Below are 57671 nucleotides of genomic sequence, written 5' to 3'. Positions count from 1 at the left end.
TATCCGGAAGTTGCTCACGTGTATTTTTGACAAAAGGTTTTCGGGCAGCCGGTAACCCAGCGTGATGTTTTTACACCGCAGGAACGAACCGTCTTCGATAAACAGGCTGTTAGAACGATTATTATCGTTGGTATTGTCGTTTCTTAAGCCCACAACGGTTGTGCCGGGGTTGGTAACATGCACGTTATCAATGTCTGACGCGGAACCGGCCGGGTCGATCAGTTCTACCCTCGCGTAATTCAACACCTTTTTAAAATAGGCTGTATTATTTTGCGAATTGGTTTGTCTTATTGATTGTTCATTAAATACTTTGTTGCCATAACTGCCACTCAGGAAGAAGTTCAGGTCAAAGTTTTTGTAGGTGAACGAGTTGTTGATCCCGAACTGGAACTTAGGAATAGGAGAGCCTAAAAAGGTCTGGTCTTTGGTGTCGATAATGCCATCGCCGTTCAAGTCTTTGAACATACGGTCGCCGTACCAGATACCACCACCTGAAGGCGAGATCGGATAAGTTTTACCGGCCTGGTCAGCAGGCAAGGCATGCGTTTTAAAATCGTTAGCGGTTGCGAAAATACCGTCAAATACATAGCCATAAAAATCGCCTATAGATCTGCCTACTACGGTTTTTTCAACCACTTGGTTTATGGTGTAGGATGTTTGGGTTAAGCTGGCATCAGCACCACCCGGGCCCAGATCCAGCACGGTATTAACATTTCGCGATACAGTAAGATCGCTTTTCCAGGTAAAATTTTTCGTACTAACGTTGGTACCGCTAACCCTGAAGTCAAAGCCTCTGTTACGTACCTTACCAATATTGATAAATGGTGCCTGCATAGATCCCGGAGAGTATCCGGACGTAGTGCCGCTATATAAAGGCAGCGGAACTTTTAACAATAGTCCGCTTGTTTCACGGTCATAAACATCCAGTGAAAAACTTAACCGCCCGTTAAAAAATGCACCGTCAAGCCCGGCATTGTAATAGTCTGTTTTTTCCCATGTTACATCTTTATTCAACAAATTGCTTTGCCACTGCGCTATACCCGATAAACCATTAGCTACTGTTTGCAACTGGGTTACAAAGGTATTGCCCGGTATCCCCTGGTTATTGGTAACCCCGTAACCAATCCTTAATTTCAATTCAGTTACAGCTTTAACATTTTTCAGGAATGCCTCGTTATTGATCTTCCAGGCGAATGCGCCTGAGTAAGTGTTTACCCAGCGATTGGTACGGAAGAAATTTGATGAACCATCTGCCCGTATATTGCCAGTAAGCAGGTATTTATCATCCCATGATACATTGATACGGCCGAAATAAGATTCCTGCGCACCGCCTGAACCGTAGTCGCCGCCATTTCTAGCGGTAGTAGCATCACCCGAATTAATGGCCTGTACGTTATTGGAAGGGAAATTTGACCGCGAGGCGTATACATTTTGAAAAGACCCAACCTGCGATTCATGCCCCGCCAATACATTGACATAATACTTGCCGAACTTGTGATTATACGTTAAAAAATTGCGGATTACCGTATAAAAATTTTGACCCATTGATGTTGAGGCATTATTAGTATTGTTAACGGTTTTGCCGAAGGTATAAGTGGGGTAAAAATTATCTTCGGTGTTAAAATCGAAATTACCCGACACTTCGTTCCTTAAGGACAGATCTCTGGTAAATTGTATTTCGGCGTATAGGTTGCCGAATACCTGGTTTCTTTTTCTAAGGTTTTTTATGATCTCGGCCATAGCCACAGGGTTAGGAGTAGAGGACACCCAACCATTTGTGTTAGTAATACCCCCCCATGAGCCATCAAGGTTTTTCACCGGGATATCGGGTGTAAGGTATAGCGCCGAACCAATAACGCCCGAAGCTGTTGAATTTTGATTTTCGTTAAGGTGGACCAACTGAAGGCTGGTTCCAACCTTAAGCCAGTTAGTAGTTTTGTTATCCAGATTTAACCGCACCGAGGTTCTTGCAAAAGAAGATCCAATGGCTATACCTTCCTGGTCAAAATAAGAGGCCGACAGTAAATACTGCGTTCTATCATCGCCGCCGCTTACGGTAAGGTTATGGTTGTTCATCGGCGCTCTGCGGAATAATTCCGCCTGCCAATCGGTACCGGTACCTAAGTACTCTGGATTGACAAATTCTGGCCTTACATCAAAGCCCCATACTTGCCCTCTTGCATTAATGAAACCCGCATGTTCCTTCAGGTTCATTGTGGGAAGCCTTTTCGCTATCGCCTGATATCCTGAATAGAAATCATAGGTTATTTGCGGTGCCCCCTTCTTTCCTCTTTTTGTGGTAATAACAATTACGCCATTGGTTGCCTGCGAACCGTATATGGCCGTTGCCGATGCATCTTTCAATACGTCTATTGATGCTATTTCGTTGGGGTTGATGGAGCTTAACGGATTGCCGCCTTTACCAGGGTCACCTACCGGCGGGATAATAATACCATCAATCACGTACAAAGGCGAGTTGGTGCCGCTTATTGACGACACACCACGTATCTGGATAGACACACCACCACCGGGTTGGCCCGATACTTGCTGGACCACAACGCCGGCAACCTTGCCCTGCAAAGCCTGGTCAAAAGTAGTGGGTTGGGTTTTACGGAGCTCGTCGCCTGATACTGAACTTATCGAACCGGTTACATCTTTTCTTTTTGTGCGGGCGTAACCTGTTACAACCACTTCATTTAAATTACTGGAGGTAGGTCTTAGCTTAACATTTATCGCACTTGCAAGTTTAACACTAACTTCCTGGGTTGAATACCCTAAAAAGCTAAAAACGAGGATATTTCCTGGCGATGCCGCTATTGAATACTTACCGTCTACACCGGTTACAGATCCGATGGTTGTTCCTTTGATCCTAACGTTTACGCCCGCCATAGGCTCGTCGTTGTCAGAACTGATGACTTTGCCGGTGATACTTAAGGTTTGTGCATGGGCCGAAATAAAAAGGAACACGCCCATAATAATTAATGAAATTCGGTATTTCACTCTCTTTTGTAAATTTATATCCATCTTATAAAAGGATTTTAAGGTTTTTTAATTGGTTCATTGTTGGTTGGTTTAACTTGGATCTTATTCTCTATTCATAATTTATTATCAGTTTATTATATGGTTATTAAATCAACAGGCCCACGAAAGCTGCGCCTGATAGTTTTTTAATTTCTATCTCAGCAATCAATCGCCAAAGCACGCAGACAAAAAACCTATACCTTGGGTATACAGCATTTTATCATAGTGAATTTTATTTATATGGTTTATTGTTTATAATTTGATGAATATGCGAAGTGACAGCGAACAGTTTGTTAACTGTATAAAGCATATATCATCGGGAGGTAAAGCTACATGGGGGGGCAAAAAAGGACCGGCAAATTTGTACATGATTACACTAAAAATGTTCAGCCAATGTTAACTATCTAAAAATGAGATAGTTAATTATTACCATTTTATTTTACAGCTATTTTCATGAAATTTCAGTTGAAACAACAACAACGCACACGTTACCTAACAGCTACTGGGGTAACTGCATTTGGGAGTAGAGGTGGAAATATAAATAGGAATAAATTTTGATTTACTATTTATTTTCAGATTTGTTAAAAATTTTGTTTTGGCGAAGGTCAATAACGTAGTTAGACGGAAGGATATTATATTCGTCCTTAAACACTTTTGTAAAATATTTGGGATCATTAAAGCCAACTTCGTAGGATATCTGGCTTATGTTCTTCTGACTATTCTCCAGCAAATAAACTGCTTTTTTTAGTCTTATCGAACGGATGAATTCAACAGGTGATTTACCTGTAATCGTTAACAGCTTTTTATAAAGTGTTCCCCTGCTCATGTTCACATGGCGACTTAATTCTACAACAGAAAGTTTTTCATTTGAAATGTTCTGCTCAATATATTCAACTACGTCTCTGAAAAGCTTTTCATCTTCAGACTCTATAGCTTCTTCCTGTAAAGCAACATTCATCTGTTTTTGATACGTTTGCTTAAATGTGTCCTGCAGGGTCAATAGATTTCTGATTCTGGAAAGCAGTATCTCGAAGTTGAAAGGTTTGGTCATATAATCGTTAGCACCAATTTCCAATCCTTTTAATTGCTCCTCCTCACCAGTTAAAGCAGTTAGCATAATAATCGGAATATGCGAAGTCCGTTTATCACTTTTCATTTTTTTACAGAGGTCAATGCCATTCATTTCGGGCATACTGATGTCACTTACCATAATGTCCGGGTGCTGAGACAAAGCTTTTTGCCATCCTTCCTTACCGTTTGTAGCCTCGATAATGAAAAATATACCTTTAAGGTTATCTTTCAAATAAAAACGAAAGTCTTCATTATCCTCTACTAACAATACTACTGGCTTTTTATCGGGATATTGCGGTTTCGTCAAAACCTTTTCCTCTTCGGTTTGCCTGACGGCTATCCATCCATTTTCAATTTCATCAGGAAGGTTCATGGATGTCAATAAACTATCATTTACTGGCAAGGGTAGTCTAATGATGAAACAACTTCCATAACCAGGCTCGCTCTCAACAATTATTTCGCCTCCGTGCATCTTTACAAACTCATGCGTAATTGCCAGGCCGATGCCGCTGCCCTGGTTGATCATCGACTCCGGAATATCGTGTTGAAAAAAACGCTCGAAAATTTTACCCTGTTTTTCATGCGGAATACCAATACCTGTATCGATCACCCTAATTTCAAGCGGGGCATCGCCGGCTTCGCTATCTACATTAAGCAACAGGCTTACCTGGCCGCCAGGCTGTGTAAATTTAAAGGCATTTGAAAGCACGTTAAACAATATCCTTTCTATCTTATCATGGTCAAAATTGGTAAACAGCGAATCGACCGTGGTATCAAAAATAAAATTGATCTTTTTTTGTTCAGCGATATCAGTAAATGAAAGGTATATCTCGTTGATGAACTTCACAATATCCCCAGGCTTGCTATGGAGTTTCAACTCCTGAACTTCCATCTTTCTAAAATCAAGCAGCTGGTTTACCATGTTCAACAATCGCCGGGCGTTTTTCCCTATCATGCCCAGCTGTTGCTTCTGTTCCTGGTCAGCGCGGGTAAGCATTTTTTCGACCGGTGCCATGATCAGCGAGATCGGTGTTCTGAACTCGTGGCTCACATTGGTCAAAAATTTAGTTTTCAGTTGATCAAGATCTTGCATTCGCTTAATTTCCTGCCGCTCCTGTTCAATTATCAATTTTGCTTCCTGTTTTTCTTTCTCTGCTATAAATTGTCTTCTTATTTTCTGTATTCCGCGCCGGCGTATAAAAAAGAGGGTCCCGGTTATCAGCGACAGGTAAATAACATAAGCTAAAGTAGTTTTCCAGAAGGGGGGCAATACCTTAATTTTTAAAGAAATACTATGCGGACTCCAAACACCTTCAGAATTGGACACACGTACCTTAAAAGTATAATCTCCCCCATCCAGATTGGTATAGCCGGCTTTTCGCGTTTTATTATCTACATTTACCCATGCCTTATTAAAGCCCTCCAGCATATACTGATATTTTATTTTACCCGGATTGATATAATCGAGGGCGGCAAATTCTATCGAAAAGATATTTTCGTCGTGATTAAGGACTATTGAATGTACTACTGATATACTTTTTGGAAGGATAATATGGCCGTTAACCGCCTCATTTGCTGATATACTCTTATTGAACAACTGAAAGTCGGCAAAAATTAACCGAGGCCTGGCGGTATCGGGTTCAATGCTTGCGGGGTCGAACAGATTAAAACCATCTGGGCCCCCAAATATCAATTCACCGGCGCGTGTTTTTAAAGCTGCATTTATGTTGAACTCCCGGCCCTGCAAACCATCTGTATCGTCAAAACTGTCGAAGTGAAAATTGAAAGAATCAGCTGTTGGAGTTAACCTGAGGCGGGCTAACCCGTTCGAAGTGCTTAACCACATTACCCCTTTGTTATCCTCTAACGTATTGGTCACTGAATTAGCCGGGAGCCCGTTTTTTTTTGTCAGCGAGATAACTGTGTTTGTTTTGCGATTCAACACACACAATCCGCCCCCAGCCACTATCCATATCAAACCACGGCTATCCTCATTGATACTGCTTATTTCATTGTCAATTAAACCATCTTTTGCGGTATAGTGGCTTGCCCGCCGACCGTCCTTCCATATAACATCTACGACCCATCCTCCCCCTATCCAGATATTGCCATGTTTATCCTCGAAGATTGAGAATATGATGGTAGAGCTGATATCAGCCTGCGTTAATGGATGGTAAAATATTTTTTTTGTGCGGTCGAAAATTTCGAGCCCCCCAAAAAGCGTTCCTATCCACAAACGGTGAGACGAGTCTTCCAATATGCTAAATACCCGGTTATCGGCAATACTGGTGGCCACTTTATCGTCGTGTTTATAATGGCTAAACGTTTTCCCGTCAAAACAATCTAAACCGCCAAAATAGGTACCTATCCATAATTTTTGGTCATGATCTATACAAAGGCTAATAATTACATCGCTCGATAAGCTGTTGACGTCGTTAGGATTGTTTTTGTATTGGGTGTATACGCCCGTTTTGCGATTAAAATAAATGAGGCCGCCGCCATTGGTGCCGATCCATAAATTCCCCAGCTTATCTTCTACAAATTTATTGATATCGTTAAACTTTAAACTAGCCGGATCAGAATCTAAATGCTTGAAAAGCGGGAACTTGATAATATTTTTATGATAATAACTTATTCCCTTTTTATTAGTACCGGCCCATATAATACCTAAGTTATCCTTATAGAGTGTTGCTGTGTTTTGCCTTAATGAGGTAGGGTCATCTCCCTTATTTAGCAGATAAGTAATTGTCCCATTCTTTTTATCCAACACATTTATCCCCCCATGGTCAGTCGCGATCCATATTAAGCCATCATTAGCCTGAACAATGTTGGTAATAAGGTTCGTTTTTAACTTTATCCCGGGTGATTCTTTATCAATATGCCTAAAAGTCCCTGTTGAAGGCCGGTAATAAGATAGGCCCAAATCATTGTACGGCAAGTAAAACCATAAATCACCATCGCGGTCGACGAGGAGTGCATAACGATCTTTCTTATTATTAGTTACCTTCTTAAATATGCTGGTGCGGTAGCTGATCCTGTTAAGTTTAACATCAAGCATCTCCACCATTCCGTCAGTGTAAACTATCCAAATATTGCCTTTAATGTCAGACGTGATATCTGCAATGGAGCCCGGGTATAACGAGGGAACTCCGTTAACACCCTGAAAATAACGCGTCGTCTTTTTGCTTATAGCGTTATATCTGTAAATCCCCGAATCAGCATATAAAAACCAAAAGTCAGCAGCGCTGCTGCGTTCAATTTTTTGAGGATCTTTAACGGGCAGCTTCAAAGGACGTGACAATAATGACATATCATTATTAAACCGTTCGGTTTCCGGATCATAGAAACAGAAGCCGGTGGTGGTTGATATCCATAATTTTTTATCAGGACCTTCAAAAATGCTTCTTATATAATCGAAATTAATAGAATTCTTATCATTTGCGTCGTGCCTGAATACTTTAAAGTTATAACCGTCATACCTGTTTAGGCCTAAAGAAGTACCAAACCACATAAACCCCTCGGAATCTTTAAAAATACTGGTTACCTGATTGTGCGACAGTCCGTTACTTATATCAAGGTGCGAAAACCGGTATTGATTGCCTTGCGCAAAATTGTTCGTGTAAACAAAAAACAACACTGAAACGACAATATAAAGTTTTAAACGCATTAAAATTTAGTTGAGATCTTCGAAATCGGAAACCTGGCCCTTTAGCAAGCCGGTATGGTACCGTAGCATAAAAGTAAGATAAATTCGCAATTAACGATATAAAATTGCCGATTCCTTATCTAATCACCAGAAGAGATGAAGCCGTTACGTGTCTATATCGGCATTGACGGAGATGCAATCTATGATCATAACGGCAAAAAACGCATACATGCCTATAATCAATACGTGATACAACCGATATTGCAAAATTAAGTATCAACGGTGGCGGTGTCACTACGCGATATTTCAGCGAGCAATATAAAACCGGCTCAACATTTTTAGTCGTTTCTTCACGAACGGTGAGCTCATCGGCTCAAATTTCTTCACCACTTTTCCCGATTGTTTTATGGTAATGCTAAATGGCTGTTTGTACACTTTTGTCAGATGGTATACTGTTAAAAGTTCCGCCAGGTCTTCATGCCAGCTTGCTGTACTGTATAGTGAAACAAAGGGTGTTTTGACCAATTCAGCATAAACCTGTGACGCTTCTGTGTAAAGAAAGCGGCGTCCGCCCGGCCGAAACCGGCTTTTAAAAACTGAGGAATCTTTGACAGGCCATTGAAGTGTATTAATGTTGCTCCATACTCCATTTGAAAACTCGCTGGTAAAATCATTCATATGTGGTTTACCGGCTACTGAGTCTGCTGCAATCAGATGCATTGCGCCATCTACAACGTGTGTTCCTTCGTGAAGCAAAACATAGGTCAATGCTTTTAACAGCCCTGCCTGGATCGAAACTGAAATTGTGGAGTCGCCACCGGAGAAACAGGTGGCCTCTTTTTCATTCACCCATTCGGTTATGTTTTGATGTAGTATACTAGCCCGGAAAGTGATATGGTAAAGATTGACACTTCCATCTGTAGTGATCGTTGAGGTTAGCGCCGTATTGGGCATATTATCTAAAAAGCTGATGCTTTTTAAATGTTGTTTCAAAACCCGCTGATGCAATGGTGGAAGCGCCGAAATTGCAGAAACAACAATGGCTACTTCTTCTTTCGTCAGTTGGTGTTCGGAGGGAGACATGCCTGCGTCCCGGAACATTTTAATAACCTTATCTGGTGTCCTGGAAATACGTTTTAACAAAGGGCGGGAAGGATCGAGATCATATTTTTTCTGCACTTCGGGTAAAGTCATTGAAGGTCCTTCTTTTATATTACGCTGAGCAAAACTATTCAGGGAAATAAAAAAACACAAGATATTCAGGAAGCAGAAATTAAGTACACGTCGTTTTTTCATGACGATAAAGATTAAAATAATTTTAAAACGTTTGATCACAAACACCTCCTGCACCAATGGTTTATTTCACGACTGGTGCAGGAGGCTTTATTATTGTTTAGTTAATAGCGATCCCTTTAATATCCCTAACGACCGGCACCATATTCAAAGCTTCCCTGATCAATTTGATCTTACCGTTTTCGGCTACCACACGGCCCATATAGTGCTGAGCGTAAACTTTGCCATTTGATGCTATAACAGCAGTTGCCTCGTATTCTCCAAAAGCCTGATCAGGTGTATCAATATGGATCTGAATGTTTTTGAATTTGAATCCGGGGAAAGTCTTTGGCAGGTTACCTAAGAAGTTGTACAGTACTTCACGGCCTTCCCAACGGGCCGGTATGCCAAGGCTGGCAAGGTATGGCAGCTCAAATACCGCATCGTCAGCAAATAATTCGATCTGAAAATCAGGGTTACCTACGTTTTCCAGATAGTCCAGTAATAATTCTTTTGCAGTTTTCATGTCTTTATTTTTTTAAATGTGTTATGTTGTTTTAACACGACAAAAATGGCATGTTCATCGGCCGCCTCCATTGACTTATCGTAAGAAATAAGATTGACTTAAATCAATTGTTTACAAACGACTTATGCCGGCCAATGCTATTCCTGCATCACAATCCTTTTTATAATAAAATTCTTCATTATCTTTAATCGTTTACTCACCGAAAAAAACAGATAGTGATCGAGGTATTTAAAACTTATTTACAAGGAAAAGGTAACTATACTGCCGAGGAACTGGAAACAATTGCGGCGGCGGCAGTTATAAAAAAAGTCAGGAAAAGACAGTACCTCAGCCAGGAAGGAGATGTCGTCAAAAATCACTCCTTTGTTACCAAAGGATGCTTACGCACCTATACGGTTGATGAAAAAGGGGTTGAACACATTTTAAATTTTGCTATAGAGAATTGGTGGATCGGCGACCGCGAAAGCATTCAAACGGGGCAGCCGTCGATCTATAATATTGATGCTATAGAAGATTCGGAAGTAGCTCTGATCAATAAAGAAAAATTTGACAGGTTATGTGCCGAGGTACCCGCGTTCAACAATATGATCAACGCCATATTACAAAAAAGCTTCCTCGTTGCTCAAAACAGGATCCATACTTTTATCAGTCTGACCGCTGAAGATAAATATTTAAATTTTCTGGAAAAATTCCCCCATCTCACCATGCGCGTTCCGCAGAGCATGATCGCCTCTTATTTGGGCATTACCGCAGAGACGTTAAGCCGGGTCAGAAAACAGATCGTTAAACGCTGATTTAACTTCCCCAATATTGATAGCACTTGACATTTATCAAGTGCTATTTTATTTTATATCAATTTTTTACAGGTTTCGATCTTTCAATTTTGTTTGCCGGAAAAGGCCGATTGCAATCTTAACGCTGTGGCCGGCCAATCCCGGTTTAAATGAAGTTGAATATGAAAAAGACAAAAACGATAACCCGGATCTCGGTTAAAACGGGAACCGCTGATGGTGACCTGCTTAAAATATTGTTATCCGAAGGGCTTAAACTGAAGAAAATTCCGGTTCAGCCGGGATTAACAGTTTATAGCATGGTTGACGGAGCAATATTGGAATTTTACGGACCAGGAGCCTGCTATCCGGAATATCTGTTTAAAAACACGAATGTGGTTATAGGCTTTAAAGTTGACCACCTGGACGAAATGGTATCATTGATGCAAAATGCGGGAGCTGAACTATTGGGTAACATCGAAACGGTATGTAATGCATTTATTTTTTGTCATTTGCTGTTGGGCAATGAAACTGTAATTGGTTTGTACCAGGATCTGAACCCGGGAAACGAAAGTTGAATTACCTGATCACTGACAGCAATAGCGCCAATTGATATTTATCAATCTAATTTCTTGCCTTACATCATTCGGGAGCTTTCCCTCCAGCAGTAGGTTTGCTGTATGAAAACACCATCACTAAATCATAAAAATGCCGAGGATCTCAAGGAAATCTTTGAGCATGATACAACCCTTAATAACCAGGGATCGACCATCGCGCCGCTTAACCCGTCCGCTTTAAAATCAGATAGATTTTCCTACCGGGTATTTTTTGCAGCCATACTTATCGGCTTATTGGTCAATATAGGTTACGCATTTGCCCAGGACCCGGTATTACCACCAACCAATCTCGGGTTATCCAATGCGTATGACGGCTTTGCCGGTAAACCGGGCTGGGTTTACCAAGGCTATGTACAGGCTTTTGAGACCAAACATTTTGCAGATGGATCAGGTCACAGGACTTCATCAGATCTAAAGATCAATTCGGTGGTTTCTCTAAACCAACTGATCTATCTGACGCCTGTGAAATTACTGGGCGGGAACCTGGGATTCACGGTAATTGTACCTGTAGTACAGATCAACTCATCCAACCTGAACGGGCCGGCACCAACTGTAAATCCCGGTGCCCTTGGGGATATCGTACAGGGAACAGCAATTCAATGGTCTGATAAAAAGTTGTTTGGAAAACCCTTTTTCCATCGTGTTGAGTTTGATGTAACGCTTCCGACCGGATCATATGACAGCAGGTATAATATAAATGCATCTTCACATCTTTACGCCTTTGGGGCTTATCATGCTTTTACTTTATTCCTGAGCGATAAGCTTAGCCTAAGCTCGCGAAACCAGTTCAATTATAATGCGCATATTATCGGCCAGCAAAATAAACCGGGGATCTACTATAATGGAAACTATTCTGTTGACTATACTTTAGCTAAAGGCTTTAAAGTTGAAGCGGCTGCGTACTTTTTAAACCAGCTAAATCAGGATAGTTATGCCGGGAACCATCATTACTATGCAGGCCAATTTGGTATCGGGAGTACTAAAGAACGCGTCCTGGGCATTGGCCCCGGACTGGCTTACTTTGCCCCGAACGGTGTACTGATCGAAGCGAAAATGTTCTTTGAAACCGGTGCCAGAAACCGTTTTGAAGGAAACAGGCCAACATTGCGTATTGCTATCCCACTATCAAAATAATAATTTTCTTTCAAGGATCAAAAACAGCTTCCTGATCGGAGGCTTTTTGCCGTACAGGCGATCAGGAAATACTGGAGGGATTGATCCCAAAATATTTCTTGAACACAAATGAAAAATGAGACAGGTCTTCAAATCCCACTTCCGCATAGACATCAGTGGTTTTAAACTTTTCCTCTTTCAGCAAATAATAAGCTTCGTCTAACCTTTTCTGCTGCAGCCATTTTGCCGGTGTCATCGAAAACTCCCCTAAAAAATCACGTTTGAAGGTCGATATACTCCGGCCAGTAAGATAGGCAAACCGCGCCAGGCTTAAATTAAAGCGGAAATTCCGCTCCATAAAAGCCTTAAGGTTGATCTTGCCCGGAGTTTGAAAGTTGAAAAGTATATCTTTTAATTCAGGCTGCACTTTAAGCAGAACGATCAAAGCTTCTTTCAATTTTATTTTCATCAGGTCGTTGTTTCCGTCACTGAAGTAGGGAAGCGACTGCTGCAGTGAATCCACAAAATTCTGAAGAAGCGGGTGCTTTTTGAGTTGGAACGAGGGTGGAACATAAGATGTCGCTTCAGCCGTCAGATGGTGCTCATCGGCAAACTCCCGCAGCGTTTCTTCGTCAAATTGCAGTGAAAGTGATTTAAAAGGGTCACTTTCACCAGGTTGTTTCACGAACTTGGCCAACCTATTCCGGACGTTGAAGCGAAAGTCACCCGGTTCAAAGATCACTTTCTCGCGTCCGTCCTGTACAGTCAGGCTTCCGGTGATCTGATAAGCAAAAGCATGCCGATTAACGATATCCTCGCCATTTACAGATTTCTTGTAGTAACAGGAGATCAGTATTTGAGGGTTATCATGCGCTGGTATCATATGATCAAATTTCGCAAATGAAATGTTAAAAGCCTATAATAAAGGGAACTTATATGATCTTAAATTTGACCAGGCTTTCTGCCGTCTCTTTAATGGTCGTTTCTTTAGACCGCGGACTCCAGTTCAGAACAGATTTAGCTTTTGCGTTTGACAGCGTTTTCACCACACCCAACTGCGGGACAATCGGTTTTAATTCCGGCTTAAACCATGAACTGACCTTTACCAGCCAGTTCGGCAGAACTTTAGACGGCACTTTGTCGACAGGTAAATTACTATCAGCTTTTAAAACTTTGGCAATTCCCGGAAATGAAATCATTCCGTCTGAAGTTGCCAGGAACCGCTGGCCGCTGGCTGCCGGATTTTTCATTGCTTTGATATGGATATCGGCTACATCACGGACATCCACGATGCCGAAAGATAGTTTCGGCGTTCCGGGCATCTTTCCTGAAAGTAACTGTACGATCATGCCGATCGAACTGCTAAAAGTTTTTCCTAAAACCGGTCCGAAGATCCCAACGGGATTAATGACAACCAATTCCATAGCGCCGGCGTTGTTTTCCATAAAATCCCATGCAGCACGTTCTGCGATCGTCTTGGATTTGATGTAGGCCGGTAATTTTACATTGGGGTCTGTCCAGTCGGCCTCTGTAAAAACATGGTTCTTAGGATCGATGGTATAGCCTATAGCTGCAAACGACGAGGTTAAAACCACACGTTTCACCTTTGCGGCTTGCGCTGCGCGCAAAACCCTTAAAGCGCCGTCTCTTGCCGGTATAATGACCTCATTCTCGTCTTTAGGCTCTCCGGCCGGAAAAGGGGAAGCCACATGAAGAACGTAATCACATCCTTCGACAGCCTGATCCCAATTCTCGTCACTCGTGAGGTTAGCTGCTATAAAGGTCAGATTTTGCATATTTTCAGCCTTGCCGGCTGAAAGTGTTTCTTTTAATGAATCTATTTTATCTAATGACCGGATCGTCGTTCTGACCGTATATCCTTCCTTTAGTAACTGTATAATGCAGTAACTGCCCACGAAGCCGGATCCTCCGGTAACCAATACTGTTTCTTTTTTCGATTGTTCCATTGCTGTTGTAATTAATTAAGCAAATCTCCGGCTAATTTATGTCTTGGACTTTGTTGTGGTGTTCAATTTTTATTTGTTGTAACGTCCATATTTAAGTATATCGATTCGATTGACCGAGGAATTTCAACCGGTCTGCTCGTCTTTTTCACACCTTTCCCGGCCCTTTCGATTGACATTTATCAATGCTCCTTTTTATCATACATCAATGTGGGGCTAACCGCTTGTACGCAATTTTGAGTAATCAAAAACAAATAAAAATAAGATCATGGGAAAGATAATTTTCATCACAGGAACAAGTACAGGTTTTGGCAAATTGATCACCATTACTTTATCAAAAGCCGGTTATACCGTTATAGCTGGCATGCGTGACATTGTCGGAAAAAATGCAGCTGCTGCAAAAGAACTATCCGCATTACCTAAAGTAGATGTGGTTGAGATAGATGTAACCAATGACGATTCGGTTAAAAATGCCTTTGCCGGGGTGCTGGCTAAGTACGGACGGGTTGACGTGCTGATCAACAACGCCGCAGTAACAGGATTCGGCCTTTTGGAAGCTTACAGCATTGATCAAATTAAACAAATGTTCGAGGTTAATTTCTATGGCGTCATCAGGACTTACCAGGAAGTGCTGCCCTCCATGCGCCGGGCTCAGAAAGGCCTCATAATCAACATTACTTCCGGTGCAAGTGGCCATACGCTGCCATTCATGGTTCCTTATCTGGCTTCTAAATTTGGTGTTGAAACCATATCGGAAGGCTTGCAGGATGAATTGGCTGAATATAACATAGAGAACGTAACTATTCAGCCGGGTGTTTATCCTACCGAAATGACCAACGGATCAAAGGCCGGCGTGCATTCGGATAAGCCGGAGATCACCGCTGCCTACGGCGACGCGGCGACAGAGAAATTCAATGCCATTGGTACCGCGCTTTTCGGTAAAATGGCGCAGTACAACATGGATCCGCAAACCATTGCAGACGGTATCCTGAAACTGGTGAACATGCAGGACGGATCCCGCCCCTTACGTTTCCCACTGGATGCTATTGCCGAAGGAACCGACCAGGAGTTCATCGACGCAAGAGCCGCTACTAAGGCTAAATGGCTGGCAAAATACACAGCCTGATCAACCCGTCGGCCCGACTACCATTGGCAGCCGGGCCGCTTTTTTATCGACCTCTTAAAAAATCATTATGAAAAAGCTCATGATATTAACGACGTTATTAAATACATCAGCAGCTGTGTTATCAGCTCAAACTTCAGCCAGCAAGGCTGATTTTGCCCAGCCTGAATTAGTTAAACCTTTTCAAATTAAAGTTTCCCAAGCCCGTCTGGATTCTGTTATGGAACGGGTTAAAAACGCGCGGATACCTAAACAAATGCCTGCCTCGGAAGGCGCGGAATCCAACTGGGAAACTGGTATGGATATGAAATGGCTTGCCGGGCTTCAGGACTACTGGATCAAGCAATATGACTGGCGTAAGCAGGAAAAACTATTGAACAGCTACCCGCTTTACAAAGCGCATGTAGAAGATATGGATATCCAGTTCTATTATATCAAAGGTGAAGGCGAGAACCCTTTGCCATTGGTCGTTACGCACGGCTGGCCTGGTTCCACCTTTGAATTCTTTGATGTGATCGGCCCGCTTACCCATCCCTCCAAATATGGCGGCAAAGCGGAAGACGCATTTACGCTGATCATCCCTGCATTGCCTGGATTCGGATTTTCTTCCATGCCGAGTAAACCAATTAACGGCATTACGACCGCCCGTTTATGGAATAAACTGGTAACCGAAGTGATCGGGTACAAAAACTATTACGCCCAGGGCGGTGACTGGGGAGCAGGCGCGACCATTCTGCTGGCCCACAACTACCCGGAAAACGTAAAAGGTATTCATCTTAACTTCTTCCCCGGTGTTCCTGTACCTGAAAAAGAACAAACAGCAGAGGAAAAGGCGTACTTCAAAGCAGGTGACGATTTCAGAACGGCCAGCATGGACTATTGGCGGATGCAGGCCCGTAAACCGATGATGCCGGCAGTAGCGCTCAGTGATAGCCCGCTGGGAACAGCAGCATGGATCGCGGAAAAGTTCTGGACCTGGTCAGATAATAAAGGTGATCTGGATGCTGTAATATCGAAAGACCGCTTGTTGACTGACATCATGCTTTATATCATCAATGAGAATGGCATTGACGGCAGCTTCTGGTATTATCGTGGCGCAATGACCGAAATGAGATCATCCTGGCCTGGCTATGTCAGCGTTCCTACAATGATCTCTAAATACCCTTACGACTTCGCTTTCACACATGCACCTATATCAGTGGCCAGGCGTGGCTACAATGTAGTTCGCTTTAAGGAAATGCCAAAAGGCGGGCATTTTGCAGCTATGGAACAACCGGAATTGTTTACAAATGACCTGAGAGAGGCGTTCAGGCCTTTTCGTATAAACTAAATAATAACAACGTTATATTGAATTTAATACATGTGGACTAAACTGCTGCACCTTTAATCATCGATTTCATCTTCGCGTAATGATGTCTCGTTCTGCTTTAAGATCACCCTGCGTAACCGCTCTTGATGTTCGTCGCCCCAAAGGCCGATAGAACTGATCAACGGGATGAGCGTTTTGCCAAAGTCAGTAAGATGGTATTCTACTTTTGGAGGCATAACGGGATAGATCGTCCTGGTCACCAACTCATGTTCTTCCAGCTCTTTCAACTGTACATTAAGCACCCGCCGTGTTGCATCCGGTATCTTTCGTTGCAATTCACTTGGGCGTAAGTGGCCTTCATGAATGAACCAAAGGATACGGATCTTCCATTTGCCATACAGCACTTCACCGATCAGGTCAAGGCCGCAATTAAGAGACGGGGCGATCTTTTTCACGTACATAACTACAAATATACAACAGCCTTTATTTGTGCACAATACGGATAAATTTCTCCCTATCTGATTCGTAAACCCGTAATTGTATGGTATCGATGTACTGCTGAGATTTGCATAAACAATAACATATATGACACAGCAAATCAATTACAACGATGAATTATCCGGGAAGATCGCCCTGGTAACAGGTGGTACCAAAGGAGCCGGAAAGGCGATTGCAGAAAGGCTGTTGCAGGCTGGTGCAACCGTAATAATAACTGCGAGGAAGGCTCCTGAAGATGAAAACGGCCGCCTGCAGTTTATTCCTGCTGATCTAAGTCAAGCAGAGGATGCGCAGAAAGTGATCAGCGAAGTGCTGTCAACCCATGGGAGGCTGGATATCCTGGTCAACAACCTTGGTGCTTCTACGACACCGGCAGGTGGTTTTTCAGCATTGAATGATGAAGATTGGATATCAACCCTGCAAGCTAATTTACTGGCTCCTGTCAGGCTTGACAGAGGATTTTTACCGCAAATGATCGAGCGGAAAAGCGGTGTTATTATTCACATCGCTTCCATACAAGGCATATTACCGCTATACGACTCCACCTTGCCGTATGCTGCTTCAAAAGCAGGATTGATCAATTACAGTAAAAGTTTATCAAATGAAGTTACACCAAAAGGTGTCCGTGTGCTAGCGGTTTCTCCAGGTTGGATAAATACATCAGCATCGAAAGCCTTTTTGGGCGAGATCGCGAGAAATGCCAATAGTACTGTAGAAGAAGCTCTGCAAAGTGTTATGGATGCATTGGGTGGCATACCTTACGGCAGGCCGGCACACCCGGAAGAAGTAGCCGAGCTGGTCGGCTTTTTGGTTTCACCAAGAGCCAGTTACTTAACAGGAACGAATTACGTCATTGACGGCGGAACGGTGCCAACCATTTAAAAATTCAAATAAATAATTAGTCAAATAAAGACCATGGAATTACCACAATTAGTAGCGCAGTTTGTAGAAACACAGAACACTTACGACAGCAAGGCTTACACGGAGTGTTTTACCGAAACAGCCATCGTCTATGACGAAGGCAAGACCCATACCGGCAAAGAAGAGATACGCGCATGGATCGAAGATGCTAATGAGAGATATAAATCTTTTATGAAACCGCTTCAATACGATGAGTCGGGTTCGAAGGGAGTGTTAACCGCAGAGGTATCGGGCAAATTTCCCGGCAGCCCAATCGTGCTGAAATTTCATTTGGGATTAAAAGACGGTTTTATCGATTCGCTAAATGTGACCGAATAATTTCCTATCTGAAGCCATGCCAAGTCGTAAGGAAACCGCCCAAATCTAATTCGGCGGTTTCCTGAAATAACGGGAATTGCCTCAGCGACGATCATTGACGGGTGCCTGGTACCAAAGCGACCGGGGGCGGCAGGGCCAAGTGTTTTGGGGCTGGCTGTGGCTGTCGGGGAAACAAAGATCTTCCTTTACATCCTTCTCGCTTTGAGTACGCCGCCTGTTGCAGTCTGGTTTAGGGCAGGAATAACGGCGCGGAGCTTTACCGGCGAAGTCTGCGGGGGCGAGACGAACAATTACGCCGGAATGATGCGCTAAACGCGGATGTATGGTGAAGGCTTTGGCGCAGCAAGTGCATTCACGCTTAGTTAGAACCGATCAGCTATTGGAGCGGCATTCTTTCGGCAGAAAGATACAGCGTAAAGCACGGCCCGCAGGGTAGCGCCGACAGCTTTTTTATAGGAAAACAGCAAGGAGAGCTTTAATATTAAGAGCAATTTTCGTGGGGCGTCTGGCACAAAAAGCCTGGAGTAAACTGGCGACCGGTACCATCTTACCCGCGAACGCGTAAGGCGAATAAAGGACAAAGCGCTTTTCCGGCTTAGAGAGAATCCACGCGCCTGGTTATCAAAAAGTATATAGATTTAAAAAGAGGCTCTTTGTTTTTATGCTCGATGGCCACCATCGCACCTTATCGGTGTGCTTACTATTAAAACCTACGTTACCAGTAGCGGTACTAAAAGTAGAAAAGGAAGCAATCGCAGCTCTGATAGGGTAGGAAAATTAATTTACTGATATGAAAGTTATATTATGATAATCATTTTTTTATTGAATGAATAGATGCTATTTTCTTCAAATCTTCTACAAAAGAGTTCGAAAAATGTGTACCAAGGGTCACCAAAACAGCCAAAACGATATCGTTTTGGCTGTTTTGTTTTTAAAAAATGGCTACTCCTGCTGTGTTGCGCAATCCTCATCGCTTTGCTGCAGTTTATTCAGTTTAAAAATATGGCTGAATGCCTCCCAATCTAAATTGTTTTTCACAACTGTATCCTTTATAATTGCGGCATGACCACTTCTAAAGGATTTACGACCACCCTACTCCATGCCGACCGCTTAAGAAAACCTGAATTCGGTGCCCTGCATCAGCCTATTCATACCGCAGTAACGTGGGGTTATGACGATGTGCAGGGACTCGTCGACGTGTTTCAAAACAAGGCCAAGGGGTATGCTTATTCCCGCCAGGGCAACCCAACCGTGGCAGCTCTGGAAAACAAGGTTACCCTTATGGAACAAGGTATAGCAACGGTTGCTTTTTCTACCGGTATGGCCGCCATCACGGCAACGATATTGGCACTGGTGAAGGAGGGCAGCCATATCGTTGCCAGTTCTTTCCTCTTCGGGAATACCAGAAGCATATTACAAACCTTTACGGAAATGGGCTTGGATATTTCTTTTGTAGACGCAACAGATGTGCAAAATGTCGCGTCGGCAATAAAGGAGAATACTTGTATGGTTATCGTGGAAACCATAGCGAACCCTGCGACCCAAATTGCCGACTTAAAAGCTATCGGCGAGCTTTGCGAACAAAGCAAGTTGATTTATATGGTGGATAATACAATGACATCACCCTACCTTTTCAAGCCGGCCACGGTTAAAGCATCGCTTGTAATCAACTCACTTACCAAATATATCGGCGGGCATGGCAACGCGCTGGGTGGCAGCGTAACCGATACCGGGCTTTATAACTGGGAAGCTTACCCAGGCATAGCCCCAATGCTGAGGCAGCAAATAACGCCGAAACTTTTAGGGATTACCCAGATAAGAAAGCGCGGCTTACGCGACGGCGGCGGCACGCTTTCACCGGAAGCGGCGCACAGTATTTCGGTTGGTGCCGAGACCATGGCCTTACGTTTGGAGCGGGCTTGCAGCAATGCCAATTCAATAGCAGCCATGCTTAATGCTCACCCATTAGTAGAAAAGGTTTATTATCCGGGCCTTGCCAATCATCCCCAGCACGCGCTTTCTGCCCTGTTATTTAAGTTTCATGGCGGGCTAATGAGTTTTGCCTTAAAAGATGGCATTGATGTGCTGGCTTTCTTAAATAAGTTGCAAGTGGTAATCAAAAGCAGTAACCTGGGTGATACCCGTACCCTGGCTATCCCCGTTGCCCAAACTATCTTCTTTGAGCTTGGCCCGGAGAAAAGAGCTGAAATGGGCATCCCCGAAGGAATGGTGCGATTATCAGTTGGGATAGAGGACCTGGAAGATTTGCTGGAGGATTTCGGGCAAGCATTGGGGTCTATTTGATAAATCAAAATCATCTATAATGAAGCGATTTTCTTTAAACCTTCAAGGAAAGATTTTGAGAACTGCCTGCTAACGGCCAGTCATTTAAAGCCTCGGGCCAATAGCCTTGAGGTTTTTTAATTGATAACCAATTACAGTGGGCGCCTCTTCTACAACCGCCAAATATATGGCGCATTTCACCCCTGATTTGTCTTTTATGCACCCGCAGGAGTAGCAACTTATGGTGCAAATTTGTGTTATACAAAAACAAAAATTTTAACTAAGCAAACGGAGGCAAAATCTTATGAGAAAAATAATCGTTTTATCATTCATCACATTAGACGGCGTAATACAGGCACCGGGCGGCCCCGAGGAAGACCCAACTTCAGATTTCGCATACGGCGGCTGGTCTGCACCCTATTCCGACAAGGATTCGGGCAAGCTGATGCAGAAACAGATGGCACCTACAGATATACTGTTGGGCCGCAAAACATTCGATATTTTTGCGGGCTATTGGCCGCAACACGCGCAATACTGGCCGGGCATCAACGAGGCTAAAAAATACGTACTATCGAATACGCTCACCGAATCAGGCTGGCATAATACAGAATTTCTAACCAGCCTGGCTGATATTGAAAAACTTAAAAATTCTGAGGGCGGCGATATTAAAGTTTGGGGCAGCGGCGAACTGGTGAGGGCCTTGCTGAAGCATGACCTGGTAGACGAGCTTTGGCTTAAAACTTACCCCATTATCCTTGGTAAAGGCAAGAACTTGTTTAGCGAAGAAAGCACACCGACAACGTTTACTTTGTTTGAAAGCGCAATAACGCCGAGCGGGGTGATATTTGCCAACTACAAACGGGCTGGCGAAGTAAAGACGGGCACCATCGAACCTTAAAATCATGGAACGCGATTTAATAAAAACGGCCTTCCTACAACAGGAAAGCCGTTTCTATTTCAACGTTATAACTATCGCTGTCCTAAGCTATCCAATATTGGTTTTTTGATGCCGGGCAAATCGTTCTGATCGGTTTTTAATAATTCCAGTACCTCAATTTCATTCTGCCCTGCTTTGAACCATTCGGCCGGGGCGTAAATGGTTTGCTGCGGGCCTATGTTCCAATAACGACCAAGGTTATGCCCGTTTAGCCATACCGTACCCTTGCCCCATTTGCTTAAATCGAGGTAGGTATCTGCCGGTTTTTTTATGTTGAATATCGCCTTTTTTATCACCGGCTTACCTAGGTTAGTTTGCAGGCCTTTGCCTTTTAAGTTCAGCTTATCCAATGGAAGGCCGTAGCTATACCAATTTTTCACTGCTTTGCCGTTGAACGAAACGCCCCCGGTGATGCCCTTTTTATTCTTTAATAAATACGGGCCAAAGTTTATTCGGCCAAGGTTTTCTACCAGTATATCTAATTGCACTTTCCCCTTAGGCAGGGTAAGCTGCAGGCTATCCTGTTTCAGGCGCCTATCCAACACGCCCACGCGTTTGCCGTTTATGTAAATGATGCCATAATCGCGCAGACCGTCAATTTTCAGCGTGCCTGTTTTACCTCCGGTCACAGTGGTGCGATATAGCACGAAACCGTATGCCTGGCTAAGGTCCTCAAATGTTTGCGGGTTTGCATGCAGTTTTGCCGCCGGCAGGTTGCCCAATAAGCCATAGGTTCGCGTAAAATGGATGGCGGGCAAATCTGCCGATGGCTTAGCCGCCGGCACCTCGGGTAATGTTTGGCCGGGTGCGAGGTGTTTTTGAATAACCGCCCTGAATTTTAGGTATTTGTCGGTAGCGTTGCCTGCTTCATCAAGCGGCGCATCGTAATCGTAGCTGCTTATCTGTGGTTCGTAAGGGTCTTTATCGTTGTAATTAGCTCCGTTCATGAAACCGCGCGTGGTGCCGCCATGAAACATATACATGTTGATGGAAACCCCGGCCGACAGTACCGAATCGAGCCTGGCCAGATAATGCTCTGCCGGTACAGTGTGGTGTTTAGTGCCCCACCAATCGAACCAGGCAGGGTACCACTCGGCTATAAAATACGGGCCCTTGCCACCGTAGTTCTCATTAATCAGGCGTTTTACCTTCGCCACATCGTCTACACCGTTTATGGCGGGCAGCAGGCCGGGCAAGTGGCCATCTTTTATGGCGGCCTCTGGGTCGCAAGTGTACAGTTGCCCGTCAAACCCAGCATCGAGGAACATTTTTTGGTTCAGGGCAAGGTAATCTTTATCCGCCCCGTAAGAGCCATATTCGTTCTCTATCTGCACCATCAAAATATTGCCGCCGTGGTTTATTTGTAAGGGCGCAAGCTGCTTGCCTACCTGCATAATATACTTGTGGTAGGCGGCCAGGTATTTAGGCTCTTTACTACGCACCTGCAGGCCCTGCTCCTTCTCCAGCCAGTACGGGTAGCCGCCAAACTCCCATTCGGCGCAAACGTATGGGCTGGGGCGCAGTATCACCCAAAGGCCCTCCTCCTTTGCAATCTTCACAAACTCGGCAATATCATGGTTGCCACTAAAATCGTACTGGCCTTTCTGCGGCTCGTGCGCGTTCCAGAAAACGTAGGTACCGATGGTGTTGAGGCCCATGGCTTTGGCCATTTTCATACGGGCACGCCAGGCTTCGCGCGGTACGCGGGTGTAATGCATCTCGCCCGATATTATCTGGAATGGTTTACCATCTAACAGGAATGCGTTATCGCTTAGGGTAAACGTATGTTTAGGCGTTTGTGCCCTAAGGCGGTACGGCGTGAATAAAACGAGGACGAACAATAGTAGTTTTAGAAGTTTCATATAGTGCAATACGGTGTTATATTTTTATGAAGACGGGCTATTTTACATCAAGCCTGATGGTAGAAGATTTTAAACTGCCCGAACTGAACTGAACCAGCACGGTACCCGGCCCTCCGGATGTTTGTATGTAAGCCAGCAAGCGGCCATGTAGTGCCTTCCGTTGGTTTGCCTGATAACTTTCGTGGCTGCTATTGCTGCCGCTTTCCAGCCCTAATAGCTTGGCGGGGCCGGTGATAGTTACGCTGATATCATCTTCGGCCGTAAACACGGGGTTACCGTCTTTATCGGTCACGTACACTTCAACCTGGCATAAACCACCTGCGTTGCTTTTAAAAGATATTTTATCGGCCACTGCTTTAAGTTGATAAGCGTCTCCGACAGTCCTGATAGCATTGCTGCATACCTCAACACCGTTGTTGTATCCTTTAACACGCAGTTCGCCGGGTTGGTAGGCTACCTCCCAATATGGCACCTGGCCTTTCGCCGCAGCGCGGGATTGCCTACCCAAGGATTGCCCGTTCAGAAACAATTCTACCTCCTGGCAATTGGTAAAGCAATCTACTTTTGTTTTGCTTCCCGGCTGCCAGTTCCAAATTGGTTCGGCGCTACGGTGGCTCCAAATGCCTTTATCTTCGATACTGGTTATGGCACGCGTGCCTATATAAGTCATCGGTTTATCGGCCCATAAGCTTTGACGGTAAAAGTATTCGGGTTTTTTAAAGCCTGCCAGGTCAATAAGCCCTGCGCCATTACTACGCTGTGGCCATTTGCCGGCCTCGCCGAGGTAATCGATGCCCGTCCACAGGTATTGGGCCGAGATGTATTCGTTGCTATCTACAGCCGCCCAGGCCTGCTGCGCCATACCGTTCTCGCTGCCATAGATAATGCGGTTGGGGTATTTCTTATGGTCGTCGGCGTAGCGGTATTCCTGGTAATTATAGCCTACTACGTCCAGCTCTTCGGGGTAACCCACCTGGTTAGACATTACCACCCCTGCAAGCGCAGCAGTAACGGGGCGGGTGGTATCAACCGCCTTCACCGCTTTTGCCAACTGCCTGGCCAATGACGTAAGGCCGCTGGCTGCCGGATGATCGGGCAGATACCCCTTACCGTAAATTTGCGGGTTGCGCCCGGTATTGAGCACTTCGTGGCTATAAGGGTCGTTAGGGTAATCAATTTCGTTGCCGATGCTCCACATAATGATGGATGGGTGGTTGCGTGCACGTTGCACCATATCGCTTACATCCATGTCGGCCCATTCTTTAAAGTATTCGTGGTAGCCGTCTTTTGAGGGGGTACCTACGTTCCAGCCGGCCACCCATTTGTTTTTGCCTATTGCCCACTCATCAAAAGCTTCGTCTATAATCAGGAAGCCCATTTTATCGCACAAGTCATACAGGTAATCTGCATGGGGATTATGGCTCAGGCGGAGCGAGTTTACGCCGGCATCTTTCAGGATATTAAGCCTCCGCACCCAAACTTCTGGCGGTACGGCAACGCCCAAAGCGCCCGCATCATCGTGGATGCATACGCCTTTTAGCTTGGTACTCTTGCCATTCAGGAAAAACCCTTTATCCTTATCGAAACGGATACTGCGGATGCCTACATTTTGCGTCACCTCGTCTATCTTTAAGCCTTTGCTAAGTAACGTGACCTGCAATTTGTATAATTCCGGCTTTTCGCTACCCCACAAACGTGGAGTGGTTAGCTGCTTATCGAAGCTTATTTGCTGTTTACCCGCTTTTGCAATGAGTTGTTTTTGCAGCGTTGCGGCCACTTTGCCCTTACCATCAAAAAGGTTTATTCGCACCGTAACGGGCGTATTGGCGTTGCCGCTGTTGGTAACATCCAGCTTTACGTTTATTGCGGCTTTGGCAGCAGAGACTTCCGGTGTGGTGAAGGCTACATCCCACAGGCCTACATGTACCTGATTTTTCACCACAAGGTAAACGTTGCGGTAAATGCCCGAGCCTGTGTACCAGCGCGAATCGGCAAACTGGCTGTGATCTGCCTTTACCACTATTTGGTTTTGGCCCGAAAGGTTCAGGTATTTGCTAAGCTCGTACTGAAACGGGATAAACCCATTTGGCCGTTTGCCCAGCAGGTGGCCGTTTATCCAAACCTCGCTGTTCTTATAAACCCCATCAAAGTAGATGTACACCTGTTTGCCGCGCCAACCGGCGTTGCCCGCAAAGCTTTTTTTATACCAGCCGATGCCGCCGGGCAGGTAACCGGTGGCACTGGCCCAGGTATCGCTAAAAGGGCCCTCTATGCTCCAATCGTGTGGCAGGCTTACGTTTTTCCAGTCGGTTTCGAGCTTGAGGCTATCTATGCCTTTATTAATATCGCCCTTATGAAAAGCCCAGCCGGAGTTGAATATAGCAGGCGTACCGGGTGCCTGCGCTTTAAGCAGCAAAGGCAACCATATGAGGGTAAAGGCTGAAAGTAGCAGGTAAATCTTTTTCATTGCAGGCAGCTAATTAATGGTGCCGATAAAAGTGACGATGGAGCGTGCCGGAATAGTGGCGTTATTCCCGGTAACTTTCCCGGATTTAAGCTCCGAATCCTGAGCGGTAAGATATGAGGTCTCCAAACTCAATTTTGCCGATACTGCATCAAAGCCTGTCGTGACCGGCTCTTTAGTTGTATTGACGATTACGAGCGTAAGCTCCCTCCCATTTTTAAATGCCGAAACCAGCAGCGGGCCGCTGCTGGGCGTTGCGGCTATCCGCACCGCATCCTGTGTAATAAAGCGACTGTAATTGCCCATAGCCCAAAGCATTTTACTGGCGTAGAAATTGCCGTCGGTTTTGTTTTTATCGATGTAGATGAGGCCGTCTTTATAGTCGTAAGGCGATATGGCGGTCCACCATTGCCATGCTGATGCGTTGGCTACGGTTAAGTCGGTATGTATTACTGATGCCAGGTACAGCGCCGCGTCGATGCCCAAATCGCGGTGGCGGCCGTCTATTTCGCCGGCGTTATCGCCCAAAATGCAGTATTCCGATTGCCATAACTGCAAGCCATTTATTGCGGCCACGGTATCGGCCAGCGCTTTGCGGGCTTTTACCGAAGCTGCCATTGGCGATGTAGTGAAATAGCTGTGCGTAGCTATGGTACGGCTCAGCGTAGGCAAATCGCCGATATAAGCAGGCGTGCCGGGTTTGAAAAAATCGTTAACCTGGTTGCCTTTGCCGTGCTTATCGCCTTTGGTAAAAAGGTAATTGATGCTCCCGGCTTCGCCAATCAATATTTTAGTGCTTATTTTATCTTTTTGGAAGGTTTTATCAATAGCGCGTACCAGCCCGGCTATTTCGGCATTATTGTAGGGGCATCCCTCCTGCCCGCCGTCGCTCCAATCCCATTGGGGCTCGTTAACAGGGCTGATGTAATCGAATTTTATCCCGGCTACTTTTTGCAAACCCTTTACCGTACTGGCCAGGTAAGCTGCAAAGTCATCGTATTTATCAGGCGTTATGTTCACCTTGCCTTTAGTTGCGAAGCTTTTTCCATTTGCCGTAAACTGTACCGGCGGACTATTACTAAATCCCAAAAATTGTTTCACGCCGCGCTGTTTCGCTGCCTTTAAAAACCATACCTGGCCTGCCTGGTTTTGCCAGTTATAGGCACCATCCGCATTGAGGAACGATTCGGCGCGCCGCCATTCATCGCCAATACCACTCGCATTGCCCTGCTGAGTGCTGCCCGCACCTATATTAAACCGCCATTGCGATAAACCAATCCCCATGGGCGAGCCATCGGGATAAGTATTACGGCTAAAGAGTAAATCGGCTATCCTATTGCGTTTGGCATCGGGCCAATTGCCTACAAACTGGCAGGCCCATGCATCTGATGCCGCAAAATTGCTGATGGTTTGGTAGGTTTTGGCAGCATCGATATGTATAGTTACTTCACCGGACTGCCCATTGGCAACCAGCCGGCCAAGCGCCAGGCAGGTTGCCGTTAAAAGGGCAAATCTAATAGTTGATGTTCTGATCATTATTTAAAAAACAAAGCGGGCAGGCCTGCCGGCATTGCCCGCTTTTGTAAGTTACTGTTGTATAATTTGCCACTGCTGGTTGGCGCCCGCATTTGCATTCCATTGTATAATACCCGCGCCGTTAGCAGTAGATGCGCCGTTAACATCAAGCGCAAACCCGCTGTTTCTGTTTATTACTTTATAAATACCCGAGCTGGCAGCGGTTAATTGCCATTGCTGGTTGTTGCCGCCGTTCCATGGCCATTGAACAATCGCTGCACCTGCAGTAGTTGAACTCATATCTACATCAAGGGTTTTGCTGCTGTTACGGTTGGTGATTTTATAATAGCCACCACCATTGTCGGTAATTATCCATTGCTGGTTGTTACCTCCATTTTGCGGCCATTGAATAATGCCGGCACCATCAGCTGTTGACGAACTGTTAACATCAAGCGCCTGCCCGCTATTTTGGTTTAGCAAGCGGTAGAAAGCACCCGTGTAAAACACATCGGTACCACCTGCGCCCACGCCCCACGCATAGGTAAGGCGGCTTAAGCCCGATAAATTGGTATTTGTAACGGTGATGCCTGCGCCGCTTCCGCTTAATTGCTGCATGGCATAAATATCGCCGGTGCGTATGCCGGGCCAATAAACACTACCCATGCCGTAACTACGCGCAACGTTGGTAAGGCCCTGCAGGTAGGCAATTTCCGGGTCGCCGCCTATGGCACCGGTATAGTTTTTGCCGCCCGTCATAGGTACGCCAAACTCGGTAAGCACAGCGCGGCTGGCATAATTACCTATATTGCTTTTAAAACGGTTTTCCCATTGGGCTGCGGTAGTATTGGTGCCATCACTAAAAAAGTTATAATCATGTATAGATAGCAGGCAACCGGTAAAGCGGCTATCGGCCCCAACTCCCTTAATATCCTGCGAGTAAGAGGTGCCGCTAATTAAAATATGCCCTTGCGGCACTGTTGGGTAATTGCTTAACCATTGCGCGCAAATGGTTGTCCAGTCGGTTAACGAATATCCGTGAGGTTCGTTAAATATCTCAAAGTAAACGTGGGGGTTACTGCCGTACCTGGCAACTACCGCTTTCCACATCAACCAAAACTCCGCCATATTATCTACTTTCCCATCGGCTTGCGATTTGGATTCCCAGCAAGCCAATATTACATTCATATTTTTGCTGATAGCCTTATCAATAACGCCGATATAGGAACCCCACCAGGCTTGCGACACGGTTGAATAATTCACCGGTAAGCGCAGCGTGTTTGCGCCCGTGTTGGCTTTGATACCGGTTAACACGGCATCAGCCGTTGCGGATACGGTAGCGTAACTGTCTGAAGATGACAAGGCGCTTAAAACCAAAATACCATCGCTAAAATTATCGCCGTCTGCAGCCCAGTTCACTCCTTTGAGGGGGCCGGCCGGGGGCGAATCGGTCGTAACCGGAACAGGGGGTAAATCCACTACATCTGTTTTGTCGTGGTTATCGGCTACAGGACCTTTATCTTTCTTACAACCGGTTATTAAAACACCAGCTATTAACACTAAACCAAATATTCTCTTCATGGGTAAGCCGGGGTTGATGCACTATTAAAGCAGAAGGGAGCAAGTAATACTCCCCTCTGCTTATTTTTATTAGTAACCTGCGTTTTGCTGTAATTGACCACCCGAAGCCTGAATCTCCGCACGCGGAATTGGCAGCCAGTAGTGTTTGGTAGCAAACGAACGGCCATCTAACGCTACTTTTGGCGTATAGCTAAAGGTGCCATCACCATTTTTGGTGATGATTACACCTGCTGCCGGTTTATTTTCGGTAACATCAGCAATCTTCCAGCGGCGCACGTCGTAAAAACGGTGTTCCTCGAAAGCCAGCTCAACACGGCGTTCGTAGCGGATAGCATCGCGCATTTGCGACTGCGAAAGCCCGCCTGCCAGTGCCGGCATGTTGATGCCCGGCCTTGCACGTATCATGTTGATTGCTGTGCGTGCGCTTAGCGTCGATCCGGCAGGTATCGCATCAGGTCCGTAAGCTTCGTTGGCTGCTTCGGCAAAGTTCAGCAGTATCTCGGCATAACGGAAGTATATCCATGGCTGGAAACCCGCGTTACCCCAAGGGTTTTGAAGCGGATACGCATCGTTCATGAATTTTTTAAGGTAATAGCCGGTTTTGGTGGTATTCCAGTTATCGGCACCATCCTTGCTATCCTTGCCACCCGGGGTAAAGGTTTCTATATTACGGTCTCTATAAAAAGAGCCATTGTACAATACGGTAGCAGAAAAACGCGGGTCGCGGTGTTCGTAAGGCTTAGCGGCGTTATAGCCCGATGTTGCATCGGTAATGGCTTTGCCGTTGTCCATCTCATAATCATCTACCAGGTTTTGCAATGGCGTGTTACCCGCCCAGCCGCCATAACCATTAGGGCCGTTGGCAATTTCCAGGTGCGTATGGTTATCGTTTTTGGTGTATAAACGCTCGAAGATAGTTTCGTTGGTTTCGTTCACCAGGAACAGGTTGTTGTAACCGCCTGTGTAAATACCGTATTTATTAAGGCTGATAACGGCTTGTGCCGCAGTTGCAGCATCGGCCCAGGTACCTGCACCCTCATAAAGCGGGCTGGCAGCATAAAGGGCCAGGCGCGATTTTAATGCCAATGCAGCACCTTTAGTTGCTCTGCCCAATAACCAGCTGTTATCGTTGTTCAAAGGCAGTTTAGAGGCTGCATCATCCAACTGTGCAAGCACATAAGCAATGCTTTCTTTAATCGTAGCTCTTTTGTAAAGCGATGGATCTTGCAAATTGTCGCTCAGGCTGGTTACTTTATCGCCCATCAATACTATGCCGCCATAGTTGCGGATAAGGTCCTGATAGCGGAAAGCCCTGATGAATTTCAGCTCGCCCTCTATACGGGTTTTATGGCCCGCGCTCATGGGTAATTTCGATAATATGCTCAATGCATAGTTACACTCCCTTATGCCGCGGTAGCTCCTGCCCCACAACACGCCTGCGCCGCCGAGGTTTTCGGGGGCCAGTTGCCCGCGCTGTACCAACCAGGTGGCATCGTCGTTATTGTAGATAGATTCATCCGTGAGCGAGCTCCACATGCTGTATTCAAAGCCGCGGCCGAAACCAGGGTTGGTGCCGTCGGCTTCTTTATCCTGCAGTTTGGTGCCGATGTAACGGTTGGTTACGTAAGCCTCGAATACTGCGGTATCTGCCTCTATGGCCGATGTTGCGATCCTATCGGTTGGCTGTACCGTCAAAAAATCTTTTTTACACGCTGTTATGCCCAGCATACCGCCAAACAGTATAAACAACGGGGTTATATGTTTCAGTTTCATTGTTGTTCTTGTTAAAATTTCACGTTAGCACCTAAGTTGATAATGCGCTGCTGCGGGTAAAACTGGCCGCTGCCGCTGGTTCCTTCCGGATCGTAATCCTTCACCTTGGTTACGGTGAATAAGTTGAATCCGCTTGCGTAAACCCTTAACCCACCCAGCTTAAGTTTCGATAGGAATTGTGAATTGAAGTTATACCCTAACTGCACGTTTTTCAACCTGATGAAAGAAGCATCGTTCAACCAGAAGGTGTTATTGTACTGGCCTCCGCTAATGGCGGCTGATGCCCTATCGGTTACCCTTGGGTAAGTGCCGGTTGTGTTACTTGCGCTAAACCTGTTATCGGCCCAGCTGCTGTAGAAGTTACCTATACTACCCGACTCAGGCAAAACGTATTGGCTAACCTGCGCCTGACCTGCAAATAACACCGAAATATCGAAGTTTTTGTAGGCGGCGTTTAAAGCTATGCCGTAGGTAATTTGCGGTATGTTGCCGTATTTGGTGCGGGTTTGGTCATCGGCGGTTATTTTGCCGTCCTTGTTGTAGTCATCGTAAATAAGGTCGCCAATTTTTGCGCCGGTTACATGTGGATGAGCATCAAGATCTGCCTGCGTGCGGAATATACCAACAGCATTGTACAGCAGATAGGTGTTCATCGGGTGACCTGTTTGGCGTTGGTAATCAAGCGCTCCGCTTGCTTCGTCGATAAACACAATCTGGCTTTTGGCATAAGTGATGTTGCCGCTGATGCCCCAGGTAAACTGGCTCGAAGCAGTTGAATTGTAGCCCAGGCTTCCTTCAACGCCCTCGCTGTTTACTTTACCGATATTCTCAGAAGGCACCAATGGATCTGACCCGTAAGGGTTTACGATACCCGATGTACCGGGCAATGAAGCGTTACGGGTAGCCAATATGCTCGACCTTTTTTGCTTGAAGTAGATAGCCTCTATGGTAAAGTTGTGCAGGAAGGTTGCGTTTAAGCCTATATCGAGCTTGCGGGCAGTTTCCCAGGTGATGTTGGGGTTGGCTAATTTTACCAGGTTAACGTTTGGTTGGATGGTGCTTGAGCCGCTGCCCGGTTGCGATGCCACGAAGCCGTTGCTCACTAATACATAGTTATCAAAGTATTGGAAACCGTTTACGTTATCGTTACCTAACGAACCGTAAGAAGCGCGCAGCTTCAGGTCGTCGATAAAGGTTACCTTGTTTTTAAACCATTCTTCTTTAGAAACCCTCCATCCTACTGATGCTGATGGGAAATAGCCCCACTGTTTGCCGGAAGGGAAAATCGAGCTACCGTCTGCACGTAACTGACCTTCGAACAGGTATTTCTCATTGAAAGCGTAGGCCAATCGGCTAATCACGCTTCGGCGATTATAGTTTGAGCTGTAACCCGAGTTAAGATAATCGGTTGCCGCGCTGCCACCCTGCGAAAGTTCGGGCAATTGTGACGACAAATAGTTAAAACGCCTGGCATCGAAATAGTCCAGATGGCTTTTGCTTTGCTCGTAACCAACAAAGGCATTGATATCATGCGCACCGAATTTGCGTGCGAAGTTCAATTTGATGTTGGAAGTAATGAGCTGCTGGTTGTTTTGCGATTCGAAGAGCGTAGCTGCATTATTGTTGCCGCCTACCACTACTTTGTTGTACACATCACCACCACCGTAGCTGTACAGCACGTATGGTTTGCTGAAGCTTTTATCGAAAGCGTTAGATTTATCTACCGAGAAGAAACCATCCAACGACAAACCTTCTATCCCTGGCAAGGCATAGCTACCTTTCAATATACCATTGAAAACCTGGGTTGGGTTACGGTTAGTGCCGGCGATATCAGTTACCTGTACTGCAGGGTTATTGTTTTCGATACCGGTTGTTGGCAAGCCATTTGGATAAAATGCAGCTATGATTGGTTTTGCGCGATACACTGACCTGAAAACATCGCCTGCGCCCACCTGCGGAAACAACCTGTCTTCCTGGCGACCAGAGATAGATAAGCCAACCTTAAGGCGTTTGGTAACATTCGCATCGATATTAGAGCGGAAATTATACTGGTGATATTGAGTTACGCCGTTTTTATACAAACCATCCTGGTAAAGCGTACCCAACGACACGAAGTACTTCACATCGTCGTTACCACCAGCTACCGATAGGCTATGCTGGTTTTGCAGCGCGTAGCTTTTAAGCGTTTGCTTTTCCCAATCGGTGTTTGGGTAGTTAAGCGGATCTGAACCATTGCTGAATTTTTGGATCTGATCTGCAGTGTATGATTGATTTAGGCCGCCTGCGGGGTTAGAATCGTAGTTTATCTCGTTCATAATCTGCGCATAGGTGGCAGCATCAGCCATCTTAGGTAAACGTGTTGGCGAGCTAAAGCCTTGATTGTAGCTATAATTGATTGTAGGCTTGCCTGTTTTGCCGCGTTTGGTAGTTATCAGGATAACGCCGTTTGCCGCCCTGTTACCATAAATGGCCGCAGATGCATCCTTCAATACCGACATGCTTTCGATGTCGTTAGGATCAAGCCTTTCCAGGCCACCTATTTGGGCCGCTACACCGTCAACAACAATCAGCACATTATTGCTGCCTGTTGTTGCTAAACCACGCACAGTGATGTTAGAGCCATCGTAACCAGGCTCGCCGCTGCGGTTGTTTACAATAACACCTGCAACACGGCCCGCTAAAGCGTTAGAAAGGTTGGGGGCCGGGCTTTTAACCAGTTCTGCGCCCTTAACCTGCGAAATGGATCCTGTTAAGGTTGCTTTCTTTTGGGTGCCGTAACCTACTACTACCACTTCGTTGAGCGATTTGGAATCAGCCTCCAGTTTAATATTGAAAGTGGTTTGGCCGTTGATGGCTACCTCCTGCTTTGTGTAGCCGATGTAGGTAAACACCAAAGTGCCCGAGGCATCGGGGATGTTCAAGGTAAACTTCCCGTTAACATCGGTAACTACCGCTGTTTGGCTACCTTTTAACGATACTGTTACGCCTGGCAGGGTTTCGCCTTTTTCGTCTGTTACCACGCCGGTAATTTTGACGTCCTGCCGGGCTACACTGTTGATGCCGGCATGCGCCCGCGAAGGCATGGCAATGCTACCCGCGCAGGCAATAGCCATGCTGGTTGCCAATAAGAAAAGCCGCGGTAATTTTTTCCCGTGCGGAGAATCTTTTACATGTAAATTTAGTTTCATATGGGTTATTGGTTTTTAATTGGTTTCACCTCCGGCCCGTAGCACACATCTAATCGAAAAAGGGCAGGGCCGGAAACAATCGCGTCCGTTTAGTTTTTGCCTATCAATTGATGCCTGTTACAGGAAATCGGTTTACACCTTGGTTATTGGTAGGTCTAAATTCAGGTTAAATCATTAAAAACTGTGAGGGGTAAATTCTGATTTAGATAGGGGGGATTTAATAAAAAAGCCTCAAATTTAGGTTTTTTGAGGCTTTTTGGGCAGGGGGTAAAATAATATTTTAGTTTTCTTTCAATACATCGCGATTGATGTTGTAGTTATTATGGAATGGCTTGCGGTACTTCTTGATATAATCTGAAGGGTTTATGCCGAAAAGCTTGAAAAACTGCTCCCTGAAATACTTCAGATCGTTAAGCCCTACCTTGTACGCGGTTTCGTACACGGTGCTATCTGTAGTAAGCAAAATCTCGGCAGCTTTACGCAGGCGGATGAAACGGATGAAACTATTTGCCGATTGCCCCGAGATAGATTTGATGCGCTTGTACAGATTTGAGTGGCTCATGCCTGTTTCTGCTGCAAGGGTTTTGATGCTGAAGTCGGGATCTGTTAAATGCTTCTCTACTATCTGCAGGCATTTTTCCAGGAACTCTTTGTACTCCTGCGATATCTTGAGGTCGTTGGTGTTGTTGAGCGTTATTTCGTTGTAAAAGTACTTTTGCAGGTTATTGCGGCTTTTAAGGATGCCGTTTACGCGGGCTACCAGCATCTCTTTTTCGAAGGGTTTGCTGATGTAATCGTCGGCACCGCCTTCTATACCCTTTAATTTTATTTCGGGCGACGAACTGGCTGTAAGCAATATTACCGGGATGTGGTTTAAAACGGGGTCTTCTTTTATCCGGCTGCAAAGCTCTATCCCGCTCAAGCCCTGCATCATCACATCGCTTATTACGATATCGGGCACCAGGTGATATACCAATTCCAACCCCTCGGTGCCATTATCGGCTTCAAATACTTCGAATTTGCCTGCAAATATCTGTTTAAGGTAGGTACGTATCTGCTGGTTATCATCAATAAGCAACATGGTCTTGGTGTCGGAGCTTAAAGCTTCAGATTTCATATGCGGCGCTGCTATCTCAGCCTCAGCCATCAGCATGCCTTCGTCGCTATCAATGAGTTCATCTAAAAAGGCCGAAGTTTCCTGCACATCTTCAAAAATAAATTGCTGGCCCAAATGTTCTTTGCCCTTTAACAACGAAACATTGAACACCGTGCCCTTACCCGCTTCGCTTTGGTAAGTGATACTGCCTTTATGGTTTTCGATGAAAGCCTTCACCAAATAAAGCCCGATACCAAAACCGCCGGCCGTGATGCCTGCATTCTGCAATTGGTAAAACTTGCCGAACAAATCGTCGCCCGTGCCTTCGGCTATGCCGCAGCCGCTATCTTTAATGGCTATATCAACATTGCCGCCGCCGTCGGCTATGGTGCAGCTTACGCTACCATGCTCGGGCGTAAACTTCAAAGCGTTCGAAATGAGGTTGAATAGCGCAATCTCCAGTTTTTCCCTATCGGCATAAATCTCGATGGTTTCGGCTTCACATACGAAATCGAATTGGATAAAGCGGGTACGCGCCTGGTGGTTAAAGCACAGGAACACTTCACGGCAAAGCGTAACTACGTTAAGCTTAACCACCTTTAGCTTATCGGTATCGCTCTCGGCTTTTCGGAACAGCAGTAACTGATCTACCAGGCTAAGTAAGCGGCGTGCGTTGCGGTAAATGATATGCAGGTTGCCTGCATCGTTTCCGTGCTCAATTTTGCCGAAGAGCATATCCTTCACCGGGTTGATGATGAGCGTTAACGGGGTACGGAACTCGTGCGAAATGTTTGTAAAGAACGAAAGCTTGCGTTCATTCAATTCTTTATCTTTTTCGGCCGATAGCTGCGCTATTTTTATTTCGTATTTAAGCTGGGATTGGTTTATACGGTACAGGCGGTAGTAATTGATGAGCAAGCCTGCTGCAAGCACGTAGCAAAGGTAGGCCCACCAGGTTTTATACCATGGCGGCAGTACTCGTATTTGCAGCGTAGCATAATTGTTGAACCAAACCCCGTCCTGGTTAGATGCCTTCACCCTGAATACATAAGTACCGGGCGAAAGGTAACGGTAAGTGGCCGAGCGCTGAGTGCCTACGTAGTTCCAGGCCTTGTCCAGCCCATCCATTTTGTAGGCAAAATTCCCTTTTTGCGGATAGGCGTAGTTAAGGGCCGTGTACTGTATAGAAAATACAGGCTGATCCGGCTGTAACACCAGTTCTTCTGTTTCGTTCAAAACATTGGGCAATACGGCGCCGTTTTTATCGTGGCCGTCAACATCAACCTGTTTATCAAAAATTTGCAGGCCGGTTATCACTACGCCGGGGCGGTAATTGCTTTTATACACCTGCGAGGGATAAAAGATGTTGAGTCCCTGCGTACCGCCGAAGTACATAGCTTTGCGCTTATCGTTATACATCGCCGAACCTACGTTGAACTGGCCCGCCTGCACGCCATCGGACTGGTCGTAATTTGCTATTTTGCCGTCTAAAGGATCTATGCTCGATAGGCCTTTGTTGGTACTTAACCATAAGATGCCGTTGGCCGCCTCCTTAATAGCGTAGACAGTATTATTGGCCAACCCGGTGCTTTCGTCGAAAACTTTTAAAGTTTTGTTCCGCAAATCATAAACCAGCAGCCCATCCCCTTCTGTGCCTATCCAAAGCTTTTGTTGCTTATCCTGTAATAACGAGAATACTACGGCGCTTGGCAGGCTGCGCTTTTCGTCGACAGTGTTCAGCGGCTTTACGAATTTATTTCTATTAACGTCGAAGTAATCCAGCCCTCCGCCAAATGTGCCTATCCATAGGTTGCCCTTGGTATCTTCGGCAATAGCCCGTATATCGTTTGAACTTATGGCGCTATTTTCCGGTGTATAATTGGTAAACGTGTGGTTCTTGGGGTTGTAAAGGCTCAGCCCCCCGCCGTTAGAGCCTATCCAAAGCTGCTTGCGCGAATCCTGGAAAATAACACGCACATCGTTGCCGCCAAGGCTGTTTGTCAAGCCCGGTGTATGCGCAAAATTGGTAAAATTGTCGGTTGCCCTGTTATACAGGAAAAGGCCCTTTGCATAAGTACCAAACCACGAATTATTATCGCTATCGGTAAAGCCGCTCAGGATGGCGTTATCGGTTAAGCTGCCCGGCCGGCCATCGGCCTTGTATTGTTTTATCAGGGTGCCGTCGGGACTGGTTTTCAACAGGCCGTCGCCATCGGTACCCAGCCAAAGCATGCCTGCATTATCCTGGCTCATACCGTAAAACCGCACCATACTTTCGCCTTGTGCGTCGGCATGTTTACGCTGTACGCGTGTAAACTTTTCGGTTCTATTGCCAAGCATGTATATCCCGTTGCCATAAGTGCCCACCCAGGTGTTCTTGTCGCGATCGATAAACAGCGTTTGTATCGATCGTTGGGTAATATTAAAGCCATCCTCGCCCGTTACAGGTTCCAACGAAAACGAGTTGACATTGTAATCGGCAGATGTACCCAGATCCAGCTTGTATAGCCCGCCATCCTGCAGGCCAACAAGCAGCTTTTTATCGCTGCCCTCGTTTAACGACAGGTAGCGTTTATTTCTGATACCAGCTTGCGCACTTGTTAAATGGTAAAATTTGCGCAGGCTGCGGTTGTAGTAAAACATTCCGCTAACGGTGGCTATCCATACATTATGGAAATGGTCCTCAAAAATATCATTGATACGGCCCAAAGGCGCATCAGCACCAAGACTAAGCCGTTTGCCAATAACGCCGTTTTTTTGCTCGAATACGTTTAAGCCCGCCTCCTGGGTGCCTACCCATAACAAACCCTGCGAATCTTCGGAGAGGGAGATAACCCGGTCATCACCCAATTGTGGGAACGTATTTTGCCTGTAGTTTATAAACCTGGATTTTTTTGCGTCGAAATACGAGAAGCCAATGCCATAGGTGGATACCCAAAGGTTATCGCCCCGGGCGGGCACAATGTTATTTACGTCTTCTTTGGCTGTACGCCCCGCGTTTACTTTATAATGGATAAAGCTTTCTGTACGGGGATCCAAGCGGCTCAGGCCATCGCGCGAGCCAACCCATATAAAGCCGGATTTATCGGTGTACACCTTTTCTACATAGTTACTCAAAAGCCCAAGCGAATTCCGTTGTTTCGATTTGAACACCTTGAAAGAGCTGCCATCGAAACGGTTGAGCCCATCGTTGGTGGCAATCCAAATAAACCCCCTGGCATCTTGCGTGATGCTGTTCGCGATTTCGAAAGAAAGGCCATCCTTTAATGAATATTTTAAGACCTTATTATTAACCGGCGTTTGCGCACGTAAGCTTAAAGCCATGAACGGCAAGATGCCGGAAAGGTAAAACATAGTAATGAATTGCTTTCCAAAACCCTTTCTTAAAAATTCAACCATGCTGAACCCGATAATTTATATGATGCGCCCGAGGCAGATGTATCGGGCTAATAATTGGTTTATTTAAACGTCGGCATGCCTGCTTTTGTTTGCGACGCAGCCGATCTCTCCGACAAGAACATCGTTCTACGGATTTTATTAAAAGGGCAAATTACAATTTAATTGTTTACACAACACCTAACGATAAAACATTTTGCCCTCCGTTTTATCGAAACGAACGCCCACCATGGTGCATCACCCCTATTTAATCTCTTCTTTTTCAAGGCAATTGAACTTATGCAGCACCCATCGGCCTATTTCTTCGCCCTGCAATTTGCCGTTGGCAATGCCATCTGCAAAGTGGATGCCGCCCAGTAACCGCGAATAGCCGGCCTCGGCAGCCGCTTGCGAAAATGAGCCGAACTTACGTGGTTTTATACCAAAAGCAAGCTCCACATCGTCGGTATAATTAAAATTAGTGCCAAAATAAGATTCAAGGATAACTGCCGAGGTGGACGAAATGCAGGAGTGCCCGCTAAGATATTCCGGAAAGGGCGGCGTTTGCAGGAAAGATTTCCACCGGGGGTTTAAATACTGGTGGATGGCCGTTTCCGGCCGGATGCGATTGGTTTGGTATTTTTGGTACCAGCAGCTTATAAAGCTATCCATCAACCCTATCGCAACCATGGCGTGTATGGCCATGGCTTTATCAAACCCAACGTTTGCCTGTTTGCAGGCTATGCCGGTTATCAGCATCCAATGTGCGCCCGGCGAAATTTTCTTTAGGCCGATGAGCATGTGACCATTATCCTGCACGGCAAAGGGGTTGCAATCCCAAAAACCGGCTATGGCGCGCTGCCCGGCAGATAAGGAGTCTGCATCGTACCGTTGGCACTCCAGCATCAACTTGTAAAATCCCGACTTCTTGTCTGTGGAGAAAGGCACAGGCGGGGCCGGATTAAACTGGTTGCAAGCCTGCAGCGTAAAAGGCCTTACGGTAGCAAAGTAAGGCTCAACCGCACCCATGTAGGCAGGCGGCGTGGGGTACCATGCACCGGCTGTATCTTTTGGCACATAACGTTTAAAGTTGCTGATGCGGTTGTAGTTGTCCTTAACCGCATAGCCAATAATTTGCACGCTAACTTGTTGCGCGTACTTTAAAGAACTATCTATCTTATCCTGCGCAAAACCTATTTGCAGGCACGAATCGATAAGCCGTTGCTCGAATACTTTTATAGCCGCGCCCGATGGCTGCATTTTAGCAGCCGTTTTGGTGATAGCAAACAAGGCAGCAAGTTGGGCATCGTAATTGGTGACCAAAGGCTTTTTTACCTGCGGGTAGCCATTTAGTGCCGTGGAAAGTTTCATTATCGAAACGTCGTTTTGGGATAGCACCTCGTAGCCCGACATGCACGAATAAGCGAAAAAGCGTGCAGCCAAAGGCGGGTTGGTTACATCGTGTACCATTTGCGCGCTCATCGTTTTTATCACTTTAGTGATATCAGCCGCGTGTAACGCGGGCTTGCCTGTACGTTTCGGCGAGCAGTTCATACCCAGGCACATCAGCAGGATGCCTGTTAAAATAAAGCAGTACTTTTTCATTTACCCGTTGATTTATAGGCCTGCATAGTGGATTGGTTTATAGCGAAAAGCAGTTTGTCCCCTACCTGCATCACGCTGCGTACATCGCCGGTGATGTTAAAACCCGATTGTGCTTGTTTTACTGTTATAAAGTTACCGTTTGCCTGCCCCTTTAGCAACAGGCCATAATTTGCATCGTACTTACCAAAGCGGAGCCGGGCTTTGTTCATGTTGCCGCAAAGGAGCAAATCTGTAATACCGTCATGGTCGTAATCAAAAGGCGTTATGGTAAACACGGGCGAAAACTGTGCTTCGGCGGGTAAAGCTTGTGAATGCAGCCTGCCGGTTTTATCGCTTAGCAGGTAAGTTGTGGCTAAGATATTAGCGGACAGGTGCCCTGCTCCTTGCAGTTGCTCTGCAGTAAAAACATCCTGCAGGGTTGCATCTGCGTAGCTTTTGTAATCGGTAAACTTGCCACGCATGATACTTATCTGATCCAACAACTCGTCGCGGGTAAGGTACGGGTACGATTGATGTTGGATGTAAAAGCAGAGGATGGGGTCGATAGCGCCGTTTTTGTCAAAATCCTTGAAAAACAGCTCAGCTGGCTCTTTATCGCTCGCCTTGCATTGCGAATTGGTACCCTGGTTGCCCAATATCAAATCGGGGTGCCCGTCTTTATTAAAGTCGCCCACGGTGATGCAGTTCCACCAGCCGCTGTATTGTTTAGGCAGGTAATCCGCCGTCTTGTCTACAAATTTTCCGTTCACGTTGATGAAGATGGTTACCGATATCCATTCGCCTACTACAACCAGGTCGGGGCGTTTATCGCCATTCAGGTCTACCCAGGCAGCATCGGTAACCATGCCGAGTTTACTAAGCAGCGGCAAGTATTGTTGGGTGGCATCGGTAAAATGGCCCTTGCCATCATTCAAAAGCAGGTAGCTCTTTGGCGTTTCGGGATAGCGACCGGGAATAATACGACCGCCTATAAAAAGGTCCGGTGCGCCGTCGCCATTGAAATCCGCCGCCTTAACGCTGCTCTTGCTGGTATAAAGGGCAGGGATGGCGTTATCGGTTTTCACGAAGTTGCCTTTCTTATCATTCAGGTATAGCTCATCGCTTAGGGTTTTGTCCTCGGCTTGCAAATCATCGTAACCGCCTGATGCGCAATAAATATCGGGGTAACCATCGCCATTGGCATCAAAAAATGCCGGGATTACCTCCGTCTTCAAGCCGCTCTGCGCAAATGCGGCTTGCTCTTTTTTCACGAAACTACCATCCCGTTTTTGTATGTACAGTAATGATGCCTGCCCTTTGCCGCCGCCAATGAAGATATCCTCCATACCATCCTTATCTACATCGGCCTTTGCCATATGCGGCCCCGAAAAGGAAATGGGGTTCACCAACAGCGGTTGGCGCTTAAAATCGTTTGTTTGGCTAATGGGCTGGCTGTAGTTGATTGGCGATGCAGTCTTAACAAACAGGGTGTTTGCGGCCGACATATGCCCGGTTTTGTTGTCCGCATCCTGTTCGGACAAGGTTATCCGCTTGTTAAGCGCCTGCCCGGCAATTACCTGCGTTTTGCCCGATGGCCAGGTGATCCTTACAGAATCGACGGTTTTTATTTTCCCCAGGCCAAAATGCAGCACCGGCGTTACCGACGACTGATACCCCCGGGCAGGCATCTGCTGCAAGGTTTGCAGTTTTGCACCGGCATATAGCGTAACAAGCGCGCCGATACCGTCGGTATTTTTGCTAGCGCCTTTAAGTTTGATGTCCAGGTAATGGTTATTGGCATCGGCGGCAGCACTGTTTTCCAGTATCGAAGCCGGTTCGTTAACGTTATTGGTAACCAGGTCAAGGTCGCCGTCGTTATCCAAATCTACATATACGCTGCCGTTGCTGTTTGATGCTTCTGTTATGCCCCAGTCCGCAGATACATCGGTAAACGATAAGCCGTCCTTATTTTTGAACAAGTAGTTTTTAACACGCGATGAGGGCATTTCTTTCACCAGGTTAAGCAGGTCCTCCCGCATTACAGACCGGTCCTTCAAATTATCGCCCATGTACTTCAGGAAATCCATATTAGTATAATCGCGCGTGAAACCGTTGGTTACAAACAGGTCCTTAAAACCGTCGTTATCATAATCGGCAAACAATGGCGACCAACTCCAGTCGGTATTAGATATGCCGGAAAACTGCCCTACTTCGCTGAATGTGCCGTTGCCGTTGTTGATGTGCAGCATATTGCGCATGTACTGATAGTAGAACCCGGCCTTTACGTTCATGTTGAAGAACTCGTAATTATCGGTACCCATCAGCAGCTTTTGGCGGCGGTTATCCTCGGGCAGCATATCCAGTGTGAAAATATCGGGGTGCCCATCGTTGTTGATATCGGCAACGTCGTTCCCCATCGAGAAGAACGAAGTATGCCCAAGCATTTGGCTCAGCTTATTGGTGAAGGTGCCGTTGCCATTGTTTATGTACAGCTTATCCGGAATGCTGTAGTCGTTATCCAGGTAAATATCGGGCCAGCCGTCGGCATTTACATCAGCAATACCGGCTGCCAGGCCGTAGGAGATGGTGCCATTCTCTATACCCGCGTCCCCGGTAACATCTTTGAATTTGCCATCGTCGTTACGCAGCAGGCGGGTGCCGCGTTCGGCGTCCTTGGTTTTTACCAGTTCCTTCAGGGCGAAGACATCCATGTTGTTGAGCCGTTCGGGACTGTGGTTTACCAGCAGCAGGTCCAGGTCGCCATCGCGGTCGTAATCGAAAAAGTAGCCCTGGGTACTGTATGACGGGAAATCGAGACCATATTCGGTCGTTGAATCCTTGAACACCGGGATGCCTGCTGCATCGTTCCCCTGGTTAATGAGCAATTGGTTTATGCGCTTCTCGGGCCGTAACTTGCCCGAGTAACAGAGGTATAGGTCGGGCCTGCCATCGCCGTTTACATCGGCAACGGTGGCGCTTGTTTTCCATGGCCCGGGCCGGCCGGCTGCGCCTGCTTGTTGGGTAACATCCGCAAAAACCATATGGCCTTTGTTGAGGTAAAGTTTATTATCAACCATGTTGCCGGTGAAGTACAGATCCTGCAGGCCATCGCCATTGAAATCGCCGACGGCGGCTCCCCCGCCATTATAAAAATACTCGTACACCAGCACATTGGTGTTGAGGCCCTCGGTAAGCTGGTTTACGAAACTTACATGCGTTTGCGCAGTATCCAGCGCATGAAAAAGCGTTGGCCGCGACCCGGGCGCACTATCGGTACCGTTGTTGCAAGCCGCCAAACCAAGCAGGAATGCCAGTGGCGCAATGTAGCTGAGCCCTAAGGGCAACACAGGAAATAGCGAAGGCTTTGGCTTCATATAAAATCAGGAAAAACGGCAACGCCACGGAGGCGTTTAACAATTGGTTTAAGCAGCCAAATTACTTTTTTTAAAGCGGATAGCATAGGGGGTATTTCGTTACAATACGGGGGGATAAATGAGAAAATGGACAAAACCCTGATTTTTTGGCCGGGGGGTGTTCCACTTCCGCGTGTGAAACACCTGTTTTTTAATTATAATTGATAATCAGCGCTTTAAACAAAACAGGTGGAACACTTTGGAACATCCCTATTGTTTAGGTAAACTATGTAAATTATTAATATTAAGCTAATTATATAAATTAATAAAATTTGCTTTTTTCAGAGTGGAACACCCACCGTGTAACGCTAAAACCAGCTTACTGACAAAACAGCGCCACCATTTGCCTGCCCGTATTTGGCTAACTTGCATTATAATCAAAATTTCATGAGCGTTAAACACACGGACGAACCATTATTTGTACGCCCGCCGGAGATCGAACTGATCCGTTCGCTGGCGCGGGGCGTAAAACTTACTGCAAAGCAGCGCAAACTATTACAGCAACAGGAGGAGCGCGCCATAACCTGCGACGAGGCCTTCATCATCAAAAAAGCCGACGACTGGCTCTGGCTGCCTCCCGATGAAAACCCTATCGGCGATATGCTATTCGGCGACCTGTGGCTTAAAGGCGAACTGTGCATCCTTTTTGCCGATACCAACGCCGGCAAATCCATCCTGGCGGTGCAAATAGGCGATGCCATCAGCCGCGGCGAGGCAGTGGGCGATATGCCCGTACAAAAGCAGCCCGAACCGGTGCTGTATTTCGATTTCGAGCTGAGCGCTGCGCAGTTTGCCAAACGCTATACCGGCCCCGATGGGGAGCTTTACCCCTTCTCGCCAAATTTTTACCGGGTTATCATCAACCCCGCTGCCAGCCGCGAGCGCAAATTTGCCAGCTACCACGATTACCTCATCAACTCCTTCGAAAATATCATCGTCAGCACCAAGTCGCGCACCATTATTATTGATAACATTACCGCCCTGCGCAGCAGTACCGAAAGCACCGCCGCCGCCGTACAGCTGATGCGCAGCCTCAACACCGTCAAAACCCGCTGGGGTGTATCTATATTGGTACTGGCCCATACGCCCAAGCGCAACCCTGCACGCCCCATTACCCGTAACGACCTGCAGGGCAGCAAAATGCTGATGAACTTTGCCGACAGCTCCTTTGCCATTGGCGAAAGCCAGCGCAGCCCGGGCTTGCGCTACCTAAAGCAAGTAAAGCAGCGCAGCAGCGGGCCCGCGTTTAGCGCAGGCATGGTAAAGCTTTGCCGCATTGTTAAAGAAGGCAGCTCCCTCCACTTTGCGTTTGAAGGCCAGGGTAGCGAAGCCCCTCACCTGCTCAGCCCAACCATGCAGCAGCGCAAAGCCACCGATCAGCAGATCCTCCGCCTCCACGCCGAAGGCCAAAGCGTACGGCAAATAGCCCAGGCAACGGGGTGTACGGCAAGCAAAGTGTTTAGGGTGATAAAGAGGGCGGAGAAGGTGGGGGTTTAGAGGTGTGCGGATTACAGATGTGCAGATTTCAGATTTAAAATGTCCCGAGCTTAAAGGATTCTGATTATTTACGGTTTGTAGCAGTCGATTTTGAAAAGCAAGGGTAGTGGTTCTTTTGTTGCAACAGTCCCGCTATGCACTACAAGCCGCCGGTAGAAGCGGGCTTTCCGTTGCTATCGGGTTTATGGCCGAACGGTAAGTGCGCCAAATTGAATGTGGGCTGTTCGGCGAGACGCCTGATTGTAAATATTGATAAGGCTCTACGCTTAAGTTATTACAATTACCCCGCCCGGGCAGGCGTCCCCGCCTGACTGTGAAACTTGGTAAGCGTCCACGCTTACCCTAATACCTTTTAACTGCTACGTCAGCGTGGACGCTGACAAATTATATCATTCAGGCACGGACGCCTGAACGGGCGGGGATTCTTCAACGCCCACAGATTAGATCAGTCAGGGGTGACCGTTGAACGGGCGGCGCGTACCCACTTCTCTGCCCACGCTACAAACTCAAGCTATTCGTGGGATTGAGTAAATTAAGCCCTACTTACTCGGAATGAAGTGCAAGGTTTGACTTAATCAACTTCATAGATTATAAACGACCCATAATAGGTTGTTTTTGCAGATTGATCCAAATTTAAGCCGCTATAGTCGATAACTTGGATTTGGAATTCTTCTGTAGTAGTTGAAGTTACCCTAAACTCAACTTGTTTTCCCCATGCAGGAATCACAATTGGCGGCTTTTTGAATATAGGCAGTCTATCGCCCGAATTGGTCTTCAAAAGGGAAAATTTGATTGTTGTAGGGTCCAATAATCCCTTTAGAGCCACATTTGTCACTAAATAGAACTCTTTTTTTATTTTGTTCTTTTTATTAATAGAATCAATTTGAATAGAAAGATTCTTTAGTGCATCTTTTGATTGATACCCAGCTTCTCTAAGGTTGAACTGCTGTTTTCTCAAGAGATATAATATAGCTGCATTTTGTTGCAACTGGAACTGTGAAGTCTTTACCTTTCTATTCAACTCTTTTACGGAATCCTTCGCGGCTAACATTCTATTATTAACATCAGTGTAATTATCCTGAAAAGTAAGTTTAATAGAATCAACCTTTTTGTTAAAATCATTTTTAACAGCTATTTCAATTGACTGTAGGCTATTATATCCCAAAAAACCTGCAGCTGCGGTTATCAGACCTACAATCGCGATCAAAAATTCGTATTTGTATTTTAGCTCCCAGTACTTTGCATCATTTAATTGACTGTTTCTTAAACGGGAACTTTTTTTTAACGATCTAAAATTAATACCATTCCAAACAAATAAAACAATTAGGCTAAAGATTGCTATGAGAAGTATTACTGTAAATTTTGACATAAGGCTGGATTTATTCGATAATAAATGTAAAACAATAATGTTGACGATATTTCTACTACTTGAAAAGTAAGTTCAATGTAAACTGCCGCAATATCGCGGACCGTTGTAGTATTAATCATTGTTGTTATGGTATGAAAATTAATTAATGCATAGTATGCATCCTTTAGTGACGAATAGTAATAGTCACAACATTTATTCTAAATAAATATGCCAACGGATTCTGATGGTCGAACCTATAGATATTGATTAGGTACTGTCTGTTCAATTGATACTAACTTTTTCTGTCGTTTAGTTCGATTAATTAATCGATTATTAATAAATATGCTTAAAGTACTAATACTGCTTAAAGGCAAAACGTAGTCAAAAATGCATTTTGCAATGTCGTGCTCCATTCCGTCTTTCGGCAACGTGTCAATCCAATTTATAATTTTATGGGCGTAATTATATTTCCAATCCTTGCAAATGAAGATTAATAAGTAAAAGACAAATGCAAGGATAAGTGCAACTACAGCCAAGTATCCAACGAGTTGCCACCAAAAAAATCTATCTTTCACATATTTTCGCCTTAGCTCTTGCTTTAACTGTCTATTTTCTAATTGAATACTCTTATTTCTGTCTATCTCCTGCTGTTTTTCTATTTGCATTTCATATAATACAGCACCAGACCCCTTTATATGGGCATCTAAACTTTCTGATAAAACGTGGTAATGCTCTGTTACTTGATCTAAATCCGCCTCAAGTTTAGATTTAGCAAACGCTTTTGAACGTTCAATAATTTCATCATCTGATAAGCTTTTCTCAAGGATGCCCTTAAAGTTTTTGTCAATCATAACTTCGATGATAGCAGACTGCTTTTCAAAATCAGCGGTAATTTCGCTGATACCAACTAAAATTAATTGAAGTTGTTCGTTGGAAATGTTGGTTTCGTTCTGAGATAGGTTTAAAAAACTCACGAAACTCTTAAAATCATCGCTGGTTCTGTTTATATACCGTAACAGGATACTAAGCCATTGGGAGGGCAGCAAAACAGTTGGAGTAGATGAGTTGTTCTTAAAATCCCACCGCCGTAACCCTTGATCCGACGAAATGAAAAAATATTTTGTTTCAAATATGTTGCGGAAATTTCCATTCCTACGTTCTCTTATTAAATAAATATTTTTAGCATCTGATATGCATGTCTCATATCTAACGGGAACCAATTTTTCATTGTTCTTAAAAGTATAAATATCATTTGCTAACTCTGTGATAATTTTGATTATTTCCTCATTCTTATCATTAAACGGAAACAGATAGTCTTCCTCAATGGCAAATTTCTTTTTAAACGACTCATATTCAGACAAAAGAAATGATTCGAAATAATCAAGATTATCGTTATTCCGATTCATTCGCCAACGTTGATAGTAATCAAAGAACTCCGGCTCTTTATTAAACCGTTTAAAAGTCTTAGGGTTAACTTTAGAAAAATTCTTTTTTTTAATTTGTTCTATGTAGTATCTAATTGTTGATTTGTATTCAGCGGTAGTAAAACTGGATATAACAAGCGTTTCACCAGCATCCTTGAATTTATTTAAAAAAGTAGTTGTTTTATTAGAACGGCTTTCACCATTTATACCAATCGCTCTAAATACAATGTTGGTGTCCAAGTAAAATATTTTGTTTTTTAAATTTTTAAGATGAAAAGTTGCCTTAGAATCACTATTCGTTATAAGACAGTATTCTAAGGCGTAGCTTGATATGTCGAATATTGCTTTATTTTTTAAATCATTATCCCAAAGCAAAAAGGTATTGATTAGTTGTTTTTCAACAGAATTAAAAGAATCATCAATATTAATAGCACCATTTAAGCCTTTCTTATAATCGATTAACTTTGAGAAGCTTGAAATGTTGTTATTAAATATTTCATATAAAAATTTATAGATTATTGATTTTCCATCTAGAGCGTGAAATGTTTCTGAATTTAGATCTAGAAATTCATCGATAAAAAAATCAACGTTATTTTGATTTAAACGTGATTCTAACAAGAGTCTTCTTTTTGAAGTCAAACAAGCCATTAACTCGTTTTGAGAATGAGTATCTGGCACAATTAGAAAGTTTTCTTCTGTTTGATTTGCAATTATATCGCTAACTTCCTCATAAGAAAATATAAACCCATAATTATTCTCTATAGCTGCGACAATTTGATCTATGTTTAGCGGTGCGTTTTTATTGTCTATGAAGACAGATTCGATAATTTTACGATGTATTGTTTTAGGGCTTACTTCATAATTACTCTCAGAATACAATACGGCTGCCAATCGGAATATCTCTCGCTGTTTTAAGTCTTTCATTCAAATAAAATAAAATTCTAATTTACTAAATATAAAAGCAAGAAAATAATAATATTAAAAAAATAACTAAAATAATTAGCTGATTTTATGTCCCGATGCTGGTGCACGTGTGTCGCGCGTTCCTGGGGATTTGCAAAAGCGCAGATTTAGTTAACTCATGGATGCACTTAATTAGGGGAATTCCATGAACTCAATAGACAGTACCATTACCCGCTGTTGTATTAAAGCATGTGGCTCTGTTTTTTCGCCGTTGTTGGTGTTGTCACCGATAACGCCCGGATGCACTTACTTAACGGAATAAACGCCACACCTATTAGCTCCTATTACAAGCATTGCGGCTTATCGGTTAACACATCACCTACAGGCATCGCGGTTCGTTGGTCACAAAACCAACGAAGGCGAGGAAATAAAATATCCCGGTCGTAACCACCCTCCTATTTTGTCGCTTTTGGCTCACACCCTTTTTAATTATATTCTACTCCTTTGTACCATTACAAACAATTAAAATTAAACCGCCATGAGAAAATTAAAAGTTCAAATGAATTTTGAGGGAATAAGTTGGGATGATGATATGGTAACCTTTTGCATTGACAACCTTAAAAATGTGGACAGTATCTTACTCGGACGAATCACGGCTGAAGGTTTTATTCCGTATTGGAAGGATGTAGCCGGGAATCCTGATCCCAATGATATTAATAGTAGAATGGGAAAGCCAATTAATGATATTCACAAGGACATTTTTTCAAATACACTTAAGGGCAATCAGTGGGATAATGTTACTATCATAAGTGGCGATATTGCAGAAGAAATAAAACAATTGAAAGAAAATAAAGGGGAAGACATCATTGTTTATGGCGGTAATAAATTCGTATCATCTTTAATCGGACACAATTTAGTAGACGAATACTATTTATTTGTAAATCCGCTTGCCAGTAATAGCGAAGAACCAATTTTGAAATTCATCAATAGCAATTTGCAATTAACATTGAAAGAATGTAAAGCATTTCCTTGCGGAACAGTGTTATTGCATTATTCAAGTCGATAATAAATGCCTGAAAATAACAACGAACCGCTAACATAGCATTGCCGCAATTTGGGCAGGCAGTCATATCATCGGCATTATTCTCCACCGTTGTTGGTGTTAACGGATGCACTTAATTACGAAATACCCGCCACACCTGTTAGCGCCTATTACAAACATTATGTCCCCGCCGGGTCTCTCGATAGAGGACCCGGCGGCACACGGATGTAATCAACTTCGATGAATAGCCTTTCGGATGGCCGTTTGGTCCACAGGATATAGGCGTTTTGCGGCTTTTCATTTATATAAATTTATTACGGTGCTAAAGCCGCAGGGTCCTCTGCCGAGAGACCTTGCGTGAACGGGGTCCACAAGCATCGTATTCTGTTGGCCTACAAGGCCAACGAAGGCGGATTATCTGCACAATAGGTAGCTTAATTTCCCATTAATTAAATCAATGGCAAATGCCATTTAAGGTTAAGTTAAAAACCGTCTTAAATACAATTATTCCATGTAATGTTTTGATAAAAACAAAAAAAATGATTATGTTGGGTTAGTTTTTGCCGGAAAATTTCAGTAAGAACTACCCCTGATTAAAATAAATGAGAAAAAGCATAGTCATAATCTGGCTGTCGCTGCTGCTTTGTGCAGCGGGAGCATTGTTCTGGCACAACGACTGGAAGTACCAGTTACCCACCCCCGTGCCCATAGGCTACCGGCCCGCTAAGCCCGGCAAATTGATCGTGTTCAATGCCTCGATGAAGCAGGATAAACGCAAACCCGTGTTTCTGCATTTTTTCAATCCCGACTGCCCCTGCTCCCGGTTTAACATAGCTCAATTCAAATCCCTGGTTCGCCAACGCGGCCACGAGGTAAATTTCATGGTGGTGGTGATGAGCACAAAAAAATTTACTGCCGATGAAATACAGGATAAATTTGACCTGAATATTCCCATTTTGTTCGATCAGGCCATCGCCACAACTTGCGGTGTCTATTCTACCCCGCAAGCCGTTATCCTGGATAAGACACATCATTTATATTACCGCGGCAACTATAACAGCAGCCGTTACTGCACCGACGAAAAAACCAGTTATGCTAAGATCGCACTAAACGGCTTGTTAAGGGATCAGGCCGGTTTGGTTTTTAGTCCACTGGCGCTGCGATCTTATGGCTGTAGTTTGCCTGGTTGTGAAAATTAAGTTTTATCCCATTTAAGATCATACGAATGCCCTCACCCACCACGCTACCGGATAGCCTCAACCAGACACTGATTTCCGATGTTCGGGAGAGGTCGGACCGTTTGATGAATTATTTCCTGACCGCTTACTTTATTATCGGACTGGTATTAGCCGTATTTTACGAAACCTGGCTAATTGCCTTTGGTATTGGAGGGCTTTCCTTACTAGCTTATTACTCCACCAAATTGTTACTGCCGGAGTCGGACCTCTATCAGTATGTGCTTAGCACGGTGCTTGGTATTTTTATGGCCCAGTACATTTACCAGATGCACGGGCTCTTCGAGATGCATTTTTTTGCTTTTATAGGCAGTGTCTTGCTCATCACGTATCAGAAATGGAAGTTGCAGATTCCTGTCACGGTGGTAGTACTCGTCCATCATGCCGTCTTCGGCTATTTGCAAAATACCGGATTAAAGGAAATTTATTTTACCCAGTTGGATTATTTCGCTCTTCAAACGTTCATTATCCATATCCTGCTGGCAGCCGTCATATTTTTCATCTGCGGCTTATGGGCCTATCAGCTCAAAAAATTTAACAATATCTATTTGCTCCAGACGATACAAATGGGCGAATTGCAAAAGGAAGCCCAGCTTGCGCAGGAACGCGCCGCTTCCGAAAAAAAGTATAGTGAATTGTTTCATTTAAGCCCTATGCCCATGCTCGTGTTCGACCTGGATTCCTTACAATTCCTGGATGTAAATGAGGCAACGATCCAGTATTACGGCTACAGCAGGAAAGAGTTCCTGGGCATGACGCTTAGGGATATTAACCTTGCCGAAGACATTGCGGAAATGGAAAAATCATTGGAAAATGACCGGCTGACAGGGAAAACGAATGTAGTGGGAATTTTAAGGCACAAAAAAAAGGACGGGCATATCATTCAGGTAGATGTACTGGCTAATTTTATTGAATATAAAGGAAAGCCCGCAAAAGTGATCATTGCGAACGATATCACCGAAAGACTGGTGTATATCAAAGCTATTGAAGACCAGAACGAAAAATTGAAGGAAATTTCCTGGATACAGTCTCATGTCATCAGGGCGCCCCTCGCCAGGATCATGGGGCTGGCACCGCTTATCAGGGATGCCAGTGAAAATAAAAAGGAAAGGGAGAAAATGCTTGATTATCTTTTAGTATCAACCCACGAACTGGACCAGGTGATAGGTACCATTACCGATAAAATAGGCATGGTAGAAATAAACAGTTAATCCCCATCCTCTTGCCCTCCCCTTCACCGGTTATATATTCACTTTTTCAGCAGGCAACCTCGTTAACGATATCATCCTCAATAAAGAATTGTGCATTTGTACCTTATTTATCATGCCCAGGTACACTTATTTCAACTGCCTCTGCTTAAAACAAATTGCAGGTTGCTGATGACAACTTCAAAAAGTCCCCGATCTAAAAAAAGAAGCTACGAGTTTTAAAAACACAGTAATAAAAAGTTGGTTGGCGTACTCGTGACTAATGAAACCGCAATAAGCCACGAGTACACCCCCAACGTTGCATAGCCGCCCGGGCAATGCTGTTATTTACACATCAAGCAATCTACCAGTATCTATTACTTAAAAAAGATTCCCTTGCCTGATCAATCTGATTGAGAAATAATTTTGTTTAGCCGCGTTGAACGTTGTTGGATAATTGATAGTGCCGGCTACCGGGTAGTTTTGGCTGTATGTTGCCTCAATAATAAGTGCGCTTGCTATATTGGTTGTTAGCGAAAATACCTTTGTAGGCTTATCTGCTTTGGCGAAAGAGAGCTTATCAAAATACACCCCCGGTTTTATCCAGGTTTCTTTGCCGTTTCTTCTAAAATGCAGCATCGGCCCAAAGCCCAGGCGCATTACGGTATATCTGTATTTGCCTTCCCTAACGTCATCGGTGGCCGATGTGCCGCTATTTACTGCATCCTGGTCCCGCTTTCTTTCGCCTATCCTTTCATACCAGCCAAAATCTGCAAACAGCTTGAATTTGGTATCTGTTTTGTACCAGAATTGTAGGCCGCCCTCTCCGCCGGTTACGGTATGCACCCCGGTAACACCGGGTTCGAATGCGTGTAGCCCTGCCGTAAATATCCCCCTCAAATTAAAGTTAACCGGTGCATTGTTTAAAATTTCAAATTTTAAGCCAATCTCAACAGTTGGATAAGATCCCTTATCGGCATAAGAGCCCAAAGCTGCATTGCCATTGTTTTGGTTGGTTATCATAGGCGTTTGGTCATAACCCACACCCACCTGAAACTTGGTAGAAAAACCCTTGTGCGTGTACCCATCATTTAGCATCGACATGGCTGCTACTGCCGAACCCGCAGCCGCTGCATAGGTTGCATCTTCGGTGTTATCTTTTCGCTGTACATCTGCTACGCGGGTTGCCCTTGCAGCGGTGCGTTTGGCTTCGGCTGCCTGATCATATTTTTGTTTGGCTATGCTTTTTTGCCCTTCGTTTGGGGCTATATTCTGTGCCTGCGAATAATAACTCAGTGCAGCATCGTAGTTTTTGCTACTTAAAGAGTTATCGCCCTGAGTAATGAAGTTATCAAATCTTTTCTGTTTGTCCTGATCTTCCCGTTGTTTGGCATTGGCTGCTGTTTGTTGAGCAGAAGCCTCGCGAACCAGTGATTCCAGTTGATAAATATCTGCTTTTATATCAGCCAGAATGGTGTATTTCCGGTTGTTTATCTGGCTATCGGTACCGGTTAGGCCGGTCATATAATCTGCCGGGGTTTTGGTGCAGATAGAAGATCTGGTGGTAGTTTCTGATAGTTGTGCGCACAAATCATCCTTCTTTTGGAATTGTGCGCTTATCTGTGCGTCAATGCTGTTACCGCCGGGTAGCGAACTACCGTTTACGCCAGAATTTGAACTATTGGTTTGTGAATTACTCTGCGTAGAAGCGTTATCATCGCAATTTACACAAACTTTCTGGCCGCCTCTACACTCATAAGACGGGCCGTTTTTTCCCTCGCTGTAAGCACGAATATAAAACTCCGCTGAACTGCCTTGAGGCAATACTTTGTTGTACCCCGTAGTGTGTGTGTAAGTTTCTCCCGGGTCGAGAACAAAAAGCCCGTCGAGCATTTTTTCTTTGTAGCCGTTAGCAGCAATAACCCATGGCTCTATGGTAAACGATACTCTTTTAGAGGATCTGTTTTCTATCCGCCAATTATAAGCATAAGCACTTACCGACGGTACGTATCCCTGAGACTTGTAGGAAAAATATAAATTGGTAAAGCATTCTGCCTGGCTTGAGCCGCTCCAGTTTGTTTTGCCGTCTCCCCATTTTTGCCCGAAAGAATAGGTTGTAACTAATAGGATAATAAATAAAAAGTAAATTTTTTTCATTGCAAGGAGATTTTAATTGTGATGGGGCTCCTGCAAACTTCAGGTGCTTACGGCACAAAAAAAATAGCTACAGATAGCTATTTTTATGCGCCTTATAACCAGCCTTCGTGTATAGCTTTGCTCACCAGTTCTACCGCTGTTTTTGCATTGGCTTTCCGCAGTATATTCTTCCGGTGGGCGTTTACGGTATGCCTGCTTACAAATAACTCATCGGCTATTTCCTTGCTGCTTTTGTTCTCTACAATCATCTTTAAAACGGCACGTTCCCTACGCGTAAATAAATCGAACGACTTTGTGAGCGCATTAGCTTCGGCGATGTTATAGTAGGATGGTTCTCCATCCAGCCCTATAATAGAAAAGTTTGGCGCGCCCTCTGGTTTTAGGTGCGTAATATCGGTATCCACGCTCAGCGTGCGGTAGTAGTTGGTTTCATCATAATCTACCTGCACTGCCTGGTGCAATAGCCTTATATACCGCCCGTCGCGGGTACGCATCCTAAAATCGTACTGCATCTTGTAATTTTGTATCTTATCAAACGGCAGGTCGATAAAAAATTCTGTAATGCGCTGTTCAAACTGCAAAAAGTAAGGCTTATCGTCGGGGTGCAATATTTCCAGAAAAAAAGGGATGCTCATTTCTTCGGGCATATAGCCCAATACCTTGGTAATACCCGGGCTAACCATATCAAACTCAGCTTGAAAAATATTAAATACATAATAGTAGTAATGCCCTGGCTGAAAGAGGTTTAGTAATCGTTTATGAAGCTCGAGTTCTAACTTCAGTTCGTACTGATGTGTCGGGTCTTCCTTGACCACTGTACTCCATATTTTTTTTGCGCTAAGATAAATTTGTGATTGTTGGTTCGACATCGGATAAGGCTATTTATAGATTTAAATATATTATATTTTCTCAAATAATATCCCTCCCTATGCCGAATTCTCCTCCCTTATGGCCCATAGGCAATATAATTGCATACCCGCACTGCCTGGGATTATGGACGTTCTGTTTTTTTTAGGCATTAATGGGCTCCCTTCGGCAGGGCGTCTCCGTGCTTATTTCCAAAAAAAATATTCCCGGCACTAATCGTATTTTTTTGATATTTAGTTAAATTAGCTTGACCGTTAACCCTCAACCCTTAAAACAATGAAGAAACTCTACGCACTCGTTATTTTCCTGTTCATCTCCTATGGCGTTTATGCACAAAGCAAGTTCGACGGCGACTGGCGCGGCAGCGTTACTACCAAAAGCGGCTCTACGCTCAAGATAAGGATCAAAATCAGCGACGATGAGGTGACGCAATATTTCTGGAATGCCGATGCATCGGAATGGCGGGCCACAAGCCCCGCTATTACACGCAAATTTGCGCACAAGAATAACTTTGAATTTTCGTGGATGAGCTCCGGCGGCGTTTGGACGGAAACCCAAACTTTTATGCTTTCTTATGTCTCCGGCAGCAATTTAAGCCTGGTGTGGTCGCGGCAGGTGGTCAACGAAAAAGACAGTGGCGATAATGAAGCATGGGCAGTGCAGGGAGAGGGTAGTTTAAGCAAGTATTAATAGCTGAACGCGATAGACGGGTGCCTGCGCCGTGCAGATAGAGGGGCAATTAACAGCTAATCACCCTGATTTTCAGAGCGGCCACTACTGAGTGAAAATGCAAAAGCCGGGCTTAAAAAACCCGGCGCTACAATAATGTTGTAAAATTAATGGCACTGGATAAATTGATTCATCAACCCTGGCCAGAAACAAAAACAACTCCCTTATTTAGGTGCTTTCTTTACGTTTACCGCGTTAAGCCCCTTTTGTCCCTGTTCGGTTTCGAAAGTTACTTTGTCGTTTTCTTTTACTTCTTCGGTCAGGCCGTTTACGTGCACAAAAATACTTTCCTGCGTTACGTGGTCCCTGATGAAGCCAAAACCTTTTGAGCTATTAAACATGGTTACCGATCCGGTACGTATTTTATCCGCTTCGGTTAGTTCGGCTTGCTTAGGAATGCTGATTTGTATATCCTCAGCAACTATCTTGCGGCGTTTGTTAGGATCCGGCGGCGTTGAGGTGATATTGCCATCCTCATCGATGTAGGCCATCATATCGTCCAACGATTTGCCCTTAGATCCGTTCGCTTTGCGCTCTTCGGCCTTTTCTTTTTTGTCTTTTAACTTGATCGATTTTTTTTTCTCTCGTTCTTTTTTACTGAATGTTTCAGTTGATCTACCCATACTACAAAGATACTACGATTTTATAATAATGATTGCAACGTCTGTATTTTTTTACTTAATCGATACGTTCAATTCATATTGGCTACTTTGCGACTGATTTACCCGGCTTATGTTACGCCTCCCGCCGCGTATTACGAGTATGCAAAGCAAGGCTAAGTCGGCGCCAATCCTAATTAATAATCCCCCCTACAAACTCGCCAGACCCCTAAAAAACTGGATGGCACCGAAAACTATCGCGCCCCAAAATATAAAGCCAACATTGGCCATGGTAAGCGCGATGCCGCCCACGCACCATAGCGCGCCGTACAGCATGTCTTTTTGGGCTTTGTCTTTTTTGGCTTTGGCAATTTCCTGTTCAAGGCCGTCGGCGATAGCCGTGGCCGAATCCTCGTTAAGCCCGCGCTCCATTAATGCTTCTTTTACTTCGTAGGCATTTTTGCCGCCTATAAACAGGTTTGCGGCATACTCATACATTTGGTTGATTGCTTGTTGGGTTGTTTCTGTTTGTTCCATTGTGATAAAGGTTTTTGGCCGCACACAATGTGCGACCAGGTATGATAAATATAGGTATTGCAATTATTTTTACAATACGCCTTTATTATTTTTGGCAAAAAAGCATAAGCCAGCAGTAGACTATTGCCAAAAGCAAAAAAACCTTCCTGTTTGCAGGAAAGGCTCTGTTATATTATAAAGCTGCGGTTTAAACGATTTGCCCGGTTTGGATATCAACCGTGTAAGTTGCGCCGTTGATGGTAATTTTTACTCTATTATTGCCCATGAACAGGATAGTGCCTGTGTAATCCCATTTGCCCTTGGGGGTGCTGCCGGTGGTTTTGAATACCGCGCTGCCGCCTTTTATCTGGCCGCCGTCGGTTGGGTCGATGATGAGCGACGTAAGCTTATAGTAAAAAGCCGTGCTCGCTTTAGGTTTAGCGCCGGTTTTGAACTCCAGGTTGGTTTGCATATTCATAGTACCACCGAAAGATATCTCCGAATCGGGGTTGCTTGGGCTGAGGCTGGTGATAGCCAGGTCCTGCCCAATCCGGTATTTGGCCGTAAGGGATGGTGTTATCATTGATACCAGCAGGGTATCATAAAAAGTAAGCCCGCTTACATTATTGTTGATACAGATGGTAGCAAATTTAAAACGGCCCGCTATGCTCAGCTGCGCAGTATCTATGCTGACACTGTAGCTAAGCGTGGTATCCAGTTTGAGGCCGCACTCGGGGTTTACCGTGTTGATCACTATTTTTTTGAAGCCCGGTCTCACTGCGTTTATCTGTGGATGCAGGCCGTCGCTAAAATCGAACCCGCCCAGGCCACCGTAAAAGGTTTGCGCAAGGTTAATTGCAACCTCCTGGGTTACTGTTTTAGCATCCAGCGTTTTGGTAGATGGATCCGTCGAGGTTTTTTTGCAGGACG

The 57671-nt window shown here is 45.0% G+C and carries 37 protein-coding genes and 1 pseudogene (2 of these 38 cut by a window edge); 15 read left to right on the top strand and 23 right to left on the bottom strand.

Going from position 1 to position 57671, the window contains the following annotated elements; translation table 11 throughout:
- From AC1DXC_RS21255 to AC1DXC_RS21240, 4 genes are all read right to left on the bottom strand, one after another.
- On the bottom strand, nucleotides 1-3024 hold the 5' portion of the coding sequence (locus AC1DXC_RS21255) for a SusC/RagA family TonB-linked outer membrane protein (protein ID WP_477461195.1). 156 nt of this gene lie to the left of the window's left edge; 3024 of the gene's 3180 nt are visible here — the first part of the coding sequence; its start codon is at nucleotides 3022-3024; its stop codon lies off the left edge, out of view.
- A gap of 559 nt (nucleotides 3025-3583) precedes the next feature.
- The gene (locus tag AC1DXC_RS21250; protein WP_477461194.1) at nucleotides 3584-7759 is read right to left on the bottom strand and encodes a hybrid sensor histidine kinase/response regulator transcription factor; all 4176 of its coding nucleotides are present in this window, start codon (nucleotides 7757-7759) and stop codon (nucleotides 3584-3586) included.
- Between the two features lie 285 nt (nucleotides 7760-8044).
- Nucleotides 8045-9034 carry a hypothetical protein gene (locus tag AC1DXC_RS21245; RefSeq protein ID WP_477461193.1) on the bottom strand — a complete coding sequence of 330 codons (990 nt, stop codon included), beginning with the start codon at nucleotides 9032-9034 and terminating at the stop codon, nucleotides 8045-8047.
- 97 nt (nucleotides 9035-9131) lie between these two features.
- Entirely contained in the window at nucleotides 9132-9536 is a 405-nt protein-coding gene (locus AC1DXC_RS21240; RefSeq protein WP_477461192.1) for a nuclear transport factor 2 family protein, read from the bottom strand.
- A gap of 215 nt (nucleotides 9537-9751) precedes the next feature.
- Here AC1DXC_RS21240 and AC1DXC_RS21235 point away from each other — a divergent pair, with 215 nt between their 5' ends.
- The 3 genes from AC1DXC_RS21235 (at nucleotide 9752) to AC1DXC_RS21225 (ending at nucleotide 12057) form a co-directional block, all read left to right on the top strand.
- Nucleotides 9752-10330 (top strand): Crp/Fnr family transcriptional regulator, encoded by a 579-nt coding sequence (locus AC1DXC_RS21235; RefSeq protein ID WP_477461191.1) that lies wholly within the window; start codon nucleotides 9752-9754, stop codon nucleotides 10328-10330.
- Between the two features lie 161 nt (nucleotides 10331-10491).
- A complete protein-coding gene (locus AC1DXC_RS21230; RefSeq protein WP_477461190.1) occupies nucleotides 10492-10884 on the top strand; it encodes a hypothetical protein in 393 nt (130 codons plus the stop codon).
- Between the two features lie 102 nt (nucleotides 10885-10986).
- On the top strand, nucleotides 10987-12057 hold the full coding sequence (locus tag AC1DXC_RS21225) for a SphA family protein (protein ID WP_477461189.1): 1071 nt from the start codon (nucleotides 10987-10989) through the stop codon (nucleotides 12055-12057).
- Nucleotides 12058-12118: 61 nt separating this feature from the next.
- On the opposite strand, the gene AC1DXC_RS21220 is transcribed toward AC1DXC_RS21225, so the two are convergent.
- On the bottom strand, nucleotides 12119-12919 hold the full coding sequence (locus tag AC1DXC_RS21220; protein ID WP_477461188.1) for a helix-turn-helix domain-containing protein: 801 nt from the start codon (nucleotides 12917-12919) through the stop codon (nucleotides 12119-12121).
- Nucleotides 12920-12968: 49 nt separating this feature from the next.
- On the bottom strand, nucleotides 12969-14003 hold the full coding sequence (locus tag AC1DXC_RS21215) for an SDR family oxidoreductase (protein ID WP_477461187.1): 1035 nt from the start codon (nucleotides 14001-14003) through the stop codon (nucleotides 12969-12971).
- 265 nt (nucleotides 14004-14268) lie between these two features.
- On the opposite strand from AC1DXC_RS21215, the gene AC1DXC_RS21210 reads away from it, so the two are divergent.
- Both AC1DXC_RS21210 and AC1DXC_RS21205 read left to right on the top strand, forming a co-directional pair.
- Complete coding sequence (locus AC1DXC_RS21210; protein ID WP_477461186.1) at nucleotides 14269-15126, top strand: SDR family oxidoreductase; 858 nt, start codon at nucleotides 14269-14271, stop codon at nucleotides 15124-15126.
- Nucleotides 15127-15193: 67 nt separating this feature from the next.
- Nucleotides 15194-16453, top strand: coding sequence for an epoxide hydrolase family protein (locus AC1DXC_RS21205; protein WP_477461185.1), 1260 nt, complete (start codon nucleotides 15194-15196; stop codon nucleotides 16451-16453).
- A gap of 53 nt (nucleotides 16454-16506) precedes the next feature.
- On the opposite strand, the gene AC1DXC_RS21200 is transcribed toward AC1DXC_RS21205, so the two are convergent.
- Complete coding sequence (locus AC1DXC_RS21200) at nucleotides 16507-16893, bottom strand: winged helix-turn-helix transcriptional regulator (RefSeq protein WP_477461184.1); 387 nt, start codon at nucleotides 16891-16893, stop codon at nucleotides 16507-16509.
- Between the two features lie 124 nt (nucleotides 16894-17017).
- On the opposite strand from AC1DXC_RS21200, the gene AC1DXC_RS21195 reads away from it, so the two are divergent.
- The 5 genes and pseudogenes from AC1DXC_RS21195 (at nucleotide 17018) to AC1DXC_RS21175 (ending at nucleotide 21350) form a co-directional block, all read left to right on the top strand.
- On the top strand, nucleotides 17018-17812 hold the full coding sequence (locus AC1DXC_RS21195; RefSeq protein WP_477461183.1) for an SDR family oxidoreductase: 795 nt from the start codon (nucleotides 17018-17020) through the stop codon (nucleotides 17810-17812).
- A gap of 33 nt (nucleotides 17813-17845) precedes the next feature.
- Nucleotides 17846-18169, top strand: a complete 324-nt coding sequence (locus tag AC1DXC_RS21190; RefSeq protein ID WP_477461182.1) for a nuclear transport factor 2 family protein — start codon at nucleotides 17846-17848, stop codon at nucleotides 18167-18169.
- Between the two features lie 537 nt (nucleotides 18170-18706).
- Nucleotides 18707-18805 (top strand): annotated as a pseudogene (locus AC1DXC_RS21185) (RNA polymerase subunit sigma); the annotation flags it as partial.
- A 426-nt stretch (nucleotides 18806-19231) separates the two neighbouring features.
- Nucleotides 19232-20473 carry a cystathionine gamma-synthase family protein gene (locus AC1DXC_RS21180; RefSeq protein ID WP_477461181.1) on the top strand — a complete coding sequence of 414 codons (1242 nt, stop codon included), beginning with the start codon at nucleotides 19232-19234 and terminating at the stop codon, nucleotides 20471-20473.
- Nucleotides 20474-20756: 283 nt separating this feature from the next.
- Complete coding sequence (locus AC1DXC_RS21175; RefSeq protein WP_477461180.1) at nucleotides 20757-21350, top strand: dihydrofolate reductase family protein; 594 nt, start codon at nucleotides 20757-20759, stop codon at nucleotides 21348-21350.
- Nucleotides 21351-21421: 71 nt separating this feature from the next.
- Here AC1DXC_RS21175 and AC1DXC_RS21170 read toward each other — a convergent pair whose 3' ends face one another.
- From AC1DXC_RS21170 to AC1DXC_RS21130, 9 genes are all read right to left on the bottom strand, one after another.
- Complete coding sequence (locus AC1DXC_RS21170) at nucleotides 21422-23251, bottom strand: glycoside hydrolase family 35 protein (RefSeq protein WP_477461179.1); 1830 nt, start codon at nucleotides 23249-23251, stop codon at nucleotides 21422-21424.
- A 37-nt stretch (nucleotides 23252-23288) separates the two neighbouring features.
- Entirely contained in the window at nucleotides 23289-25718 is a 2430-nt protein-coding gene (locus tag AC1DXC_RS21165) for a glycoside hydrolase family 2 TIM barrel-domain containing protein (RefSeq protein WP_477461178.1), read from the bottom strand.
- Between the two features lie 9 nt (nucleotides 25719-25727).
- A complete protein-coding gene (locus AC1DXC_RS21160; RefSeq protein WP_477461177.1) occupies nucleotides 25728-27251 on the bottom strand; it encodes a glycoside hydrolase in 1524 nt (507 codons plus the stop codon).
- Nucleotides 27252-27302: 51 nt separating this feature from the next.
- On the bottom strand, nucleotides 27303-28808 hold the full coding sequence (locus tag AC1DXC_RS21155) for an RICIN domain-containing protein (protein WP_477461176.1): 1506 nt from the start codon (nucleotides 28806-28808) through the stop codon (nucleotides 27303-27305).
- Between the two features lie 69 nt (nucleotides 28809-28877).
- Complete coding sequence (locus AC1DXC_RS21150; RefSeq protein ID WP_477461175.1) at nucleotides 28878-30581, bottom strand: RagB/SusD family nutrient uptake outer membrane protein; 1704 nt, start codon at nucleotides 30579-30581, stop codon at nucleotides 28878-28880.
- A gap of 11 nt (nucleotides 30582-30592) precedes the next feature.
- Nucleotides 30593-33769 carry a SusC/RagA family TonB-linked outer membrane protein gene (locus AC1DXC_RS21145; protein WP_477461174.1) on the bottom strand — a complete coding sequence of 1059 codons (3177 nt, stop codon included), beginning with the start codon at nucleotides 33767-33769 and terminating at the stop codon, nucleotides 30593-30595.
- 280 nt (nucleotides 33770-34049) lie between these two features.
- Nucleotides 34050-38219, bottom strand: a complete 4170-nt coding sequence (locus AC1DXC_RS21140) for a hybrid sensor histidine kinase/response regulator transcription factor (RefSeq protein ID WP_477461173.1) — start codon at nucleotides 38217-38219, stop codon at nucleotides 34050-34052.
- 285 nt (nucleotides 38220-38504) lie between these two features.
- Nucleotides 38505-39845: a vanadium-dependent haloperoxidase gene (locus tag AC1DXC_RS21135; protein ID WP_477461172.1), complete on the bottom strand. Its 1341-nt coding sequence runs from the start codon at nucleotides 39843-39845 to the stop codon at nucleotides 38505-38507.
- Nucleotides 39842-43198, bottom strand: coding sequence for a VCBS repeat-containing protein (locus AC1DXC_RS21130; protein ID WP_477461171.1), 3357 nt, complete (start codon nucleotides 43196-43198; stop codon nucleotides 39842-39844). The genes AC1DXC_RS21135 and AC1DXC_RS21130 overlap by 4 nt, the downstream gene beginning before the upstream one ends.
- A gap of 426 nt (nucleotides 43199-43624) precedes the next feature.
- Here AC1DXC_RS21130 and AC1DXC_RS21125 point away from each other — a divergent pair, with 426 nt between their 5' ends.
- Entirely contained in the window at nucleotides 43625-44734 is a 1110-nt protein-coding gene (locus AC1DXC_RS21125) for an AAA family ATPase (protein WP_477461170.1), read from the top strand.
- A gap of 571 nt (nucleotides 44735-45305) precedes the next feature.
- Here the strand turns inward: AC1DXC_RS21125 and AC1DXC_RS21120 are convergent.
- Together AC1DXC_RS21120 and AC1DXC_RS21115 are read right to left on the bottom strand one after the other, a co-directional pair.
- Entirely contained in the window at nucleotides 45306-46103 is a 798-nt protein-coding gene (locus tag AC1DXC_RS21120; protein WP_477461169.1) for a hypothetical protein, read from the bottom strand.
- Nucleotides 46104-46336: 233 nt separating this feature from the next.
- Nucleotides 46337-48430: a hypothetical protein gene (locus AC1DXC_RS21115; RefSeq protein ID WP_477461168.1), complete on the bottom strand. Its 2094-nt coding sequence runs from the start codon at nucleotides 48428-48430 to the stop codon at nucleotides 46337-46339.
- A gap of 517 nt (nucleotides 48431-48947) precedes the next feature.
- Here AC1DXC_RS21115 and AC1DXC_RS21110 point away from each other — a divergent pair.
- From AC1DXC_RS21110 to AC1DXC_RS21100, 3 genes are all read left to right on the top strand, one after another.
- Nucleotides 48948-49475, top strand: a complete 528-nt coding sequence (locus tag AC1DXC_RS21110; protein ID WP_477461167.1) for a dihydrofolate reductase family protein — start codon at nucleotides 48948-48950, stop codon at nucleotides 49473-49475.
- Between the two features lie 578 nt (nucleotides 49476-50053).
- Nucleotides 50054-50650: a DUF6436 domain-containing protein gene (locus tag AC1DXC_RS21105; protein ID WP_477461166.1), complete on the top strand. Its 597-nt coding sequence runs from the start codon at nucleotides 50054-50056 to the stop codon at nucleotides 50648-50650.
- Nucleotides 50651-50676: 26 nt separating this feature from the next.
- On the top strand, nucleotides 50677-51897 hold the full coding sequence (locus AC1DXC_RS21100) for a PAS domain S-box protein (protein WP_477461165.1): 1221 nt from the start codon (nucleotides 50677-50679) through the stop codon (nucleotides 51895-51897).
- A 357-nt stretch (nucleotides 51898-52254) separates the two neighbouring features.
- On the opposite strand, the gene AC1DXC_RS21095 is transcribed toward AC1DXC_RS21100, so the two are convergent.
- Both AC1DXC_RS21095 and AC1DXC_RS21090 read right to left on the bottom strand, forming a co-directional pair.
- Nucleotides 52255-54030, bottom strand: coding sequence for a hypothetical protein (locus tag AC1DXC_RS21095; protein WP_477461164.1), 1776 nt, complete (start codon nucleotides 54028-54030; stop codon nucleotides 52255-52257).
- 92 nt (nucleotides 54031-54122) lie between these two features.
- Nucleotides 54123-54899 carry a LuxR C-terminal-related transcriptional regulator gene (locus AC1DXC_RS21090; RefSeq protein ID WP_477461163.1) on the bottom strand — a complete coding sequence of 259 codons (777 nt, stop codon included), beginning with the start codon at nucleotides 54897-54899 and terminating at the stop codon, nucleotides 54123-54125.
- 274 nt (nucleotides 54900-55173) lie between these two features.
- Here AC1DXC_RS21090 and AC1DXC_RS21085 point away from each other — a divergent pair, with 274 nt between their 5' ends.
- Nucleotides 55174-55587, top strand: coding sequence for a hypothetical protein (locus AC1DXC_RS21085; protein WP_477461162.1), 414 nt, complete (start codon nucleotides 55174-55176; stop codon nucleotides 55585-55587).
- A 203-nt stretch (nucleotides 55588-55790) separates the two neighbouring features.
- Here AC1DXC_RS21085 and AC1DXC_RS21080 read toward each other — a convergent pair whose 3' ends face one another.
- The 3 genes from AC1DXC_RS21080 to AC1DXC_RS21070 form a co-directional block, all read right to left on the bottom strand.
- Entirely contained in the window at nucleotides 55791-56249 is a 459-nt protein-coding gene (locus AC1DXC_RS21080) for a cold-shock protein (protein WP_477461161.1), read from the bottom strand.
- A 186-nt stretch (nucleotides 56250-56435) separates the two neighbouring features.
- On the bottom strand, nucleotides 56436-56762 hold the full coding sequence (locus AC1DXC_RS21075) for a hypothetical protein (RefSeq protein ID WP_477461160.1): 327 nt from the start codon (nucleotides 56760-56762) through the stop codon (nucleotides 56436-56438).
- 187 nt (nucleotides 56763-56949) lie between these two features.
- Nucleotides 56950-57671: the 3' portion of a hypothetical protein gene (locus tag AC1DXC_RS21070; protein WP_477461159.1), read on the bottom strand. 58 nt of this gene lie beyond the right edge of the window; only the last 722 of its 780 coding nucleotides appear in the window; the start codon falls outside the window, past its right edge — the gene reads right to left on this strand; the stop codon is at nucleotides 56950-56952.

Source organism: Mucilaginibacter sp. P2_D11, from assembly GCF_056404435.1.
The sequence above is the reverse complement of the archived record's forward strand: the minus strand, read 5'-3'. Positions and strand labels throughout refer to the sequence as shown.

Bases quoted from the DNA above. Each gene is read 5' to 3' on its own strand.
- AC1DXC_RS21110 (WP_477461167.1), top strand. From the start codon at position 48,948: ATGAGAAAATTAAAAGTTCAAATGAATTTTGAGGGAATAAGTTGGGAT.
- AC1DXC_RS21090 (WP_477461163.1), bottom strand. From the start codon at position 54,899: ATGTCGAACCAACAATCACAAATTTATCTTAGCGCAAAAAAAATATGG.
- AC1DXC_RS21100 (WP_477461165.1), top strand. From the start codon at position 50,677: ATGCCCTCACCCACCACGCTACCGGATAGCCTCAACCAGACACTGATT.
- AC1DXC_RS21175 (WP_477461180.1), top strand. From the start codon at position 20,757: ATGAGAAAAATAATCGTTTTATCATTCATCACATTAGACGGCGTAATA.
- AC1DXC_RS21115 (WP_477461168.1), bottom strand. From the start codon at position 48,430: ATGAAAGACTTAAAACAGCGAGAGATATTCCGATTGGCAGCCGTATTG.
- AC1DXC_RS21205 (WP_477461185.1), top strand. From the start codon at position 15,194: ATGAAAAAGCTCATGATATTAACGACGTTATTAAATACATCAGCAGCT.
- AC1DXC_RS21155 (WP_477461176.1), bottom strand. From the start codon at position 28,808: ATGAAGAGAATATTTGGTTTAGTGTTAATAGCTGGTGTTTTAATAACC.
- AC1DXC_RS21140 (WP_477461173.1), bottom strand. From the start codon at position 38,219: ATGTTTTACCTTTCCGGCATCTTGCCGTTCATGGCTTTAAGCTTACGT.
- AC1DXC_RS21245 (WP_477461193.1), bottom strand. From the start codon at position 9,034: ATGAAAAAACGACGTGTACTTAATTTCTGCTTCCTGAATATCTTGTGT.
- AC1DXC_RS21130 (WP_477461171.1), bottom strand. From the start codon at position 43,198: ATGAAGCCAAAGCCTTCGCTATTTCCTGTGTTGCCCTTAGGGCTCAGC.
- AC1DXC_RS21160 (WP_477461177.1), bottom strand. From the start codon at position 27,251: ATGATCAGAACATCAACTATTAGATTTGCCCTTTTAACGGCAACCTGC.
- AC1DXC_RS21250 (WP_477461194.1), bottom strand. From the start codon at position 7,759: ATGCGTTTAAAACTTTATATTGTCGTTTCAGTGTTGTTTTTTGTTTAC.
- AC1DXC_RS21230 (WP_477461190.1), top strand. From the start codon at position 10,492: ATGAAAAAGACAAAAACGATAACCCGGATCTCGGTTAAAACGGGAACC.
- AC1DXC_RS21080 (WP_477461161.1), bottom strand. From the start codon at position 56,249: ATGGGTAGATCAACTGAAACATTCAGTAAAAAAGAACGAGAGAAAAAA.
- AC1DXC_RS21225 (WP_477461189.1), top strand. From the start codon at position 10,987: ATGAAAACACCATCACTAAATCATAAAAATGCCGAGGATCTCAAGGAA.
- AC1DXC_RS21210 (WP_477461186.1), top strand. From the start codon at position 14,269: ATGGGAAAGATAATTTTCATCACAGGAACAAGTACAGGTTTTGGCAAA.
- AC1DXC_RS21075 (WP_477461160.1), bottom strand. From the start codon at position 56,762: ATGGAACAAACAGAAACAACCCAACAAGCAATCAACCAAATGTATGAG.
- AC1DXC_RS21085 (WP_477461162.1), top strand. From the start codon at position 55,174: ATGAAGAAACTCTACGCACTCGTTATTTTCCTGTTCATCTCCTATGGC.
- AC1DXC_RS21190 (WP_477461182.1), top strand. From the start codon at position 17,846: ATGGAATTACCACAATTAGTAGCGCAGTTTGTAGAAACACAGAACACT.
- AC1DXC_RS21240 (WP_477461192.1), bottom strand. From the start codon at position 9,536: ATGAAAACTGCAAAAGAATTATTACTGGACTATCTGGAAAACGTAGGT.
- AC1DXC_RS21095 (WP_477461164.1), bottom strand. From the start codon at position 54,030: ATGAAAAAAATTTACTTTTTATTTATTATCCTATTAGTTACAACCTAT.
- AC1DXC_RS21165 (WP_477461178.1), bottom strand. From the start codon at position 25,718: ATGAAAAAGATTTACCTGCTACTTTCAGCCTTTACCCTCATATGGTTG.
- AC1DXC_RS21200 (WP_477461184.1), bottom strand. From the start codon at position 16,893: ATGTACGTGAAAAAGATCGCCCCGTCTCTTAATTGCGGCCTTGACCTG.
- AC1DXC_RS21105 (WP_477461166.1), top strand. From the start codon at position 50,054: ATGAGAAAAAGCATAGTCATAATCTGGCTGTCGCTGCTGCTTTGTGCA.
- AC1DXC_RS21220 (WP_477461188.1), bottom strand. From the start codon at position 12,919: ATGATACCAGCGCATGATAACCCTCAAATACTGATCTCCTGTTACTAC.
- AC1DXC_RS21120 (WP_477461169.1), bottom strand. From the start codon at position 46,103: ATGTCAAAATTTACAGTAATACTTCTCATAGCAATCTTTAGCCTAATT.
- AC1DXC_RS21170 (WP_477461179.1), bottom strand. From the start codon at position 23,251: ATGAAACTTCTAAAACTACTATTGTTCGTCCTCGTTTTATTCACGCCG.
- AC1DXC_RS21195 (WP_477461183.1), top strand. From the start codon at position 17,018: ATGACACAGCAAATCAATTACAACGATGAATTATCCGGGAAGATCGCC.
- AC1DXC_RS21135 (WP_477461172.1), bottom strand. From the start codon at position 39,845: ATGAAAAAGTACTGCTTTATTTTAACAGGCATCCTGCTGATGTGCCTG.
- AC1DXC_RS21215 (WP_477461187.1), bottom strand. From the start codon at position 14,003: ATGGAACAATCGAAAAAAGAAACAGTATTGGTTACCGGAGGATCCGGC.
- AC1DXC_RS21145 (WP_477461174.1), bottom strand. From the start codon at position 33,769: ATGAAACTAAATTTACATGTAAAAGATTCTCCGCACGGGAAAAAATTA.
- AC1DXC_RS21125 (WP_477461170.1), top strand. From the start codon at position 43,625: ATGAGCGTTAAACACACGGACGAACCATTATTTGTACGCCCGCCGGAG.
- AC1DXC_RS21150 (WP_477461175.1), bottom strand. From the start codon at position 30,581: ATGAAACTGAAACATATAACCCCGTTGTTTATACTGTTTGGCGGTATG.
- AC1DXC_RS21180 (WP_477461181.1), top strand. From the start codon at position 19,232: ATGACCACTTCTAAAGGATTTACGACCACCCTACTCCATGCCGACCGC.